We start from the raw sequence: 44,336 nt of genomic DNA on the forward strand, positions 1-44,336 counted from the left end.
ACTTTTCTTCAGGATGGAGAAATTGCAGCGCATACTCTAAGTTATCAAGAATTGGAGCGATTAGCACAGGCGATCGCCGCCAAACTTCAGAGTTTTAATGCCATAGGTCAACAAGCCTTACTACTGTATCCACCAGGTTTAGAATTCATTGCCGCTTTTTTCGGATGTTTGTTGGCTGGAGTTGTAGCTATTCCCGCCTATCCCCTCCGTGCCAATCAGTCAAAGTCTAGGCTGTTGGCGATGGCCAAAGATGCAGAAGCAACCTTTGCCCTCACAACCACATCTGTCTTAGCCAATAGTCAGCATTGGTTGGTAGAACACCCAGAGTTAGCCCAGTTGCGTTGGTTAGCCACCGATGACATTGATGCAGATTTAGCAGATGCATGGCAGAAACCTATTGTCAATAGCGATACCCTAGCTCTTCTCCAGTACACCTCCGGCTCTACAGGCACTCCCAAGGGAGTGATGGTCGGCCACGGCAATCTCCTATCCAACTGTACCGACCTCGATCGCGGATGGAACCACACAGCAGACAGTATTATTGTCACTTGGCTACCCACCTTTCACGATATGGGGCTAATTTATGGAGTCATCGAACCATTATATAAAGGTTGTTCTTGCTACATGATGCCTCCTGTGTCCTTTCTACATAAACCCATACGATGGCTACAGGCGATTTCGACTTACAAAGCTAGTCATAGCGGCGCACCGAATTTTGCCTACGATCTATGCGTGCGGAAAATCACCGCAGCACAAAAGGCTACCTTGGATTTGAGTAGCTGGCAAATGGCTTTAAATGGTGCTGAACCTGTGAGGGCAGATGTCTTACAACGGTTCGCCGAAACCTTTAAACCCTGTGGATTTGATTTAACAGCCTTCTGTCCCGGTTATGGTTTGGCGGAAGCCACCCTGAAAGTGGCGGCGGTGCGTCAACAAGATCCGCCTGTATTCTTGCAAGTTGATGCAGATGCACTAGCAGAAAATCGAGTGGTAGAGGCAAGATTAAACCAACAAAATGTGCAGACATTAGTGGGATGTGGACGTAGCGAGATTGATACACAAATTGCGATCGTTCATCCTGAATCCTTTATTCGATGCCAAGATTCACAAGTCGGGGAAATTTGGGTATCAGGTTCTACTATTGCTCAAGGCTACTGGAAAAACCCCCAAGAGACACAAAAAACCTTTCAAGCAACCCTAAAAGATAGTGATTCTAGAATGTTTCTCCGTACAGGCGACTTAGGATTTATTAAGGATGGCGAATTATTCGTTACAGGGCGGTTGAAAGATACGATCGTTATTCAAGGACGCAACCATTATCCCCAAGATATTGAATTAACCATTGAGAATAGTCATCCCGCATTGCGACCCAGTTGTGGGGCAGCCTTTGCAGTGGAATTTAAAGGTGAGGAACAGTTAGTTGTAGTTCAAGAAGTAGAGCGGAGTTATCTGCGACGGCTAGATGTTAATGAAGTAATTGGTAACATTCGTCAAGCAGTGGCAGCGGAACATGAGATCCGAACTCATACTGTTTTATTAGTAAAAACGGGAACCGTTCCTAAAACTTCTAGTGGTAAGATTCAGCGTCAAGCTTGCCGTCAAAAATTTTTGAATAACACACTGAATTTATTAACATCAGAAAAATCCCCGAAATTAACAGCAACCATCTAAAGATAGAGATAATATGTTAAATCAAGACCAAGTTAAACATTTCCAACAAAAAGGATGGGTCGGCCCAGTCGATATCTTTGCACCAGCAGAAATTGCCGCAGTAAAGGAATGTTTAGAAACTAATAGCCGCATTATCAAAGAAGCAGATGGACAGGAAATTATCACATTTTATAATAATGTTATTAATTTAGAAACTCCCCGCGATCATTATCTATTTCATAAACCAATAGCAGAACTATTTCAACATCCGCAACTAATTCAGCGCTTAAACCAAATCGCTGGAGAAAACTTATTGCTTTGGTATACCAATGTCTTTTGTAAAATGCCCGGACAAGGGGAAATTAAATGGCATCAAGCGAAAGAGTTTTATACATCAAGTGACATCGACTTTGCTAAGAAAACTTTAGTTTATTCTCAAGACGAAGACCCTTTAAATTTAACAGTCTGGGTGGCCTTGGAAGATGCCGACCTGGAAAATGGTTGTATGCGTTTCGCCAATGGATCGCATCAGCAAATGTTTAAAATATTAAAAGGGAGTGTTCCGGCATCTGAAGGTGTGTTTGCTGGCATTAGTGCCCATAAAACAGTTTGGCAAAAAGAGCAACAATACTCCTTATCTTATGAATTTGATGAAAATGACTGGGAAGTAGAATCAGTGCCAGTCAAGGCAGGTCAAGCGATCGTCTTTACTGAAAGTACAATGCACTGTTCCCTACCCAATCACTCAAATCGTCGTCGCTTGGCGATTATTGGCCGTTATGTGCGTCCAAGTACCCAGGTTTATCCCTATCGCTGGCAAGGGGATTTTATTGATGAAAATGCCCACAACATCAAAAGGCATTTTTGTATTTTAGTTTCTGGACGTGATGATTATAGACATAACGTAGTTAGAGATGAGCATGATTTAGATGAGACGGAAGTAGAATTTCAACTCATGTCTAATTTGGTGCGCTTTGGTCATGTAAATATCCCAGAAGACAAACTACAACTAGAAATTTACGGTTTGGAAAAACAGGTTTTAGAAGGAGATTGTCAAGAAGAAGAACCAAATCCAATTTTGCATCCGCGTAAATATATTCAATGGCAAGCGTGGAATCGATATCAAGGCATGAGTACTACAGAAGCAATGAAGCGGTATAGCCAATTAGTAAGGAGTTTGCCACGAAAAAATCCCAAAGATGCCAGTAGTAGAAGCAATACTAGTACAGTAAATAAGGGAGTATTAAAAGCAGCGGATATTGAAAATTGGTTAATCTCTTATCTGTCTGAACTGTTGGACACGCAACCAGATGAAATAGAAGTAAATATTCCCTTCCAACGTTATGGTTTATCCTCAGCAGAAGGAACTGTTCTAATGGGCGATCTAGAAGCTGCGACAGGATATAAACTTGCTCCGACTCTAGTATATGAATACCCGACTATTGAGGCTTTAGCCCAACACATAGCAGAGGAAATGCAAGTTTTGGCGTAAACTTCTGTAAGTACCGAAAAAATGATGTTGTAATATACACAAAAAAGGTCAAAAGTGGAACCCATAGCGATTATAGGCATCGGTTGCCGTTTTCCTCATGCTAATAATCCCGAATCATTCTGGAAGCTTTTGCATAATGGCATCGATGCGATCGCTCAAGTGCCAAAAGACCGATGGGATGTTGAGGCTTTTTACGATCCCGATCCGGCTACTCCAGGGAAAATGAACACTCGCTGGGGCGGTTTCTTAGATCAAGTAGATCGATTCGACCCCAATTTTTTTGGGATTTCTCCCCGTGAAGCCGAACGCATAGACCCCCAGCACAGACTGGTTTTGGAAGTAGCTTGGGAGGCTTTAGAAGATGCCGCGATCGCACCAGAAAGTCTCGCGGGTAGCCAAACTGGTGTTTTTATTGGCATTGGCAACTACGACTACGGCAGATTTTTATGTAGTGATTTAGCCAACATCAATATTCATAATGGCACTGGTCTGACTCTGAGCATTGCCGCTAATCGCTTATCTTATCTGCTGGATTTGCATGGGCCAAGTATGGCTATCGAAACAGCTTGTTCCTCATCCTTGGTAGCAATTCACTCTGCTTGTCAAAGTTTGCAAAGTGGGGAGTCTAACTTAGCAATTACTGGCGGTGTCAGCCTGATGCTATCGCCAGACATGACAATTACCTTCTCCCAAGCCCGGATGATGGCTCCTGATGGTCGATGTAAAACCTTTGATGCTAGTGCCAATGGATACGTCCGGGGTGAGGGTTGCGGTATTACGATTCTCAAGCGCCTCAGTGATGCCATTCAGGATCGAGACCGCATCTTAGCAGTAATTAAAGGTTCGGCAGTTAATCACGATGGACTCAGTAACGGGATTACAGCACCGAATGGCTTGGCTCAACAGGCAGTGATTCGCCAAGCTTTAAAAAACGCTGGTGTCGCACCCGCAGAGATTAGCTATATAGAAGCCCACGGAACTGGTACTCCTCTAGGAGATCCAATTGAGATTAGAGCGTTAAAAGCAGTATTGATGTCGGGGCGTTCCCCTGAACAACGCTGTGGAATTGGCTCGGTGAAAACAAATATTGGTCATTTAGAACCAGCCGCTGGGGTAGCAGGTTTAATTAAGGTAGTGTTATCGCTACAACACAAAAAAATTCCCCCCCACCTCCACTTGCAGCAGTTAAATCCCCATCTGGGTTTAGATGGAACACCATTTTTTATTCCTGGGGAATGTCAACCTTGGCCTAGCGATCGCCTTTTGGCTGGTGTGAGTGGGTTTAGCTTTGGTGGCACTAATTCTCATCTGATTTTAGAAGCTGCGCCTGAAGGGAGCGGGGGAGCAGGGGAGCAGGGGAGCAGGGGAGCGGGGGGGATTTTTCAAGTTGAGCGATCGCTGCATCTTCTGACTCTATCGGCTAAGAATGAGGCGGCTTTGCAGGAATTGGCGCAACGTTATGCTGATTTCTTTGCGGCTGATGCTGATGTATCTTTGGCAGATGTCTGCTTTAGTGCCAACACGGGGCGATCGCATTTTGCCCATCGGTTGGCAATTGTCGCGCAATCAAGCAAACAGTTAGGCGATCGCCTCAGTAATTTAACTGAGAATCAGGCAATGACTGGAATATTGGCTGGTAAGGTTGCCAGCCGCCAGTCCTTGAAAATAGCCTTTTTATTCACCGGACAGGGGTCACAATACGTAGGTATGGGTCGTCAACTTTACGAAACCCAGCCTACCTTCCGCAAAACCCTCGAACGTTGCGATGAAATTCTCCGTCCCTATTTGGACAAGCCGTTGCTGGAAATCCTCTATGCAACCGACGCTGAAAGTTCACTTTTAGACGAAACTGCCTATACCCAACCCGCTTTATTTGCTCTAGAATATGCCCTCGCTGAATTATGGCAGTCTTGGGGTGTTATCCCTCACGTCGTAATTGGTCACAGTTTGGGTGAATATGTCGCCGCTTGTGTGGCGGGGGTATTTAGCCTGGAAGAAGGTCTAAAGCTAGTGGCAAAAAGAGCTAGTTTGATGCAGTCATTGCCCCAAACTGGTGAAATGGTCGCTGTCTTTGCCTCTGAAAGTCAGGTACAAGCAGCAATTCAACCATACTCCTCAGAAGTTGCCATTGCCGCGATTAATGGACTTGAGAATATTGTCATTTCCGGTCTGCGATCGCCAGTCAGGGCACTAGTTGCCGCCTGGTCAGCCCAAGGAATCAAAACTCAACAGTTGCGAGTTTCTCACGCCTTTCATTCCCCACTCATCGCCCCGATGCTGGATAGCTTTGAGACTGAGGCCAGCCAAGTAAAGTTTCAAACTCCACGCCTACCCCTAATTTCTAACCTCACAGGCGAAATGCTGCCCTCTGAATATATCCCTGATGCCAATTATTGGCGACGGCATACCAGAGAACCAGTAAAATTCATGGCGGGGATAAATAGTTTATTTGCTCAAGGCTATAACTTATTTTTAGAAATCGGTTCCAAGCCTATCCTCTCCAGAATGGGCCAAAAATGCCAGCAAAATCATGCAACCTGGCTCCCTTCCCTAGCCCCAGGACAAGAGGATTGGCAAGTGTTGCTTTCGAGCTTATCTGCTTTGTACGTGCAAGGGGTAAATATTAACTGGAGGGGATTCGATCGAGATTATTCCAGAAATAAGCGATCGCTTCCTACCTATCCCTTCCAACGTCAACGTTACTGGATTCAAGATACAACTCAAGTCATGGATGAACAGAAATTAGATGCCAAGGTATCCCAGTTTCAGACAGATGCAATTTCTCACACCAAACCACCACAGCAAATTTTAGTCACATTGAGTTCTATTATCAGTAAATTACTGCAATTAGATCCTAATGAAATAGATATTCACACACCTTTTTTGGAAATGGGGGCTGATTCGCTGATCCTCATTGATGCGATCGCAGCAATTGAAAACACTTATGGCATTAAGATATCTATTAGCCAGCTATTTGAAGAATATAGAACCATTGAGGCGTTAGCAACTTACATTGCTCAGAATGTACCTTGCCCTGAATCAGAGTCTCAGCCTACACAGCCAGAGCAATTAACCCCACAAATTGCGAATCCAGTAATTCCCAATTCGCCAGAAACCTTGCATGAGTCAGCATTAGAGCGAATTATGTCACAGCAACTTCAAGTGATGTCTCAGCTAATGTCTCAGCAGCTAGAACTATTACAGGGTAAGGGAAGTAATCAAGCGCAGGTATCATCATCCTCAAATGGAGGTTCTTTATCCCCACAGCAAGCAACTGCACCTACTATTAATTCTTACCAGAACGGCAAACCAAATCAGCAGCTAGTTTCAGAAACTCAAATTAAGGAGCTTAACCCACAACAACAGCGCCATTTACAAGCACTGATCGCCCGCTATACCAAACGGACGCAACAATCTAAGCAACGAGCCGAAATCAGCCGCTCTCTTCTGGCTGATAGTAGGGCTGTGGCTGGATTCCGCCCTTCCATCAAAGAAATGGTCTATCCGATTATTGGAGAACGAGCAAAAGGTGCAAAATTTTGGGATATTGATGGTAACGAGTATATCGACATCTCGATGGGGTTTGGGGTGTTGCTGTTTGGTCATGATGCACCATTTATAACTCAAGCCTTGACAGAACAGATTCACCAAGGAATACAACTAGGGCCTCAATCCAATCTGGCAACAGAGGTAGCTGGGTTAATCTGTGAATTAACTAATATGGAGCGAGTCACTTTCTGTAATACAGGTACAGAAGCGGTGATGACAGCGCTGCGGTTAGCACGGACAACGACTGGCCGGAATAAGATTGCTCTATTTACTGGTTCCTATCATGGTCATTTCGATGGAGTCTTAGCTAGGGCAGTCCAAGGTGAGACGAATACTGTACCAATGACTGTAGGGATCTCACCTTATGCAGTTGCCGATGTGCTGGTACTGGATTATGGCAATCCCCAATCCCTGGATATTTTACGGACTCATGCTGGCGAACTGGCGGCTGTATTGGTTGAACCAGTGCAAAGTCGCCATCCTCATTTACAACCCCAAGGGTTTTTACAACAGTTGAGGCAATTGACACAAGCTGAGGGAATTGCCCTAATTTTCGATGAAGTAATTACAGGTTTCCGCATCCATCCAGGAGGCTTTCAGGCTTACTGTGGGATTGAAGCGGATCTGGTAATCTATGGCAAAATTATCGGCGGCGGACTACCGATGGGAGTCATCGCTGGTAAGAGGGATTACATGAATGGCATTGACGGCGGGATATGGAACTATGGTAATGCCTCCTATCCTCAAGCACAAAAGACTTTTTTCGCTGGAACCTTTAATAAAAATCATCTAGGAATGGCGGCAGCACGGGCAGTATTGCAACATCTCAAGCAAGAAGGTTTTGGCCTGCAACAGCAATTAAACCATAATACCTCTGAGTTAGCGGCAACCCTGAATGCTTACTTCCAAGCGGAGAATGTACCGATAGAGTTAGTCCATTTTGGCTCCCTATTTCGCTTCGCTTCCTCAGAAAATATAGACTTGCTGTTTTATCATTTACTAGAAAAAGGCATTTACATTTGGGAAGGGCGTAACTGCTTTCTCTCAACTGCACATACCCATGCAGATATCGATCGCATCATCCAGGCAGTCAAAGATAGTATCAAGGAACTGCGACAAGGAGGTTTTTTGCTCAAAGGTGGGAGTAAGTCGCCAGCAAGTGAACTACCTGTCACGCCGTCAAAGAAAGCACCACTTCACTTCCCAAGCCCAAAAGAAATTAGCGATCGCCTCACACCCCAATTCCAACAATTAATTATCCAGGAAGACTTAGAAGCTTATCAACAAGGATTAACTAAACTAGAAGCTTTAAGCCTGACTTATATCCTCAAAGCTTTCCAGTCAATAGGTTGGGAGTTTCACCCAGGCAAGGAGTTTACATTGGTAGCGATCGCTCAACAGTTGGGTGTGGTTAACCAACACCAACGGTTACTAGGTCGCCTGCTGGAGATATTGGCAGAAGAAGGAATACTGCGTCCAGTTAGCGATGGCTGGGAAGTAATGCGAGTCCCGGAAATTGAACATTTTCAGGCCGGGGAAATTTTAAGTGAGTACCCAGCTTTAGAAGCAGAGTTATCTTTGCTACAGCGTTGCGGACAAGAACTAGCACAGGTGTTACAAGGAAAACGTCACCCATTAGAGTTATTATTCCCCAATGGCGACTCAACAAGTTTAACCAAGCTGTATCAGGATTCACCCGTAGCACGAATCATGAACGCTATGGTACAAAAAACAATTGCGATCGCACTGGAAAATTTGCCCAAGGGTAGTAACGTCGGAATTCTCGAAATTGGCGCTGGGACTGGGGGAACAACAGCCCATATCCTGCCTCATCTGCCCGAACGACAAACAAAATATCTATTTACCGATTTGTCCCCCTTATTCCTTGCCAAAGCTAGGCAGAAATTTGGCGATTATCCATTTGTAGGTTATGAAATATTAGACATCGAACAAGAGCTTGAAGCTCAAGGTTTTGATTCTCATCAATACGATATCATTGTGGCGGCTAATGTCTTGCACGCCACCGCAGATTTGCGTAATTCCCTGAAACAGGTGTTGCAGTTATTGCTTCCAGGGGGACTGCTAGTGCTGATGGAAGGGACAACTCGCCAGCGTTGGCTGGATTTAATATTTGGATTAACTCAGGGGTGGTGGAAATTTGGCGATTCCAATTTGCGACCATCTTACCCATTGCTTGATGCTTCCCAATGGCAAACCTTATTAGAGGAGAGCGGATTTAGAGAAGTAATGACTATTCCTGCTACCTCGCAGATGTTTGCAGTTTTACCCCAACAGTCCGTAATTGTCGCTGAAGCAGCACAAAAAATCCCCCTAACTGAGGCTCAAAAACAACTCTGGGTGTTGGCGCAGATGAGCGAAGAAGGTTCAATTGCCTACAACGAATCTGTAAGTCTGCAATTACAGGGGTCACTTGACTTAGAGGCAATGTATCAGGCTGTGCAAAAAATTGTCAATCGCCATGAGGCTTTACGAACTATTATCAGCACTCAAAGTAATTGTCAGCAGATATTACCTTCTGTGAAAATCGATATTCCGATAATTGATTTCTCAAATTGGGATAGTAGCACCTGCAAAGTTCAAGTCGCTAAGTGGCTAGAAAAAGAGGGACGCAAACCTTTCGACTTTAGTGTTGGGCCTCTATTACGCGTCCATATCCTCAAGCTAGAGCCACAACTGCATCTATTGGTGCTGACAGTTCATCACATTATTATTGATGGCTGGTCAATTGATGTCATCTTCAAGGATTTGGGTGCGATATATTCAGCAGAATGTCAGAATATTCCAGATGAAATGGAAGAACCAATGCAATTCCGGCAATACATAAACTGGCAAGAACAGCAAATTCAAACTGAGAAAATGCTAGCAGACAAATCTTACTGGTTAGGACAATTTGCTGATTCAATTCCCGTCTTAGAGTTGCCAACAGATTACCCGCGTCCCCAAGTACAAACTTATGCTGGGGTTGAACAAACGCTACTCGTTGATGCTGAATGTTTGCGTGAGTTAAAAAGCTTCAGCAATCAGCATAGATGTACCTTGTTTATGACCTTAATTGCTGTCTTAAATTTGTTATTACATCACTTATCTGGTCAAAATGACATCGTGATTGGTGTTCCTACGGCTGGACAAACTTGTGTAGAAGATAAAGACCTAGTTGGCTATTGTGCTAATGTATTGCCATTGCGCTTTGTAGTTAAAAACCAAAGTTTTAGTGACTATCTCAATACTATTAAAAAGGTAGTTTTGCAGGGCTATGAGCATCAAAATTATCCGATTAGCCAATTGCTCAAGGAACTGAATATTAAGCGCGATCCCAGCCGACCACCTCTGATTACAACATTAGTTGGTATGGATAAATTTGGTGTTGAACTAAAATTTTTTGGGCTGAAAGTTGAGGGCTTGACAAATTATCTTGGCATTGCTCGGAGAGAACTAACTTGGAATATGGTTGAGAGCGATGGGAAACTATCATTGAAGTGTAATTACAACGCAGATATTTATAGTGCCTCTACAATTCGGCTCTGGATGCAGCAATTGGAAACCATTTTCCACACTGTCATAAAACAGCCCGATATCAGCCTAGATGCGATCGCCGAAAAACTGACTCAAGCAGATGGACAAAAACAGATTGGAGAAGAACAAAAATTAGCACTGGCTAGTATGCAAAAGTTAAAGAACTTTAAGAGAAATGCTATATAATATCAAAAGTATTTATGAATACTTTGAATCTAAAATTCTATTTGCTGACAAAGTGAAGTTTTTATAAAAATTATGAATAAATCAATGACAAATTTGCCTGGTTTTGATCCAAATCTTCAAATTAAATTAGAAGATTTTAAAGTTTTGCCAAGATTTGTAGGCACTTGGGAAGGTAACTGGATTCGCCTAGATAAAGATGGTAATGAAATTGAGAGATTCACATCAATTTTAAATCAAAATATTGTTAATAATCAATGGGTACAAACTAATCAGAATAAATATCTTGATGGTAAAATTGTTAACATAAGTTTTTTTGGCAAGGCTGTGGGGGTAGGTAAGGTACTTTTTGAAAGTCCCGATTATCCTTATTGCAATTTTCAGATGATAGTAGAAGAATATAGTGATAATATTATCATGATTAGAGTATCAGATAAGATAACAGGTTTTCCATTAGCATTAGAAACTATCAACTTAATTAGTGATACTGAAAGAATCAGGACGTTACAAAAGTTTAAGCTACCAGATGGAAAATTATCTGGATTCATAATTGTTGTTGAAAACAAGATTTTGCGAAATTCGGGGCGTGATTATCAATAAAGTTGTTGGGAAATAATTCATAGTTAGTGGCTCAAATTAATTGCAAATAAGCCGGATGCCTGTTTACCAACTGTTGCATAGAGCAATATAGAACCCATTTGATATCTTTTAGCCGATCAAATCGTAAGGCAAAAGGTTCTTGTTCTGGAAAGCGGTCATTTAATAATGGAAAAGTCCGTTTTTGCGGACTTTATTTGTTGAGTTATATCATGTCCGCTTGATTGCTTATTAAACCCGAAGAACCCCACCCCCGCCAAAGCTACGCTTTGTCTCCCCTCCCGAAGAGCGGGGAGGGGATTAAGGGGAGCCAGCGCGGTCTTGGGGGTTTCCCCCATGAGCGACTGGCGTGTGGGGTGCAATGACTGTGGTTAGCATAACTAATTATGCGGACATGATATTATAAATAATCGTGTCTCAGTCGTTACATTAACTTCGCTTTGTAGAAGGTTGTTTCTGTTTTGAAACACTAGGCTGAGGGTTTAAAAATGGGGGGATAGGACAGTCTAGCGTCATGGCGATCGCTCTGAGTAAATCTGCTTCTGAAGGAGTAACTTTGTTATCTAATAATACGGTGTGGGCGCAAGCATCAACAATAGCTTGTTTGAGTTTGGGAGTGGCAAGACGCAGGCGCTCAATACTTTTCTTTAGTTCAGTAAAATTACAAGTTAATGGCATTTCTGGTTTTTCTTGCTCTCCGGCTTTGGGAAGTCGAAAAACTCCAGAACGAAAAGCATAGGCGATATCTTCAGTAGACGCATCGGGTTGGGAGTGTCCGACACGAGCAATTACGGACAGAACTAATAGACTATCTGGCCAAATCTGTTCGATGGAGGTGAATTCTACTGGTGTAGTAGATGTAGGATTTATACTAGGTTGCAGACGATGCCACAGTATTAACTGCAACACAAAATGCCACAGCGATAAACTTCCGGTGGCTACAACTAAACCGTGGATGCATTTGCACAGCCTTTGGCATTCTTTGGCAGAGTTTTGGCGCAATACGGGTACTGCCAAATCCACAAGTGGTAAGCGAATTCTGGGATCTAACTGATTAATTTCGCTACTTAGTTCCAAGGTTTTCTCTACCAAATCAGCAGGTTGTACTTCTCGTAACCAAGCAATTTGACGTTCTTGAATTTGGAGATTTTCCGTATCTAACGCTAGCGCCAAAGCGATCGCCATTGCACTTTGTTGCTCACGCGCACCCAAACGCAGGGATTCTGGTAACTGCGATAACAGCGCTTGAGCATGGGCAAAATGCTCTGGTGTAACGCTTCCAACTTGGTTTACAACCTGTTCTGGCGTGGCGTTAGAACCACCAGCAAAGCCCATTGTTAGGGATTCTTGGGAAGGCGAACGCATTTGATTGCGAGATGGCATTGCTGCTAAATTGCTGACGTTCAAACCCCCAACGCGGCGGATACGTTCTGCTAGGGGTGGGTGGGTAGAAAACATATCTTCCCAGAAAGAGGGGTTGAGGGCATTGCCAAAAAACATGTGGCTAGAGGCTTCTGCACCCGGCGATATTAACCGTGAATCCATCTGTTGGAGTTTTTGAAAGACTCCGGTAAGTCCGTTGGGGTTGCGAGTGAACTGTACGGCTGAAGCATCAGCGAGAAATTCGCGTTGGCGAGAGACGGCGGCTTTAATCAAGCGTCCGCAAAGTAATCCGATACCGCCAATTGCCATTAGTGCCAAACCAAATGCCCAGATAGGTAAACCCTTGTCTTCCTTTCCTAAACGGAAGCTACCGCGAAGACGCCACAGCAATTCTCCGGTTAAATAAATGAACAAAATCCCATGCAGTAATCCTACTAAACGCAAATTCAGCCGCATATCTCCATTGAGAATATGACTGAATTCGTGGCCGATAACTCCTTGTACTTCATCCCGGCTCAGGTGTTCCAAAGTTCCACGGGTAACTCCAATTACAGCATCATTGGGCGTAAATCCAGCAGCAAAGGCATTAATGCCTGTTTCTCTGTCGAGGAGATAAACTTGTGGGACAGAAATACCAGAAGCGATCGCCATTTCCTCGACAATATTTAATAGTTGTCGCCCTTGTTCGTCGGCCATTTCTGGTAGCAGGAGTCTTCCTCCTAACTCTTGGGCAATTACGCTTCCACCCTGCCGGAGACAGGCAATTTTGTACAAACTTCCGATTGCGATCGCAATTATTGTAATCCCAGCTACATAAAGAAATAACCCTGGATGCCACCAAACACGAGGAGCCATGCGAAACAGAAATAAACTGGCAATATAAATCGCCATAATCATAACTGCGATCGACAGGGAAAATAACCCAATTAATTGTTGCGTATTTTGGCGTGCCCGATCCTGATGTTCAAAGAAATTCATAGACACCTAAAAAGACACGCGTGGAGCATTTCTGATTTCTGGAGTAGCTTCGGGGAGCAATTCTGCAACAGTAAAGTTAAATGTATTTGCCACCAGGTTGCTAGGGAAAGATTCGCTCTTGGTGTTGTAAAGTGTCACTGCGTCATTAAAAGCCTGACGGGCAAAAGCAATCCGGTTTTCAGTGGAAGACAATTCTTCCATTACCTGAGTCATAGCGCGATCGGCTTTCAATTCTGGATAAGATTCTGAAAGTACCATCAACCGACTTAACGCACCCGTCAGCGCCCCTTCAGCATTGCCCAATTGTTGCATCGCTTGGGGATCTCCAGGATTTTGGGCGGCGTGACCGCTAGCATTAATTGCAGAATTTCGGGCGGCAATAACTGCTTCTAAGGTTTCTCGCTCATGTTTCATGTACCCCTTGGCTGTTTCCACCAAGTTGGGAATTAAGTCATAGCGGCGCTGTAATTGAACATCGATTTGAGAGTAAGCATTTTTGTAACGGTTGCGATACTTAACTAAATCGTTGTAGCTATTAATGATAATTACAGCAACAATGGCAACTAAAGCAACAGCAAATATTAAAAGCCCCATATTTTTAGATTATTTCCATCAGGTACTTACTTTTTTGCAGATTTACCAATTACGGTAATCCTCATATCCAACAGAATTTATGTGGATATAGAGATGAGTCTACTTGTCGCAAGTTGGCTTCGTCGTCTGTAAAATTAGTTACGCAAGTTTACTGATGTAGGATTTTTTAAATAACCGCAGAGGCGCAGAGAACGCAGAGTGAAATAAATTAAAGTTTGTAGTAAGGACTTTAGTACTGATAATCCTTGCTCTGAGCGATAAATCGCTCACTCAAACTAAGAGTTTATTTTATTGTATTTAATTATGTGTACCTACTTATCATCTCTGTGTACTCTGTGCCTCTTTAGTCGATTAAAAATTCTAGCCAGATATGTCACCGATGAATCTGAGTAAATAGGGAATAACCACTGACAGCAAAAATAAAAAGGATGGCGGCAGGAAAAATTATTACATCCCTGACAATAAATAAAATCCAATCTTTTCTTAGTTCTTGTTTAAACTTAAGTTCTCGCAGTTTTCGCTCAAGTTCTAAGTCTTCTGGTGACTGCAAGTTGACAGGTGGCAAAATTAGCGGATTATCGCCTTTGCTGGCAATTCTTTTTGATAAATCTGTTATATCTGTCATGCCGTTGAGATACTGATATTACTTAGTGTCTCATAAAAAAGAGCCAGAGAAGTAACTCTCTGGCTCAAAGCTGGAGACAAAAGAATCATCAAATAAAGGCTAACTTGGGTAAGAACCTAAATTCTTCCCAGGTTATGCAGCCCTAAAATAGTACCTACTCCCAAGATATGACCAAAGGCGGTAGTTGCTAAAAGGGCTGGTAAACCAAAACCACCAAAGAAATTGGCTGAGGGTAGTCCTGGTTCTGCGTTGGGATACTTGATGCTAGATTTGCCAAAGGCAATGGCAACGATATTAGCAATAATCATAATCAGTCCAACTGTAGGACTCCATTGCAGAGGTGTGGTTGCAGCAGCGAGTAAGGTTGAAGTCAACACCTAGATTTGCTCCTGAAATTTATTAATGGTTGAAAACATAATCTGAAACTTTCCGAAGCAAATTCAAGAAATTACCCGATTTTGCATCAATATTTAACAGTTATTCTTACTACTTAATAAAATATGAGTTCAACGCAGCGAGCTGACTGTGGTAGCTAGTTTGAATTTAAATATCTGAAACAAGCAAACTGGTAGTCTTTATTTATACTCAAACACCAGTGATTCTGATGAAATTATTGCAATGCATCCATCGCAATTTGTGCCGGAGTTACGAATAAAAATATCCTGACTTTTTGAAGGATATAGCAATACTTAAGAAATTCAAGGAGCGGATTCACCTTTTGGTAGATTTAGACAGAATCATCAAAACTGTATATTTGGATGGGATAACATATAATTTGCCGCAAAACCTCATGCTAAATCAGTAATTTCAAGATCGACAGATGAAATTTTGATTGAATTCTAGTTAATTTGTTCCTTAAGTTCCTCAAAAGCCATGACATCCCCTGAGCCTCAAACTGATTTTGGAGAAAAAGCTCCACAAACGTCATTTGAGCCACCTTCTGGAAAACGGCGGTGGCTTTGGTTGAGTTTAGCCGCACTCCTATTGTTAGGGGGCGGAGCAACTCTAGTCTGGCGTTTACTGACTCCACAAAATTCAGCACCTTCAAATACTAACGCTCAACCTCAAGGGGTAAGAGTCAAAATATCAACAGTACAAAGCGGCATAATTGAGGAAAGTTCAGATTTTATTGCTAGTCTAAAATCCCTGCGCTCAGTCACGCTCCAACCGAGGATTCAGGGTCAAGTTACCCAGATACTTGTCAAATCTGGAGATCCTGTCGTCGAAGGAGCGGCAATTCTCCAAGTAGATCCTACACAACCAGCAGGTATCAGTGGAAGCAATACTGTGCCTCAAGCATTTTTAATGCAACTGGCAAATGCCCGCGCCACACTCAAATCTTTAGAAGCAGAACGACCATCCTACGTTGCGAATCTGCAATTGTACCAGCAGAACTACGAAAAGTTTGTCAGCCTAGCTGAACAAGGAGCCGTGTCTCGACAGACTAGCAATCAGTTTGCTAATCGGCTGGCCAATGCTAAGACTAGTCTGGATGCAATTGATTCCAGGATTCAAGCACAACGAGCCACCATCTTACAGGCTGAAAAATCCTTGCAGCAATCTAATGTAAATACTCAAACACAACAGCCCCAGCCTGACAAAATTACCGCTCCTTTTAGTGGCACAGTTGGCAACATCCCTGTGAAAGTCGGTGATTTAGTTAATACTTCTACACCATTAGTTAATATCACGCAAAATCGACCTTTAGAAGTGAATATCTCTGTACCACTACAGCAAGGGCCCCAATTGCGTAAGGGTATGCCAGTAGAGGTGATGAACACACAAGGTCAAAAGCTTGGTAGAAGTAGGATATTTTTTATTGCACCCAATGCCAGCAATGAAACACAAACGATACTGATTAAAGCACTTTTTGACAACACTAACAGTCAGCTACGTGCAGATCAATTAGTCAGAGCTAGAGTATTCTGGAATCAACGCCCCGGAGTTTTAATTCCCACAACAGCAATGACTCGTGTCGGTGGGGACACTTTTGTTTATGTAGTTGAAACAGAGACATCTCCCCAAGGTGTATCCCAACAAGTAGCTCGGCAAAGGCGAGTGAAGCTAGGCGAGATTAAAGGTAACAATTACCAAGTTATTGAAGGATTACAGCCAGAAGATAAAGTTATTATTTCAGGGTTGCTTAATCTCAGGGATGGTGTTGCGATCGTTCCAGAATTTTAATTAAGGGGAGTCGAAAGGAGGAGCAGGGGAGAAGTCTCAATCTTGTCTCCTACCAATCTTCACCTAATACCAATTTAATGTGAAGTTGCACATATCTTGATCCCCCTAAATCCCCCTTAAAAAGGGGGACTTTGATAGATGTTTTTCCGGTTCCCCCCTTAATAAGGGGAGCTAGGGGGGATCGAATTCTATGCAGCTTCATAAAAAATTGGTATAAGAGCGTTAACTATAGCGATCGCTCTTTGTTGGAGAACTTGTAAAGTAGTCTCTAGGTATCTATCTATGCAATACACTCTGAACTCACGTCCACTCTTTTCTCCTAAAAAGAAAGCATTGGTGAAATTTTAAGATATAACTCGTTTTGTCAATAGTGATTACGCTGTAAATTATCTATGCTATTGAGTATCTCATTAAGCTTTATACTAAATTTGATGCCAAGGATGAACGATGTTTTTAAATATGCGTAAGCGTAGCTAGTCTTGTCTATGAAACGCTATGCGAAGGCATCACAGGCTGGAAATTTACGTTTGTAACCTCGATTTTGACTAAATTTAATCACCACTACTTATTGGTGACAAGTTAATGACCTTAACCTGTCACCAATGAGTAACAGTAAGCAATTACTTGATTACGTAACAGAGGTAAATATTATGTCAGTGAAAATCATCCAATCTAAGTGCGGTTTAGTTTTAACTTGTTTACTTGGACAAATAACGTTGTTGGCTGCGCCAGTACAAGCTGGAGTGGAGGGCAAAAGCTACGATGTCAATGTTAATTCAAGTCAGGGAGATAATTTTACTGCTTGTTTGGAATTTAACGCCGATGGTAACAGCCTTCGCTTTGTTGGACTAAATGCTACTTATAGCCGTACAAATCTAGGTCAGGATCAGAGAAATTGGCAAGCAGTAACAAATCCAAATTTAGAAGAAAGTATCGCACTTAGCGGTCAAGTAAGAGGAGACTTTATTCCAGACCGGAGGATAAGTGGTAATGCTATCAATTCCCAAGGCACTACTTATACATTTAATGGAACACTCTTATCTGAGCCAACATGTCCAATTGAGATTGAATCCGTGATAGGTTCAGAAAATCCCTTCTTCAAATAATTTAATCTACGCAGATATGATAAACCAGATGAGCTTTTGGTTAACGAAGACAGACAATTTATAAAAGATGTTGGGCACGTATCCTCACCTTTTGCAAAGTATTTTCGGGGTTGCATATTTGCGGGATAATTTTACTATTTTTGTGGTATGGGCAACATGAGCGTCCCTTGTATTTCCGGGCAGGCAGGATGCCCACCCCACAAAAATCATCCCTTAATTCAGCAACGCCGTATTTTCATTTCTCCCGCCTGAGAGTTACTTGAATTCGCTGGCGGGATTTTGGCTGGAATGAAGTCGGCAGTTTTAGCTGTGATCGCTAAATTTAACCTTAGTACAATACCTTTAACAATAGATAATCATTTTAGTTAACCAAAATTAAACTCGATTAATCTATGGCATCTTTGACAGGGAAGGTTGCAATTATCACTGGTGCATCGCGGGGAATTGGACGAGCGATCGCACTAAAATTAGCTGGTAACGGTGCATCTATTGCCGTTAACTATGCGGGGAATGCAGGCAAAGCACAAGAAGTTGTTGCAGAAATTGAAAAGTTGGGAGTAGAAGCGATCGCTATCCAAGCTGATATTAGCAAAATACCCGACATCCAACGGTTATTTGAGCAAACACTTGAACGTTTTGGTAAACTTGACATTTTGGTCAATAATGCCGGAATCGCCTTCTATAAACCAATTACTCAGGTGACAGAAGAAGATTTCGACGCGATTTTTGCCATTAACGTCAAAGGTACTTATTTTACTTGCCAGCAAGCGGCGCAACACATGGCAGAAGGGGGACGGATTATCAACTTTTCCTCATCAACTACAATGATGATGCTGCCAACTTATAGTGCTTATGTAGGAACCAAGGGTGCTGTGGAACAAATCACGCGGGTACTAGCTAAAGAATTGGGTGCAAAAGCGATCGCAGTTAATGTTATTTCTCCTGGCCCCACCGATACAGAACTATTCCGAGAAGGCAAAACACAAGAACAGATAGATCGTTTAGCCCAAATGGCTGCTTTTGGCAAACTGGGAGATGTGCAAGAAATCGCCGATGTAGTAGCCTTTCTCGCTAGTGACGAAGCTAGGTGGATCACTGGGCAAAACATCCGTGTCAACGGTGGAATCGCGTGAGCAAAAGCTCTTCTAGCGATCCCCGTTTTAAAACCTCAGTCAGTAATGTGCAACGTCGTAATAGAAATTTAAGTCATGAATTCTAATATCAATCTTTTCACACCAGTTCAGCTTGGCCCTTACACCCTACCAAACCGAATCGTAATGGCGCCGATGACGCGTTTGCGGGCAATTGCAAGCATCCCCAACTCGCTAATGGCAACTTACTACGCCCAACGCGCTAGTGCTGGGCTGATCGTTACTGAATGTACAATGGTTTCACCTCTAAGTTTAGGATACATTAGCTGCCCAGGAATTTATTTAGAAGAACAAGTGGCAGGATGGCGGTTGATAACTAATGCAGTACACGAACAAGGGGGCAGAATTTTTTTGCAACTTTGGCATTCTGGGAGAGTTTCTCACTCGGCTTTACTTGATGGAGAATTGCCAGTTGCTCCCAGTGCGATCGCTGGAATTGGTTCTCTTCACACACCCATAGGTAAAGTATCGTTGGAAACTCCCCGTGCTTTAGAAACTCCAGAAATTACTGAAATTGTCGAGCAATTCCGCAAAGGTGCCGAAAATGCCTTGGCGGCTGGTTTTGATGGGATTGAACTTCACGGTGCATTTGGCTATTTAATCGATCAATTTCTCCAAGATGGCTCTAACCAGCGCACAGATGAGTATGGCGGTTCAATAGAAAAGCGTAGCCGATTCCTTTTAGAAGTTGTGGAAGCAGTCGCTAGCGTTTGGGGTGCGAACCGGGTTGGTATCAAACTTTCGCCAAGTAACACTTTTTATGGAATGCATGACTCTAACCCTCAAGAAACTTTTGGTTATGCAATCAATGCTCTTAACCCCTTTGGACTTGCCTATCTTCACCTGATGGAACCGAACGAAGTCGATTTAGCAACCCGCGAAGTCATGAACCCAGTTACACCCTACTTTCGACAAATATTCCAAGGTACTTTGATTACTAATGGTGGCTATGATCGCCAAACAGGAGATAGGATTCTTACTAGTAGCAATGCAGATTTAGTTTCTTTTGGCAAGTTATATCTTGCTAATCCTGACTTACCAAAACGTTTAGAACTTAACGTACATTTTAACGCTCCAGATCCAAAGACATTTTATGCCCCTGATGCTACAGGATACACCGACTATCCCTTTTTAGAACTTCAGACAACTTGAAGCAATTACAGTCATCTCTAAATCAAAAATATAATTTGTCAGTTGCACAATTTTTGGGTTTTATAATTGTCCAAGTAGGAGAATACAGCCGTGCTAGCTTCCGATTAGAACGGATTGCTAAATATGGGATGACAAAGTTTGTATAAAGCATTTATAACTTATACAAATAACGGCTGATTATCCCGTTGTAGAGTCTGTGCTTTTGCACTAAATATCACTTATCAGGCATTAAAAAATTATGGATTTGTCCAACTTTACTACACTTCAAAACTTAGAAGCTGCCTTCGGTGGTGAATCGATGGCAAATCGTAAGTATCTGTTTTTCGCTGAGGTGGCGCGTCAGCTTGGGTTTACAGACTTGGCGAAACTTTTTAAAGAAACAGCAGATCAAGAAACTGAACACGCTTTTGCACATTTTAAGTTACTACATCCAGAACTTGTGGTAGAAGATGCAGCTGCTTTAACTGATGAACAAAAGCGGCAAATTGTATCTCGCTGTTTATCTTTGGCAATTGAAGGCGAGACTTACGAATACACCACAATGTATCCAGAGTTTGCCGCAGATGCCCAACGCGATCGCGACAATCCCGCAGCTGAAGAATTTCTCAAACAAGTTCAAGAATCTACCGATCATGCCAACACATTTCGGGAAGCTGCACACCGTTTTGGCTTGTTAAAATTCATCGAAAATTATCACGCCGATCGCTACACTGAAGCCTTAGAAGTATTAAACGGTGGACAAACAGCAACCAGAGTTGCTGGTGAAGATCCTAAAACTCGTAAGTGGATTTGTAGACAATGCAGCATGATTTACGATCCCGTTGCTGGCGATCCTGATTCGGGAATTGCACCTGGTACACCTTTTGAAGAAATTCCTGAAGACTGGGAATGTCCAATTTGCGGTGCTAGCAAAAAAACCTTTAAACCATTTGAGGAAAAAGTTGCAGCTTAAGACGACAATCAATTAGGCACTTTTTTAGCAACTATAGCAATCCTAAATGAGTTGTGAAAATGTGCGATGTCCAGATCCCCGACTTCTCGAAGAAGTCGGGGATCTAATTTTTCACGAATGATTTAGGATTGCTATAAACGCGAAGCATCTCTTGAGATGCTTCGCGTTCAGAATTATTTATACATAGGGTTTGATCATGCACTTACCAGAAGATAACAGCCAATCTGAACTACAGAAACCAGTTTATCTAGAGCTAAATTTTCAGATTATTTGTGCAGTTGTACTAATTGCTGTTATTGGAGTTTCTAGCGTGACTCCGGCTTTTCCTAAGTTAGCTAAAGATTTAAATATTAACCCGAAAAATTTGGGTTTGTTGATTACAGCATTTACATTCCCATCTCTGATTTTAGGGCCAATTATTGGTATTCTTGCCGATAGATTGGGCAGAAAGATAATTATTGTTCCTTCGCTATTTATATTTGGCATGGCTGGTACTGCTTGCGCCTTCGCCCGTGATTTTAATTTATTACTATGGTTGCGTTTGCTGCAAGGAATTGGTGCTGCTTCTTTGCTTTCTTTGAGTATCACCTTAATCGGCGATTTATACACAGGAGACAGACGGACTACGGCAATGGGTTACAATGCCAGTATCAGCAGTGTCGGCACATCAAGTTATCCAATAATCGGTGGTGCATTAGCTACAATGGGCTGGTATTATCCCTTCATGTTGCCGATATTAGCGATTCCTCTTGGGTTGTTGGTGTTGTTTGCACTTAAGAATCCCGAACCAAAAGGCGAGCGTAACCTCAAAGAGTATTTGAGCAATGCCATAAAAGTTCTGAAAAATCGTCAGCTATTTGGAATTTTTATTGCCAGTGCTGCTAACTTTGTTTTTCTTTACGGTGCTTATGTCACATATTTACCACAACTGATTAACGATACCTTTAAAGCGCCACCCACAATTATTGGATTGCTCCTTTCTAGTGTTTCCGTGGCAATTACGATTACATCTTCCCAGTTAGGTAGATTAGCGAGAAGATTTCCCGCCACAACTTTAATTAGTGCATCTTATGTTTTCTATGCATTAGCAATGTTAATAGTTCCCTTTGTGTCAAATATCTGGTTACTATTAATTCCAAGTACAATTTTTGGGATTGGACTTGGTATCGGTTTTCCTAGCAGCCAAACGCTTTTAGCAGATTTAGCACCAAGAGAATATTTGGCGACGATTATATCGGTAAACGGGACATTCTATGGATTAGGACAAACATTAGGCCCGTTATTGATGGGTTATGCCTTTGGTTTTGGCGGAATTAGTAGTGTGTTTTATGCCGCGACTGGTTTTGCAGTTTTGATATTTTTTGTGTTTAGGTATTGCACTTGTAGGTAATTCGTAATTCGTAATTCGTAATTAGTTTAGGGTGTGAGGGTTTTCTCAATGCGACGATCGGGGATCAGCCAGATGACTGCGACTGAAGCGTATAATGCACAGGCAAACCATGAGTTCATTAAGGCAAGTGGAATTGCTACAGCATAGACAACTACTGATAATTTTCCTTTGAAATCTTCACCAACTGCGATCGCTAGAGTCGAATCTTTGCCGTGGTGAGAAATCAGGGTGCGGGTAAGAATGAAGTAAGCGATCGCATTCAACAACAACACCGTACCATAAAGGGCAACTGGTATGGGAGCAAAGTGATTCTCGCCCATCCAACCAGTGACGAAGGGGATTAATGACAACCAAAACAGCAGATGCAAATTGGCCCAAAGGATACGCCCATTAACCTGTCGGACTGCTTGTAGTAGGTGATGGTGATTGTTCCAGTAGATGCCGATATAAATAAAACTCAGTACATAGCTCAGAAATACCGGGATTAGTGGGCGTAGCGCAGCTAAATCCAACCCATGCGGTACTTTGATTTCCAGCACCATGATGGTGATGATGATGGCAATCACCCCATCGCTGAATGCTTCTAATCTCCCTTTTCCCATGTACGCATTCCTTTTCTATTTATTTGAGAGTTAAGTTGTGAGGCTCTGTACTTTATCGTACCAAGTAGCCGCCGTTGATGAAGATTCTCTGCACTCGCAAAATCAAAATATTTAATTCTCACTTGCCAATTTCTGCCGTAATTCCCGAATAGCAGCGCTAGTATTACGCTCGTAGGCAATTTTTAAACATGATAATCTTGCCAACTTCCAGGTAGGCGTACTACCGCACCTGGGGGCAAATGGATTGTATCGGGTGTGACAACAGCAAACATACAACTGAACCTCTACCTCAACTGTAATCCTTTAAATATCAATTGCTGCGGCTGAAAAATACAGCAGCGATAACAATGAAACCTAAAAGTGCTACAGGAACCCAGAGATTAGGGACATCCGATAAACTCATAAATGACTTCCAAATAAGTAGGGTATATGACAATACGGTTCAGTTAACAATACCTTAGCCAAAAAAAGAGTATGAAGAGAGAGTTGGGCGCTCTGTAGTAGAGTTGTTGTCTTCCCAAACGGCAACTCAAAAGCTACAATCCGCCCATGCTTGACATCCTATCACTGTTACAATGCCTGCTACCGCAGATCAACGCTACGACGATGCGGCAATTGAACCAAATAATCCTGGGCAGGTAGCAGGGTCTACCCTTGGTTTTTCAAAGTTGGTGTGAAATCCGCGTAATAACCAGCTATTTCTTCACAAGTTCCTCACATTCTTGTTGTAGCTTTCAAAATAGAGGATGTTTGAAAAGTATCCGTTCAATAAATCGGGGCAACCTAGCAGTTCAGAAAGATTTTACGCCATTTCAGGCTTTTGACTGAGCAGTTTTCTCTGGATTATTGAGCGGTTCCGGTGCAATCATACTTTAAAATCGCTGAAATGCTTATTTTATAAGAATTTTAGCAGTTTTTCCCCTCCGTTTTGTTCATAGTTGCTGAGAAATCTGAGTACTGAATTGAAGTATGAAATTAAAAAATCAAAGATTTCAAACTTTTACTCTCTGAGACTCTGCGGCTCTGCATGAGATCAATTCATACTCTTAATCAGCAAAGCCAAGATGCTTTCACTGCAAGTGATAGGGCTTTATTCATCAATTAGATGTAAACCATGAAAAAAAAGATAATTCAGTCTATTTTAGTTTTTCCTTTATCCAGCTTGATGTTGGTCGTTTCGGGATTTAACGCAGTAGAACATAGTTCGGCTGCTACAAACGGATGTTATTGGATGGAAAATTACTCTGGGAAATTTAATTGGGTTCCTGCTGGTTGGGTATCATCGAAGCAAAACTGTTATGCACTAGATAGTTGTGATGGTGGGCTTGGCCAATCTGGCGGCGGTTGTTACAAATGGGCAACAGACGCTCAGGCAAATCGAGAGCCTTGGTTTTCCTGTTATTGGATGGAAAATACCTCTGGGCAATTTAATTGGGTTCCTGCTGGTTGGGTAGCATCTAAGACAGACTGTTATGCACTAGATAGTTGTGATGGTGGGCTTGGTCAATCTGGTGGCGGTTGTTACAAATGGGCATTATCACCCAGTAGCAATAGAGAACCTTGGCACTAATTAAACCGTATTGGGGTTCAATTAATCTTAGCGATGCCTGCGGCGGGCGTAGCCATCGCACTTCGCCTACCCAATTAAGCAAATTCATATCTAGCTAACTTTTTGGGCTTTTCTATCCGTCGAACTCACGTTCCATTAGGAGAACGGTAAGGACTTTAGTCCTTATAATCCTTGCTTTGAGCGATAAATCGCTGACTCCAAAATAGGATTTTATTTTATGTTGAATTATACCTAGCTACTTAAGTCTTCTTTTAACTTCCTCAGCTAAATTTTCTAGTAGCACTTCTACTTGCTCCCCTGTTTTCAAATCTTTGAGCGATGACTTTTGCGCTGCTGCTTCTTCAGAACCAATAATTACGCAAAATTGAATTCCTTGCTTGTCTGCTAATTGAAATTGTTTACCCAAGGGACGCTTATCAAAGTTAGTTATCACATTAATTCCCGCCTGACGCAGATGTTGAGAAACTTTTAAATAAGTGGGCATTAAATCTTCTTGCATATTCACTACCATCACTTGGGCTGGTGTAGCAGATAAGGTATTTAGAATACCAGCTTTTAACAAACGACTAATTAAACGAGTTAAGCCGATAGAAATACCAACACCAGGCATTTTTTCGCCCAAAAAGACCCCGACTAATTCTTCATATCTCCCGCCAGAACAAATACTACCTAAAGCTTCATGTCCTAATAAAGTTGTTTCGTAAACTGTGCCAGTATAGTAATCAAGACCACGGGCAATGGATAAATCAATACAGAAACGGTTTTCGGCAACTCCAAGATTACGCACCCCAGCAATTACTGTTTCTAATTCGGTAACTCCTAAACTCAATTGCTCGGTTTCTGGCAGATTTTGGGCGAGGTGCTTGAGCTTATCTAAGACTTCATCAACGGAACCGTCAATTTTAATAAACTCAATAATTTTTTGTGACTGTTCTGCGGCAATTTCTTCTTTTTCTAAATCTTGTTTGACTTTACTTTCACCAATCTTTTCTAGAGTATCAACAATACCAATACAAGATTTAATTTGATTTTCAGCAATTCCCAATGATTGAAAGAAGCCAGTAAGAACTTTTCGGTTATTGATGCGAATCAGAAAATCACCAATATTAATTGCTTCAAATATTTCAGTGATAATTGCAGGCATCTGAGCATCATAGAGCAAGCTGAGTTCACGACGCGCAACTACATCAATATCACACTGACGGAACTGACGAAAACGCCCATCTTTTGCCCGTTCTCCCCGAAAAACTACATCGGTTTGGTAGCGGGCAAAGGGAAAGGTTAATTCATTCAGGTGACGGGCAATATACGCCGCTAAAGGAACTGTTTGATCGAACTTCAAAGCTCTTGCTTCCGAACCTGTTTCGCCCGATCTATCTCTCTCGGCTTGTCGATTTGGTGGCAATATAGGATCAATTCCATAAATGATATTATCGCCTTGATTTCCTTTAGCTTGTAGCACTTCTAAACGTTCTACAGCAGGTGTTTCGATGGGCGTAAATCCATAGCTTTCAAAAACTCTACGGATGATATCTAGCAAATATAATTCTAGACGCTTTTCGCTAGGAAGAAATTCTGGAAACCCGCTAGGGGTAGAAAAGTTTATTTTGTCACCTTTGGCCATGTATGTACCTTACTAACTTGAGATTGGAGATAAAAGCCTAACGACTGGAAGTCTTGGCTACACAAACAAAGTCCGCACAACGACCGGCTCAGTGACCACCTGCGCGGACTGGAGAATAATAAGCGTTTATCTTTGAGGGGAGAAATGAAATTATAACTTGATGTGAAGCATAACGAATTCCGCTTTTTTTTCAAACGATGCCTGCGGCAGGCTACGCCTACGCATTTATCGTCGGCTTCTAATGTTCTTCTGTATCCACACCAATATCTTTCGTCAGTCCCGCCGCTTGCGATCGCCAGTTGACGCTTTTATTGTCCACGCCCTGGCTTGCAATCTGCAAAACCCAATGCCTCTGTATCGAGAAAACTTGCGATCGCCATCTCAATAACTGCTTCGATTGGATATTCAATTTTAGTAGCACGAGTAATTAGAGCGGCGTGAATTCGTTCAGGTAAGCATCCCAAAATAACTTCGGCATCATTGGGGGAAAGTTGCTCTTGGAGTTTTGCTTGCATCGCTTTACTACCCTTCGGTTGGAATTTGGACGTTGTAAGGAGGTTCGGTAGCTCTTAAAATAATGGCTTCTAGCTCCAATAGTAACGTAGGGTTTTCCCAATGTGAAATCAATTGCACTGCGATTCGCACATCTTCATCGTTATACTTATCGAGCCACGCCCACAAAAAAGCTTTGTGTCCACCACTGAAACGCCCCCGCAAGCTTTTGGTTTTACCGATGTACAGCAATCCGTCAGTTCTGTGCCTGATTGCATAGATGCCAGGACGAGCCGGAATACTGCCAAATTCACAGGTCAAGGTTTGGCATTGTTCAAAAGGAATGAAAGCGATCGCATCCAGAATTCTCCGAGCTTGAGCTTGAAGTTCAGAATCATATCATGTCCGCTTGATTGCTTATTAAACCCGAAGAACCCCACCTTTCAAGGGCAGGCTTTTAGGCTTTCGATAAATTATTAGTTACGGTAATGAGTTGCATGGTGATGATGGCATTGGTCACTCCCCATTCCCAAACCACCAAGGGTCATTAGTAGCGTTAGTTTTGATCAAAATAGCTTTTTTTCGCATAAACCGTTTCAGCGCCGCCACACCCATGCGTGAACCTCCCATACCGGAGAATTTGAAGGCATTTTTCTCTCCCTCGTGCATGATGGCGGTGAGTCCAGCATCATTGATACTAATCGCACCTGCATCTATCTGGTGGGCAACTTCTAAGGCTTCTATTTCCGAGGCAAATACAGCAGCACTTAATCCATAGATTGAATCATTTGCTAAAGACACCGCTTCCTCTACTGTAGAAAAGGGCATTATTGGCATAATGGGGCCGAAAGTCTCTTCGGTCATCACTTTCATGGAATGATTAACTTGGGTAAGCACTGTTGGACGACACCACCAACCCCCACCTAAATCCTCGATGACACCGCCGCAGTGAATTACTGCTCCTTTTTCAACTGCATCTATGAGATGATCGCTAATAATGGCTGCTTGTCTTTCGGCAACGATCGGGCCAATTTCTCCACTTTCGACTGTGGGATAGGCTAGCTCAAGGCGATGTGCTTTGGCTACTAGTTGATGGTAAAACTTTTCAAATATGGAGTCTGCAACGTAAATTCGCTCAATTGAGAGGCATGACTGTCCGGTGTTGGCGACGGAAGCCCACAAGATTGCTGAGGTTGCTAATTCTAAATTGGCTGATTCTAAAACGATCGCAGGATCTTTTCCTCCTAATTCCAAAAAAGCTGGAATAAACTGTTTTGCAGCTGCCTGTGCAATTTTTCTCCCTGTGGCGACACTGCCTGTAAAACATACCAAATCTACATTTTCAATTAAAGTAGATCCGGTTGCACCTGCTCCTTCCACAAAAGTTAATACCTCGTGCAATTTGGGAACAGTATTGAGTGCTGTAATCAGTGGTGCTACGAAGCGGGGAGTGATTTCACTGGGTTTGACAATGACAGCACAACCTGCCAACAATGCCGGAATGGTATCAACAGTAGACAGTGACAGCGGAAAATTCCACGGGCTAATTACCCCAACTAAGGGATAAGGAACAGATGTTTGTTGCAAGGCAATAAAGGGAATGGCTGTATTTTTTGCCGATTCTTGCAGCAATTCCGGTGCTAACCGACACCAGCGATCAATGCTGGAGAGTAAGGAGTCTATTTCTAATACCGAGGCTGACAATCTTCCTGTATCATTTACCAAAGCTTCCGTGAGGCGATCGCGTCCAGATATGATCGCATCTTTCCACTGCTGTAAAGCTTCAATTCTCCCCTCTAAGCCCAATTTCTGCCAGCGAACTTGTGCCCGACGCGTCCGCTTACATTGCTGTACCACCAACCTTGGAGGCTGCGGGATAATTACGTAGTCAAATTTTCCAGTTCGGGGATTGCGGACTTCTATTGGTTTTGTCATTTGTCATTTGTCATTTGTCATTTGTTATTACTTCCTAATCCCCAATTTCCATTCCCAAATTCAAATCATCCCCAGTTGCTTAAGCACTCAATGGTGGTTTGCTGTGTTTGCGGTCTACTTCTCTTTCCAGCATAGTATTAGCAGGGTAAAAGTGTGATTGGCGATCGCAAGTGAAGGTTGATTGCATAACAGGTAACTTGCGATGCTAAAGCGCAGTATGATTCTAAATTAGTGGACATAGAAGATTGAGAGTCATAACAAATGACCAATACTTCTCTACGAGAGGCTACGCCAATGACTACGCGGTAGTTGAATCTCGACTTACCTCGACTTCGCTCGGCACAAGTCGCTTGATTACGGCGCAGTCGAAACTCAGCACAAGTGACTAATGACAAATGACCAATGACAAATGACTAATTTAGAGAATGCGATCGCCACCCCAGAGCGATCGCACAAGTTTCTCTGTCAATTCGGAGCCAAATATCTGTGCGGCAAATTTATTACCTGGATCGCGTTCAGCACTGATACGGCGGAGCGCTAAATCACGAGCAGCTAAAGTTTCTCGTGCATCTTCTGGCACAGGTTCAGCTGCATCTACCCAAGTTAACCAGCGATCGAGTGTTTCGTGTGCAAGTGTGCGAGTTAGTTCGAGAGTTTCAAAAGTAGGTGCGCCTGTGTAACACAAGCTAACAGGCGATTGAAATAGGCGAATATACGCACTTTTGCTAGTAAATACCTTGAGCCGCGAATCTTGCTGTAACTTTAAGAATGTTTCATTAACTGGCTCATAGTAGCGATCTAGAGATGCCAAATCGGTTAAAAGCTCAGTTCGGGGAATGTAATCTATATAAAAGAAAATATTTGGAAGTGTGCCAAACTCGAAGGCCAAATGAGGAACCTGAATATGGGACTTCAACCAAGTAGTGAGACGCATAGTCCCAAAGTTTGATTTTTCCGGGTTTCCCAACCACGAATGCACTAGCCAGTCAATTTCCTTCCCGGAAAAAGCAGTCAGCGAACCCTTCATGTTGCCATCAAGACTGCTGTATTGCTGTAAATTTTCTACAGAAGGGTCTGGATGTAACTGAAAACGAGCCTCTAATTTTTGGCGGAGTTCCTTTGTAATCTCCCACAACTGCTCAAATACAGCTTTTTTGTCTAAATCAGTTGGTTGCTGAGTCATGGTTTGAGTTTGCAGTTTTTCTATAAACTTCATATTTAGTTTGACACTTTCCGGTATCTAATTCGTTACTTGTATCGAGCAACGCATTCATTGAATTCAAGACTGTGAGAAATAGTCCATCAACAAAGCGCGATCGAGCTATTGCAGCAACATCTTTTTTCACAGCAGAGTTGCAGCAATTTATAGCAATCCTAAATCATTTGTGAAGAATTAGATCCCCTACTTCTTCGAGAAGTAGGGGATCTGGAACCGCGCATTTTCACAAATCAAATAGGATTGCTATATCTCAGTCGATGATTTTTCATTTAGATGCTTTTGCTCTTAGCACAAGCCTCAGTGATAATACTGGAATTTTATGTAAAATTATTTTTTATATACTTAATTATAAAAATCAAAATAATTTTGTTGAGAATTATAGACAAATTATAAGAAAAACAAATATTAATAAGTTAGTTGTTTGATTATAAATATACATAATATGGCTTTTAATTTAGATAAAGCTTTTCAAATAGATATCGCTCAAATGAATTTGAAAAAAGCACATTCATTAGTATTTAGGTTACATGGTAAGCCGAAAATGCCTTTTGTCATTTGGCTGCTAGAGAATCCTAATAGCATAATGGCATTACCTGGAAAAATTAGTCTGCTCCATCATGATTATATTCACATACTTTTAGATAGAGGGATTTCTTCTCAAGATGAAGCTTTTGTCATAGGATTTACAATGGGTAATGACTTAAAGACCAACCAATTACATTTGTTCATCTATCAATTCTTTGCTAAATTTATATATCCAGTTCCTTATAATTTTTCCAGGCTAGACTTCATGAGTTTTAAATTAGGATTTGTTTATGGCAGAAAGATTAAAATTAAACAAATAAATGAAATTGACTTTGAAATTTACCAAAATGAAACCATAGGATTTTTGAGAAACTTTTTCGGTATCAATACTGATGAATCTAGACTTATGCAAGAGTATTAATGGCGACAAAAATTAATTAAAATATATCTAAAAAAAGAGTATTAAAATGCACCTACCTTATAAACTGAGATTTGCTTCCTCTCAACTAATAACCGTCACAGTACTGCTTACTCTGCTCTTATTCATTCCTCAAATTTGGCTAAACTTGCAAGCATATTATAACTTCAATAGTATTACTAAAAATGAATTTAAACTTCAAATATTAAGTGATAAAATTACTTATTTTGATGAAGTACTAACCATGTCAGCCCGCATGAATGCTGCTACAGGAAACACTATTTGGGAACAACGATATCGCCAATTTGAACCTAAGCTTGATATTGCTATTAAAGAATCGATTAAACTAGCTCCTAAAGCATATAAAAATGAGGATGCTAAGAAAATTGATGCTGCTAATCAGCGCCTAGTCGCAATGGAATATCAATCTTTTGATTTAGTTAAGAAAAATCAAAAAGAGACAGCACAACAACTACTTTTTAGCCGCGAATATGAAACTCAGAAGCAAATTTATGCTGATGGGGTGATGAAAAGAAAGTCTAATATATCGCTTCAATTACAGCAGAAAGTTGATGAATATTATCAAAGAATCCTATGGGCAATTTCGGAGTCTATTATAAGTTTAGCAATGTTGATTCCGGCATGGCTTTTAGTATTGCATTTATTACAGCAATACTTAAAAGCTAAAAAAATTGCTCAAGCCGCTTTAGAAGAAACAAATTCTCGATTGGAAATGCAAGTTGCGGAGAGAACGGCAAAATTAAAACATAAAAATGTTCAGTTACAAAATACACTGCAAGAATTGCAACACACTCAAGTACAACTTATTCAAACTGAAAAAATGTCTTCATTAGGTCAGCTAGTTGCTGGTGTTGCTCATGAAATCAATAATCCAGTTAATTTTATTTATGGTAATCTGATACATATTAGAGAATATAGTCAGCAATTACTAACTTTAATTAAACTGTATCAGCAACAATGTTCTAGTGAAAAACCAGAAATAACTACTCTAATTAATGAAATAGATTTAGAGTTTATTGTTGATGATATGCCAAAAATATTATCATCAATGGCAGTTGGTACTGAACGTATTCGCGAAATTGTACTAACTTTGCGTAACTTCTCACGCCTTGATGAAGCAGAAATGAAATTTGTTGATATTCATGAAGGAATTAATAGCACCCTATTAATTTTACAGTATCGTTTCAAAGAAAATCATAAACAGCAGGAAATTGCAATTATCAAAGATTATGGTGATTTACCTCTTGTTGAATGTTATGCAGGAGGATTAAATCAAGTATTTATGAATATTCTCAGTAACGCTATTGATGCTTTACATCAACGGGAAGTAGAGTGTTTAAAAGGAGATATTGAAAGACAGCTTAATTCTATTATTATTCATACTCAAGTTAAAAATGAAGAGTTTGTAATTATTAGTATAAAAGATAATGGTTTAGGAATAACTGAAGAAGATCAAGCTAGATTATTTGACCCTTTCTTTACTACTAAACCTATAGGTAAAGGTACTGGTTTAGGATTATCTATTAGTTACGAGATTATAGTGGAAAAACATCAAGGAAAAATTCAGTGTATTTCTCTACCTGGTAAGGGTACAGAGTTTATCATTGAGATTCCTATCAAGCAGACACGTTAAATAGTTACCCATTGATAGAGAGGCATTTTTGCTATTTTAATTATTACTAATAGAAAATCCTCGACGCGTAGGTTTAACATTAGCTAACTCCACCTGAAAAGTTATCTTGTCACTCATTTCCCCGCTTTTCGCTTCCAAAGTCCACTTACCAGGACGCAAATTCCAAAATAAAGAATTAGCTGAGTTTGTATCTAACTTTTCGCCATTTAACCACCACTCCACTGGTCTAGATTTATTTCCCGCTAGCTTAAATTCGAGTTTTTGCTGTGCTTCTTCACCAGGATAAACTAAAAATAAATCGCCATGATGCGGAGATAAAATTCTCAAACTGGTAGAAGTAAAATTTGACTGCTGTTGTTTTGCTAACCATTCATCATACTCTGGTGGTAAATTGAATTGATTGTCACGTTCGTAATTACTTTTATCTTCAGGATAGAAATATTCTTGCACCACTGAGGTACAATCTGGTGTGGGTCGTAATCCAGAAATTGCACAAACAGGTAATTGCACTAAACCTTTTGGAGATGGAAAAGCTGCTGGTTCTTGATGTTCGTGCAGATGTAACATAATTCGATTCCATAAAGGTGCTGCGCCCGTCACACCTGAAACCTGTCGCATCGGTTCACCGTTAAAATTGCCTACCCAAGTAGCGACGGTATAATCTGTGGTGAAGCCAACAGTCCAAGTATCACGAAAATTGGAAGAAGTGCCAGTTTTAACAGCAACAGGAAAGGGTAAATTTAACACCGAGTCTACACCAAATGCTGTTGCACGAGCATAGCTGTCACTGAGTATATTGGTGATTAATTGCCATATTGTCGGATTTTGGACTTCGACTTCTCTCCGAGACGCTACGCGAACGCTCAGTCGAACGATTTGAGATTTGGGACTTTGACTTTGCTCAGTCGAACGATTTTGAATTGGGGAATTGGAAAATGTGCTTACTAAAGGAATCGCCTCTCCTTGTCGTGCTATGGTCAGGTAAGCACGGGCTAATTCCCAAAGACTGACTTCGCCACTACCTAGAGTCAAACCTAAACCATAATGTTCTGGAGTTTGATTGAGGTGTTCAAATCCCAGTTGATGCAGTCGTTCTAAAAAAGTTTCCACACCAACTTTTTCTAACACCTTTATTGCAGGTACATTTAAAGAATTTGCTAAAGCGATTCGCACCCGCACCGGGCCAAGAAATCTTTCGGTGTAATCTGTGGGGCTGTAAAGTTTCGCGCCGGGAATTGCATAATGGGCGGGTACATCTGCCAAAATGGTGTTTGGGCGAATTAAACCTTTTTCTAAAGCTAGTTCATAGACAAAAGGCTTGAGGGTAGAACCTGGTTGACGTAGCGCTTGCACTCCATCATTGCGTCCCAGTTTGGCTTCATTAAAGTAATCAGGTGAACCGACATAAGCCAAAACTTCACCAGTCTGGTTATCAATCACCAACGCAGCTGCATCATGAACATTGTTAGCGGCTAGGGAAGAAATTATCTGCTGTACCTGTGCTTCGACAAACTGCTGCAAAGGGCGATTTATAGTCGTGCGGATGGGGGAATTTTGTTCTGTTTGCGTCTTATCAAACTGATTGGCTAACCAAAATAAAAAGTGTGGTGCAGCGATAATTCCCCGCTGGCGAGATTGAAACACAACTTTTTCGGTGTGTGTTCGGGTAGCAATCGCTCCACTAATATACTTTTCCTGTATCATCCGATTAAGGACGTATTTTTGCCGCTGCTTCAGCCGTTCCCAATGTTCGTAAGGATTGAAATATGTGGGATTATTGGGAATAGCAGCCAACAAACTAGCTTGAGCAAGATTCAATTCACTAGCAGGGATGGAAAAATAAGTCTGCGCGGCTGCTTCCACACCATATATATTCCCGCCCATTGGGAGGCGATTGATATATGCAGAGAGAATTTCATCTTTATTCATCCCTGCTACTAACCGCCAAGATAGCCAAATCTCTTGCATTTTACCTGACAGAGTACGCGGGACGGGTTGTAACATCCGCGCCAACTGCATAGTAATTGTGGAAGCGCCAGAAACAATACGTTTCGCGTGGATGGCTTCTTTGCTGGCGCGGATAACAGCTTTCATATCCAAGGCCCCATGATGATAAAAGCTGCCATCTTCGGCGGCTAAAATAGCATGGATAAACTGGGGCGAAACCTGATTTAGGGGTACTACTGATGTATGTTCTTGGTCACGGGTGAGCAATGTTCCTAATGGTAAACCATTGCGATCGCTAAATTGCATTGCCAACTGATTTTGGGCAATATCTGCGGCCCGAATGGGCGCAAAATAAGGGAGTAAGCGTACCACCAGACAGATTAACAGCACAGCTAGGATAATTTTACTAGTGCGCTTAAGTTTGAGTAGCGATCGTAAAATGAGTTTCATCAGGGAATCCCTGCCCAAGAAAACCTACCTTAATCTTGACGCAGCGATTACATCTACATCAGTAAATATTTCAAATCCTTAATAATTAATTTTTACTAACTGAGCAGATGTAAATTAATGTTTGCGAAATTTAAATACTTCTTTATAGTTAAGAATTGTAGTTATTTTTGGAACAATAACACTAGATTAGTTATTTATGTAAATAAACATACGTTACCTCCGCAGCTTGTGTAAAAATAACTAGTTATCTTGCATCCTTTATTAATGTTGGCATTTCCGACTCCATCAGGTAATGCAAGTTCTGATTTGCTATAGTGCATGAATTTTTTATTTTTAATTACTAGAAAAATGATTATCAGAGTTGTACTGCGTTTCCAGCATAAAATAACCTATCGCCTTTTTAGGGTTATTGGCAGTTCTTTAAAAAAAATTAGGCGTTCTTCAAGCCGGAAGAGAACAATACACTTTCTCCTTCTCTTTACATTTATATTAGGGATGGCAGGGTGTAATTTTTTTGGTATCAACTCAAGTAAAGAACAACTCCCAGCAGTTTCCTCACTCACACCACCAAAATTACCAGACTGGATTGAACAAATTAGTCCCATTGCAGATGCAAAACCCCTCAACCAAATCCGCATCCGTTTTAAAGAAGCTTTAATCCCAGTTGAAAATCTTGATAGTCCAGAACAGCAAAAAATATTACAAAAATTTGCCCTTTGGCCGCCTTTACCCGGTCAATTTCGCTTTTTAACACCGCGCATGGTAGGTTTTCAAGCTGAGAAAGCTTTGCCAATAGCGACAAGATTTCAAGTCACTCTCAAAGCAGGTTTAGCCGATTTAAAAAATCATCGCCTAGACAAAGATTTGCCTTGGACTTTCAACACTGAATCTATCAAACTGACTAATTTACCCGGTGTCAATCCCATAGAGAAGGCTGATATCGAACCAATTGATTTACAACAGAAGTTACAGTTTACTTCAAATGTTGAATTGGATTTAACTTCTGTACAAGAACATTTACAGCTAATTCCCGAAGGTAAAAGTAAAGGTACAGGTTTTAAAGTTGAATTAAACAAAGAAGAAAAACCATTAAAAAATGAAGAAGACCCTTTAGAAAAATTTGACCCTTCAGCACGCAATTGGATTTATAACCTCAATCCACAGCAAAATCTAGAAAAAGCAACTAGTTATCGGCTAGTATTTTCTCCAGGCATACGTCCTGCTTATGGCAATCTACCTACAGAGAAAGAATTTGCCACTAAGTTAGCAACTTATTCGCCTTTAGCATTTCAGAAAATTAACTTTTACGGGCAGCCAGATTCAGGCGGAACATTTGGAAGATTTGTTAAAGGCAGTCCCCAGCTAGAATTTAATAACGTTTTATTAGCAGATTCAGCTAAAGAAAACATTACCATCAATCCCGCACCAAAAGAAATTTCGAGAATTCTGCAAGTTAATGATGAAGATAAAATTGTCGGCATCAATCCTTATGCGCTAGAACCCGCCAAGACTTATACAATTACTATCGGCGAAAATCTCAAAGATAAGTTTGGGCAGACTTTGGGTAAACCCGTCACACTTAAATATGACACTGGAGATTTAGCTGGAGATATCTGGGTACCATCAGATTTGAATATTTTCCCTACAAGTAAAGATTTACAGCTAAATATTAGTACGGGAAATCTGCCAGAATCTAAATATAAAGCCGCTTATCGAGTAGTTCAACCGACAGATTTAGTTTATTTTAATAATAGTAGTGAGTTATTACCACAACCTTCTGAATGGCAAAGCTTTAAGGTATCGGGTAAGAAAAATCAATCAGTTGATATTGCCGTTCCTTTGCGAGAAAAAATTAGTGCTGCTACAGGGATGTTAGCTTATGGAGTTCAAGCCCGCACGAATAAATATCAGGAGAATGGGAAGGAACTGTGGCGCGAACCTACGACTTATGGCTTAGTTGAATTGACAAATTTGGGCGTATTTACTCAGTGGTTTCCTGAGTCAGGGTTAATTCGCATCAATCATCTTACAGATGGTTCACCAGTTAAAGCGGCTGCCGTTGAAATTTATCAATCAAAATTACAAGCAAAATCTCGCCCCGAACCTTTACCTTGTGCAACAGGTAAAACTGATGACAATGGAATTTTTAGAATTGCTCGTGAAGGATTACAGCAATGTTATGCTGGGAATGAAAGTTCTAGCAAATCACCACAGTTATTAGTAATTGCCCGTGAAAATCAAGATTGGGCATTTGCTAGAACTGAAGAATATAGCGGTGTTTATGGCTACGGTATTGATGCGGGTTGGCAAGATAAAAAGCCACAATCGCGCGGGATAATTTTCTCGGATAGACAGTTATATCAACCAGGCGAAAAGGCTTGGTTAACTGGTTTTGCAGACTATTTACAAAATGGTGCGATTCAGCAAGACAAAAATGCTGCCTACCAATTAACTTTGGTAAATCCCGATGGGCAAAAAACCAGCTTAGGTACGCAAACCACAAATGAATTTGGCAGTTTTTCTCTGGAACTGCCAATCAAAACTACTCAGCGCTTAGGCTACTATACAATCCAGGCTAAAGGTAAAAATGGACAAGAAATTTCTGGAGAATTTCGGGTAGCTGAGTTTAAACCACCCAATTTTAAAGTCGAACTCAACTTAGATAAAGAATTTGCTCTCATTGACGAGAAAGTTAATATTAATGCTACAAGCAATTATTTGTTTGGCGCACCTGTAGAAGGTGGAGAAGTAAAATATTTTATCACTCGCCAGCAGACTGATTTTGTTCCTAAAGGTTGGGAGGGATTTACTTTTGGTAGGCAATGGTTATGGCCGGAGGAAACCCCTACTATATCTACTGATGTATTGCAAATTAATGCCCAACTAGATGCTAATGGTAAAAGTAGTCAAACTGTAAATGTGGCTAATGATTTACCATATCCGATGACTTACCAGGTGGATGTGCAAGTTGCAGATGTTTCTAATCTGTCGGTAGCGAATTCCAAAACATTTACAGCCTTACCCAGTAATCGTCTCATCGGGTTAAAAAGTAATTTCATCGCTGATGCTAATAAGCCTTTCCCGATTGAAGTGATTGTTACTGACCCTACAGGAAAACCAATCACCGGTCAACGGGTGCGTCTGGAATTACAACAGATTAAATATAGCAGTGTCACGCAGTTAGTGGAAGGTAGCCGAACTCCAAAAAATCAAGTTGAATATAAAACAGTAGGACAAGCAGAAATTACATCTGCAAGTAATCCACAATCGGTAAGTTTAACAGCACCGGAATCCGCTTCATATCGGATTAGAGTTAATTTTAGCGATGCCAAAGGCGAATTAAGTGCCACAGATTTACAAATTTGGGCAACTGGAGAAAATCCGGTATTTTGGGGTTCTAAGGAAGATGATGTCTTAGAAGTTAAATTAGATAAAAAAGAGTTTAAACCTGGTGACACGGCTACTGCACTAATTCAATCTCCATATCCAGATGCAGAATTATACTTTGCTGTGATTAAAGATAAACCCCTTTATCAGCAGATTATCAAAGTTCAGGGAGGCGCACCACAAATTCAGTTTCAAGTTACACCAGAAATGTTGCCAAATGCAGCCATTGAAGCTGTCTTAGTAAGACAAGGTAAACCCATCAACCAAGTGGAAGCGGGAAGTTTAGATAACTTGGTGAAGATTGGTTTTACACCTTTTAAAGTGAATTTAGAAGATAAGTATTTAAAACTGCAAGTTAAACCAGTGCAAGCATCATTAGAACCTGGTGCAGAGGAAACGGTACAACTAGAATTGAAGGACAATCAAGGAAACCCCACCAAAGGACAGTTTACTGTCATGGTGGTAAACGAGGCGGTGTTACAACTTTCTGGTTATCGTCCGCCAGATTTGGTAGATACAGTTTATGCAGAACAGCCAATTTCTACGCGCTTTAGCGATAATCGCCCAGATGTCATATTACAAGCACAAGATGTAGCTAAACCGAAAGGTTGGGGTTATGGCGGTGGTTTCTCAACTGGTGCAGCCAATACTCGCACTCGCACCGATTTTCAAGCCTTAGCTTACTACAACGGTTCTGTCCTCACCGATGCAAATGGGAATGCACAGATAACTTTTAAACTCCCGGATGACTTAACTACATGGCGAGTTATGGCTGTCGCCACCGATGGAAATCTGCGTTTTGGTAATGGCGATGCGACGTTTATCAGCACCAAGCCACTGCTAACTAATGCCATCTTGCCACAGTTTGCCCGTCCAGGCGATCGCATCCTTGCTGGTTTATCTGTAACTAATAACACCGGGAATACAGGAAATCTCTCAATTAATGGCGAACTTAGCGGTACGGTGAAGTTTGCTGAGAAAAACCCCACAGCTACTTCTTTACAAATCAAAGCTGAATCCGCAACTCACGCTTATCGTTTTCCCATGCTGGCGGATAGTGTGGGAGTTGGTAAAGTTCGCTTTACGACTCAGCTAAATAGTACAGCCGCAGATGCTTTTGAAGTACCTTTGGAAATTAAGCCAATTGAAATTACAGAACAAGTCGTTGAATCTGGTGTCACTGAAAAACAGGTGAAGATTCCCCTGAATGTTGATAAAAATACCTTCCCTGATGCGGGAGGTTTAGATATTCAGTTGGCGAGTACTTTGATTCCAGAAATTAAAGCACCAGCAAAACAAGTTTTAGAAGATGATGATTTACCATTCACAGAACCGGCGGCGAGTCAGTTAATAATTGCTGCTAATTTGCAAACTATTACCCAAAAATACGGTCAGAACTTTGCAGAATTTAATCCTAGCCAACAAGCGACTCAAGCAATTGAAAAATTACAAAAACTCCAAATAGCTGATGGTGGTTTTGCTGCTTTCCCTGGACAAGAAAAATCCGACCCTTGGGTTTCTTCCTATACGGGTGAATCTTTGGCTAAAGCTAGTCAGGTGTTCCCTAATTTAGTCGATTCTGCAATGGTATCTAGCCTGAAAGCTTATTTACAAAAAGTTCTGGCAAACCCCGGAGAATACGACTTTTGTAAACAACTACTCTGTAAAAGGCAGCTGCAACTTAATGCTTTAATCTCCTTAGCAGAATTAGGAGACAAACGCAATACTTTCCTTGCAGATATTTATGAACAGCGCAATAGCTTTGATGTAGCAACTCAAATTAAACTAGCGCGATACTTATCTCAATTCCCAGAATGGCAAGATGAATCTCAGCAATTAGTGAATAAGCTGCAACAGAATATTTATGAAACTGGTCGCACAGCAGTTGTGAGTTTACCCAGCAGTTGGGGATGGATGAGTTCATCTACTACCACGCAAGCGCAAGCTTTACGCTTATTTATTGCCAAACAAAGTAAACCCGAAGTTATAGATAAGTTATTCCAAAGTCTTCTCGCATTACGACGCGATGGTACATGGCAAACCAACTATAATAATGCCCAAGCCTTAACAGCTTTGGTAGATTATAGTCAACTGCAACCCACACCACCTAATTTTGTTGCCACAGTGGAATTAGCTGGTAATAAGTTAGGAGAAAATCGCTTTAATGGCTATCAAAATCCCAGCTTACAGCTAAATGTGCCCATGAATAAATTACCTCGTGGGCGTAATGATTTAACCCTGCAAAAATCAGGTAATGGCACTTTGCACTATCTGGTTGCTTACAATTATCGCTTGCAAGGAAATCAACCAGGCAGATTTAACGGACTACGCATAACACGAGAAATTAGTCAAGTAAATAAAGAGAAAGTTTTGCAAAAAACAGGTCTTTATGCTTTCGATAAACCCTTGACTTTAGCCTCTGGACAGGTGTTTAATATTGGTTTAGAAATCATCGCCGATCGTTCTGTGGATCATTTGGTGATTAAAGATCCTTTACCATCAGGTTTTGAGGCGGTGGATGCGAGTTTTCAAACCGCTACCGCTGCATTACAAGCAAAAGCCGATAGCTGGGAACTTGGGTTTAAGAATGTGTACCGCGATCGCATTATCGCCTACGCCGACCACCTGGAACCAGGAGTTTATAGTCTGCATTACTTAGTCCGTTCTGTTACTCCTGGTACATTTTCTTGGCCTGGTGGAGAAGTTCACTTGCAATATGCGCCAGAAGAATTTGGGCGTACTGCTGAGTCTACATTGGTGATTGAGGATAAGTCATGACAACTCGGTTCTATAACCAATGCGATCGCCTTTTCACCTCAGCCAACAAATAATAACAATCAAAATCTGTATATGTTCAATAAAAGTTTTGTAGAAATTAAAGATTATTTATGGGAAGATGTTACCTATATGTAGAATAGATATTACTATAATTATCAAAATATTGATAATATCATCCTGCATTCAAAGTTTCATCAAGACGATCCCTGATTTTTGATTTGTTTAGATGTAGCTTCCATAAAGTCGATAAAAACTTTTATGAGCTTATGAATTCCCTCGCTACCTCCTGCAATTAAACCTCCTGTCAGCAGTGCATCTAAACAACGGAAAATAATTACTTGTATGGGATTATCTAAATCAATAACTACAAGTGGCTCAATTGAGCGAACACCTATTGCACTCATTAAAAGACCGAATAAAAGAGATGTCCATAGAGCAATTGTTCGTGTATCAGATTTATAAGCTGCTCTTTGGCGCTCTTTTTCATTTATATCATCCATTTGTGTCCTGAAAATTTTTAATGAGTTTTGTTGATTTTGCGTAAAATTTTGGATTATTTGCTGTTCTAAACTCATTCCTTCTGGTGGGAGTCCACTAATTTGATTTGATTCCAAAGAAGGAAACTGTTGCTGTTGTCCTTCCATAAGTTTTATTTTCTCAGAAATGAGAGCCTTTTCTTGCTGAATACTAATATCTAATTGTTCAACGAATGGGCCACGCCAAGTAGTTATAAAAACTTCTAAAGAACGCTCTAGCAATAAAGAAATAAATAATTGTAATGTGAGTAGTTGGACAATCTCATTAACTCCAAATGGTTTTAAAACAAATGGTTTAGATGATAACCAAGTTGACAAAGTTACTACTAGAAAACTAATAATGATTAATACAATAAATAGAGGAGATTCGGGAGAAAGCTTTCGCAACGTATCTATACTCCTGTTTCGCGTCACAATACATAACACAGCCTGGAGGTGAAAACTACACCTGCTGAGTAACTTAACAACGTTAATTTGATAGAACAGTAAATAATTTATGACCTGTCCCTTTTTTCTAAAAGTTGTGATGAGTCATATCATGTCCTCCAAATTACCCATAATAAAATAACCCCACCCCCAACCCCCTCCCCGCCTGCGGGCAGGGGAGACAAAGCACAGCTTTGGCGGGGTGGGGTTCTTCGGGTTTAATAAGCAATCAAGCGGACATGAATCACGCCGTTGTGGAGCAGAAAGCATTCCAGTGCTACTGTGCATGGGACGACGCTAGAGCAAGTAGCAACCGTAGCACCAACTAAAAACCCCTCCAAGGTGTTGGAGGGGTGAAAGTAATTTTTGCAAATGAGATGGTGATTAGGGGGAGACAGCAGCTTTTCTTGTTTAATTATGAATTTTCTTGTCAAAGCAACCAGATGATAGTACAGCATTTTATAAATCCATTACGAACCTCCGCAAGTCTGTACTTAGTAAGATAAATCATTAGTGGTAGTGTATGATGTCAGATGCGACTCGACAGCGTTTAGATAACCTTTATCATTCAAAGCTTGTGCTGGTAACTTTTTAGGGTTGACAGCAGTCTTAACCACATTTAATGCAGTCAGGTTTCCTGTTTGGTATTGAGAGGGTTTGAGATAGCTGACGTTAGATGAATTGTTAGAATTGATAGCTATAGGTTCGCCACTATTGCTAGTAGCTATTTGAACGCCACCGATTCCAGGCAATAAAGCAATAGAAGTAACAATGAGTACAGAATCAATCAAGATAGAGAGTTTCATAGGATTATCCTTAGTTATAGGAAAGTGCAATTAGTGTTCTTGAGTAATAGAGTCTTATTTTTTATCTGTCTTAACTTCCTGCACCCAGTTCACCTGAACGGTTGATTTGCTCCTCACCCATTCGGGTGATTTAATTGATCGCATCCTACGTTTCATTCAACTTGAACAGATATATATTTAACTGAGGTTATCTAAAAATTTATGCAGCGTTGTTACTCAGTTGTAGACATAGACCAACTGAGGCATCATATTTCTGCGCTATCCCTTCAACAGAAGGTTTATTGATTTAGTTAATCTAATTTGTCTATTCGGGTTTACCGAACAGACAAATTAGAGTAACCCGTAACATTTTTTTATCTAGTTTAGTACGGCAATCATCAATTAATTGGTGTTAACAACCGAATTTACAGCAGCTTTAACTCTGCATAATATAGAAGATGTAAGCACAAGGTTAAGTGCAAAACTTATTAAACAATACTAACTAATGCGAGGAAGAGCTATGACACTAGTTCGTTGGAATCCTTGGAGAGAAATTGACACTCTACAACACCAAATCAATAGTTTATTTGAAGATACCAGACTACCATCTGTATTGTTTGACAAAGGGTTAAGCAAAGTTCCTGCTGCTGAAATTCAAGAAACTGAAGATGCGATTCATCTAAAGATAGAACTGCCAGGAATAGAAGCTAAAGACCTGGATGTACAAGTAACAGAAAATGCTGTTTACGTTAGTGGTGAGCGGAAGTCTGAAACGAAAACAGAGGAAAAAGGTGTTACCAGAAGTGAGTTCCATTACGGTAAATTTCAACGCGTAATTCCTCTATCTGCTCGGATTAAAAATACTGACGTTACGGCAGATTATAAAGATGGTATCTTGAATCTAACACTGCCTAAAACTGAGCTAGAAAAGAACAAAGTTGTCAAGGTGAATTTGGAACCATCTGCTAACTAATGATTTGCTTGCGATGTCTACGACGGTCACTGAGCGCAGCCGTTCGCGCAGCGTCTCGTAGAGAAGTGCGGGCTATGCCTACGCACTACTTTACCTGCAATAATTGATTGAAATAGTTAAGAGCTTGGTCATGCAAGTGACCAGGCTTTTTTGTAAATACTATCCGCAACAGGTATGTAAGTTTTGTGTACATTAATTATCTAAAAGAACTGGAGAGCGATCGCCTTTATTTTTAAGATTTATAAATTAATTCTACTTATGTATACCATAGTATGAGTGAGCAACAGAACCCAAGGGTGCGTAGGCGTAGCTCATTGTACCTCTATGCAGAAGCAAGCTACGCGTAGCGTCTCCTAGAGAAGACATTGCCTCCCGTAGGTGAGTACACCATTGCAAAGCGCCATGACTGGGTTGGACTATATCTACCCATCTTAAAAAAATTTGCTTTTAAATAAGCAAACCTGATAACTAGTATCAGGTTTACTGTAGTAATAG

The 44,336-nt window shown here is 41.1% G+C and carries 28 protein-coding genes (1 of these 28 running past the window's edge); 15 read left to right on the forward strand and 13 right to left on the reverse strand.

Going from position 1 to position 44,336, the window contains the following annotated elements; translation table 11 throughout:
* From RMX69_RS17355 to RMX69_RS17370, 4 genes are all read left to right on the forward strand, one after another.
* Positions 1-1,671, forward strand: the 3' portion of a protein-coding gene (locus RMX69_RS17355; protein WP_322638201.1) for a fatty acyl-AMP ligase. The gene continues 66 nt to the left of window position 1, outside the view; the window shows 1,671 of its 1,737 coding nt (coding positions 67-1,737); its start codon lies beyond the left edge, outside the window; it ends in the stop codon at positions 1,669-1,671.
* 13 nt (positions 1,672-1,684) lie between these two features.
* Positions 1,685-3,142 (forward strand): acyl-CoA-binding protein, encoded by a 1,458-nt coding sequence (locus RMX69_RS17360; protein ID WP_322638202.1) that lies wholly within the window; start codon positions 1,685-1,687, stop codon positions 3,140-3,142.
* Between the two features lie 54 nt (positions 3,143-3,196).
* Positions 3,197-10,411 (forward strand): aminotransferase class III-fold pyridoxal phosphate-dependent enzyme, encoded by a 7,215-nt coding sequence (locus RMX69_RS17365; protein WP_322638203.1) that lies wholly within the window; start codon positions 3,197-3,199, stop codon positions 10,409-10,411.
* A 72-nt stretch (positions 10,412-10,483) separates the two neighbouring features.
* Positions 10,484-11,008: a hypothetical protein gene (locus RMX69_RS17370; protein WP_322638204.1), complete on the forward strand. Its 525-nt coding sequence runs from the start codon at positions 10,484-10,486 to the stop codon at positions 11,006-11,008.
* A gap of 426 nt (positions 11,009-11,434) precedes the next feature.
* On the opposite strand, the gene RMX69_RS17375 is transcribed toward RMX69_RS17370, so the two are convergent.
* From RMX69_RS17375 to psaK, 4 genes are all read right to left on the reverse strand, one after another.
* Positions 11,435-13,366, reverse strand: a complete 1,932-nt coding sequence (locus tag RMX69_RS17375; RefSeq protein ID WP_322638205.1) for a M48 family metallopeptidase — start codon at positions 13,364-13,366, stop codon at positions 11,435-11,437.
* 6 nt (positions 13,367-13,372) lie between these two features.
* Complete coding sequence (locus tag RMX69_RS17380; protein WP_322638206.1) at positions 13,373-13,960, reverse strand: LemA family protein; 588 nt, start codon at positions 13,958-13,960, stop codon at positions 13,373-13,375.
* A 373-nt stretch (positions 13,961-14,333) separates the two neighbouring features.
* Positions 14,334-14,585: a hypothetical protein gene (locus RMX69_RS17385; RefSeq protein ID WP_289799423.1), complete on the reverse strand. Its 252-nt coding sequence runs from the start codon at positions 14,583-14,585 to the stop codon at positions 14,334-14,336.
* A 116-nt stretch (positions 14,586-14,701) separates the two neighbouring features.
* On the reverse strand, positions 14,702-14,962 hold the full coding sequence (gene psaK / locus RMX69_RS17390) for a photosystem I reaction center subunit PsaK (RefSeq protein WP_289799424.1): 261 nt from the start codon (positions 14,960-14,962) through the stop codon (positions 14,702-14,704).
* 496 nt (positions 14,963-15,458) lie between these two features.
* On the opposite strand from psaK, the gene RMX69_RS17395 reads away from it, so the two are divergent.
* The 6 genes from RMX69_RS17395 to RMX69_RS17420 all read left to right on the forward strand — a co-directional run bounded on the left by RMX69_RS17395 (position 15,459) and on the right by RMX69_RS17420 (position 22,520).
* Positions 15,459-16,769 (forward strand): efflux RND transporter periplasmic adaptor subunit, encoded by a 1,311-nt coding sequence (locus tag RMX69_RS17395; protein ID WP_322638207.1) that lies wholly within the window; start codon positions 15,459-15,461, stop codon positions 16,767-16,769.
* Positions 16,770-17,419: 650 nt separating this feature from the next.
* On the forward strand, positions 17,420-17,875 hold the full coding sequence (locus tag RMX69_RS17400) for a hypothetical protein (protein ID WP_289799426.1): 456 nt from the start codon (positions 17,420-17,422) through the stop codon (positions 17,873-17,875).
* Between the two features lie 392 nt (positions 17,876-18,267).
* On the forward strand, positions 18,268-19,008 hold the full coding sequence (locus tag RMX69_RS17405; protein ID WP_289799427.1) for an SDR family oxidoreductase: 741 nt from the start codon (positions 18,268-18,270) through the stop codon (positions 19,006-19,008).
* Positions 19,009-19,083: 75 nt separating this feature from the next.
* A complete protein-coding gene (locus RMX69_RS17410) occupies positions 19,084-20,178 on the forward strand; it encodes an alkene reductase (RefSeq protein WP_322638208.1) in 1,095 nt (364 codons plus the stop codon).
* A 238-nt stretch (positions 20,179-20,416) separates the two neighbouring features.
* A complete protein-coding gene (locus RMX69_RS17415) occupies positions 20,417-21,130 on the forward strand; it encodes a rubrerythrin family protein (protein ID WP_322638209.1) in 714 nt (237 codons plus the stop codon).
* Positions 21,131-21,326: 196 nt separating this feature from the next.
* Positions 21,327-22,520 (forward strand): MFS transporter, encoded by a 1,194-nt coding sequence (locus RMX69_RS17420; protein WP_289799430.1) that lies wholly within the window; start codon positions 21,327-21,329, stop codon positions 22,518-22,520.
* A gap of 26 nt (positions 22,521-22,546) precedes the next feature.
* Here the strand turns inward: RMX69_RS17420 and RMX69_RS17425 are convergent, their stop codons facing one another.
* Positions 22,547-23,122, reverse strand: coding sequence for a TMEM175 family protein (locus tag RMX69_RS17425; RefSeq protein WP_322638210.1), 576 nt, complete (start codon positions 23,120-23,122; stop codon positions 22,547-22,549).
* 1,114 nt (positions 23,123-24,236) lie between these two features.
* Here RMX69_RS17425 and RMX69_RS17430 point away from each other — a divergent pair.
* On the forward strand, positions 24,237-24,692 hold the full coding sequence (locus RMX69_RS17430; protein WP_322638211.1) for a hypothetical protein: 456 nt from the start codon (positions 24,237-24,239) through the stop codon (positions 24,690-24,692).
* A 235-nt stretch (positions 24,693-24,927) separates the two neighbouring features.
* Here the strand turns inward: RMX69_RS17430 and hisS are convergent, their stop codons facing one another.
* From hisS to RMX69_RS17455, 5 genes are all read right to left on the reverse strand, one after another.
* Positions 24,928-26,316 carry a histidine--tRNA ligase gene (gene hisS, locus RMX69_RS17435; protein ID WP_322638212.1) on the reverse strand — a complete coding sequence of 463 codons (1,389 nt, stop codon included), beginning with the start codon at positions 26,314-26,316 and terminating at the stop codon, positions 24,928-24,930.
* Between the two features lie 308 nt (positions 26,317-26,624).
* Positions 26,625-26,831 (reverse strand): hypothetical protein, encoded by a 207-nt coding sequence (locus RMX69_RS17440; RefSeq protein WP_289799434.1) that lies wholly within the window; start codon positions 26,829-26,831, stop codon positions 26,625-26,627.
* 7 nt (positions 26,832-26,838) lie between these two features.
* Positions 26,839-27,129, reverse strand: coding sequence for a GIY-YIG nuclease family protein (locus RMX69_RS17445; protein ID WP_289799435.1), 291 nt, complete (start codon positions 27,127-27,129; stop codon positions 26,839-26,841).
* A gap of 195 nt (positions 27,130-27,324) precedes the next feature.
* Positions 27,325-28,743, reverse strand: a complete 1,419-nt coding sequence (locus RMX69_RS17450; RefSeq protein ID WP_322638213.1) for an aldehyde dehydrogenase family protein — start codon at positions 28,741-28,743, stop codon at positions 27,325-27,327.
* Between the two features lie 418 nt (positions 28,744-29,161).
* Complete coding sequence (locus tag RMX69_RS17455; RefSeq protein WP_322638220.1) at positions 29,162-29,926, reverse strand: red chlorophyll catabolite reductase; 765 nt, start codon at positions 29,924-29,926, stop codon at positions 29,162-29,164.
* 478 nt (positions 29,927-30,404) lie between these two features.
* On the opposite strand from RMX69_RS17455, the gene RMX69_RS17460 reads away from it, so the two are divergent.
* Entirely contained in the window at positions 30,405-30,908 is a 504-nt protein-coding gene (locus RMX69_RS17460) for a hypothetical protein (RefSeq protein WP_322638214.1), read from the forward strand.
* Positions 30,909-30,954: 46 nt separating this feature from the next.
* Positions 30,955-32,559: a sensor histidine kinase gene (locus tag RMX69_RS17465; protein WP_322638215.1), complete on the forward strand. Its 1,605-nt coding sequence runs from the start codon at positions 30,955-30,957 to the stop codon at positions 32,557-32,559.
* A 36-nt stretch (positions 32,560-32,595) separates the two neighbouring features.
* Here the strand turns inward: RMX69_RS17465 and pbpC are convergent, their stop codons facing one another.
* On the reverse strand, positions 32,596-34,956 hold the full coding sequence (gene pbpC / locus RMX69_RS17470; RefSeq protein WP_322638216.1) for a penicillin-binding protein 1C: 2,361 nt from the start codon (positions 34,954-34,956) through the stop codon (positions 32,596-32,598).
* A 495-nt stretch (positions 34,957-35,451) separates the two neighbouring features.
* On the opposite strand from pbpC, the gene RMX69_RS17475 reads away from it, so the two are divergent.
* Positions 35,452-41,121 (forward strand): alpha-2-macroglobulin, encoded by a 5,670-nt coding sequence (locus tag RMX69_RS17475; RefSeq protein ID WP_322638217.1) that lies wholly within the window; start codon positions 35,452-35,454, stop codon positions 41,119-41,121.
* A 194-nt stretch (positions 41,122-41,315) separates the two neighbouring features.
* Here the strand turns inward: RMX69_RS17475 and RMX69_RS17480 are convergent, their stop codons facing one another.
* Positions 41,316-42,044, reverse strand: a complete 729-nt coding sequence (locus RMX69_RS17480; protein ID WP_322638218.1) for a hypothetical protein — start codon at positions 42,042-42,044, stop codon at positions 41,316-41,318.
* 533 nt (positions 42,045-42,577) lie between these two features.
* Positions 42,578-42,889, reverse strand: coding sequence for a hypothetical protein (locus tag RMX69_RS17485; RefSeq protein ID WP_289799443.1), 312 nt, complete (start codon positions 42,887-42,889; stop codon positions 42,578-42,580).
* Positions 42,890-43,388: 499 nt separating this feature from the next.
* On the opposite strand from RMX69_RS17485, the gene RMX69_RS17490 reads away from it, so the two are divergent.
* On the forward strand, positions 43,389-43,841 hold the full coding sequence (locus tag RMX69_RS17490) for an Hsp20/alpha crystallin family protein (protein ID WP_289799444.1): 453 nt from the start codon (positions 43,389-43,391) through the stop codon (positions 43,839-43,841).
* Positions 43,842-44,336: the final 495 nt, after the last annotated feature.

It is taken from the genome of Nostoc sp. EspVER01 (assembly GCF_034530635.1).
GTDB lineage: Bacteria > Cyanobacteriota > Cyanobacteriia > Cyanobacteriales > Nostocaceae > Nostoc.

Coding starts and splice junctions, on each gene's coding strand:
- RMX69_RS17455 (WP_322638220.1), bottom strand. CDS start 29,926: ATGACTCAGCAACCAACTGATTTAGACAAAAAAGCTGTATTTGAGCAG.
- RMX69_RS17380 (WP_322638206.1), bottom strand. CDS start 13,960: ATGGGGCTTTTAATATTTGCTGTTGCTTTAGTTGCCATTGTTGCTGTA.
- RMX69_RS17425 (WP_322638210.1), bottom strand. CDS start 23,122: ATGGGAAAAGGGAGATTAGAAGCATTCAGCGATGGGGTGATTGCCATC.
- RMX69_RS17420 (WP_289799430.1), top strand. CDS start 21,327: ATGCACTTACCAGAAGATAACAGCCAATCTGAACTACAGAAACCAGTT.
- RMX69_RS17385 (WP_289799423.1), bottom strand. CDS start 14,585: ATGACAGATATAACAGATTTATCAAAAAGAATTGCCAGCAAAGGCGAT.
- RMX69_RS17400 (WP_289799426.1), top strand. CDS start 17,420: ATGTCAGTGAAAATCATCCAATCTAAGTGCGGTTTAGTTTTAACTTGT.
- RMX69_RS17440 (WP_289799434.1), bottom strand. CDS start 26,831: ATGCAAGCAAAACTCCAAGAGCAACTTTCCCCCAATGATGCCGAAGTT.
- RMX69_RS17370 (WP_322638204.1), top strand. CDS start 10,484: ATGAATAAATCAATGACAAATTTGCCTGGTTTTGATCCAAATCTTCAA.
- RMX69_RS17430 (WP_322638211.1), top strand. CDS start 24,237: ATGAAAAAAAAGATAATTCAGTCTATTTTAGTTTTTCCTTTATCCAGC.
- RMX69_RS17460 (WP_322638214.1), top strand. CDS start 30,405: ATGGCTTTTAATTTAGATAAAGCTTTTCAAATAGATATCGCTCAAATG.
- RMX69_RS17485 (WP_289799443.1), bottom strand. CDS start 42,889: ATGAAACTCTCTATCTTGATTGATTCTGTACTCATTGTTACTTCTATT.
- RMX69_RS17465 (WP_322638215.1), top strand. CDS start 30,955: ATGCACCTACCTTATAAACTGAGATTTGCTTCCTCTCAACTAATAACC.
- RMX69_RS17405 (WP_289799427.1), top strand. CDS start 18,268: ATGGCATCTTTGACAGGGAAGGTTGCAATTATCACTGGTGCATCGCGG.
- hisS (WP_322638212.1), bottom strand. CDS start 26,316: ATGGCCAAAGGTGACAAAATAAACTTTTCTACCCCTAGCGGGTTTCCA.
- RMX69_RS17395 (WP_322638207.1), top strand. CDS start 15,459: ATGACATCCCCTGAGCCTCAAACTGATTTTGGAGAAAAAGCTCCACAA.
- RMX69_RS17450 (WP_322638213.1), bottom strand. CDS start 28,743: ATGACAAAACCAATAGAAGTCCGCAATCCCCGAACTGGAAAATTTGAC.
- RMX69_RS17490 (WP_289799444.1), top strand. CDS start 43,389: ATGACACTAGTTCGTTGGAATCCTTGGAGAGAAATTGACACTCTACAA.
- RMX69_RS17410 (WP_322638208.1), top strand. CDS start 19,084: ATGAATTCTAATATCAATCTTTTCACACCAGTTCAGCTTGGCCCTTAC.
- RMX69_RS17415 (WP_322638209.1), top strand. CDS start 20,417: ATGGATTTGTCCAACTTTACTACACTTCAAAACTTAGAAGCTGCCTTC.
- RMX69_RS17475 (WP_322638217.1), top strand. CDS start 35,452: ATGGCAGGGTGTAATTTTTTTGGTATCAACTCAAGTAAAGAACAACTC.
- RMX69_RS17375 (WP_322638205.1), bottom strand. CDS start 13,366: ATGAATTTCTTTGAACATCAGGATCGGGCACGCCAAAATACGCAACAA.
- RMX69_RS17360 (WP_322638202.1), top strand. CDS start 1,685: ATGTTAAATCAAGACCAAGTTAAACATTTCCAACAAAAAGGATGGGTC.
- pbpC (WP_322638216.1), bottom strand. CDS start 34,956: ATGAAACTCATTTTACGATCGCTACTCAAACTTAAGCGCACTAGTAAA.